This is a genomic window from Delftia sp. WSY_7 (genome assembly GCF_043104845.1).
GTDB classification, from domain to species: Bacteria; Pseudomonadota; Gammaproteobacteria; order Burkholderiales; family Burkholderiaceae_C; genus Comamonas; species Comamonas tsuruhatensis.
Genome location: NZ_JBICLB010000033.1, coordinates 334,066 through 391,736, shown reverse-complemented (window position 1 = coordinate 391,736; position 57,671 = coordinate 334,066). Strand labels below are relative to the sequence as shown.

Below are 57,671 nucleotides of genomic sequence, written 5' to 3'. Positions count from 1 at the left end.
CATGGATGCCCGGCCCGGTGCGGCCTGGCTGCAAGGCTTTGCCGAGGCCGGCGCCGTGCCGCCCCGTCACAGGCAGGCGCATCACCACATGCTGCAGTCCATTGCCTGGCCCGCCGCCTTTGCCACGCTGCGCGTCGGGGGCGAGGTGGCCGGGTTCGGTCTGGCCGTGCTGGAGCGCGGCTGCGTGGGCCTGTATGACATCGTCATCGCACCTGCAATGCGCGGGCGGGGGCTGGGCCGTGCGCTGGTGTGCGGCCTGCTGCACTGGGGACGGACGCAGGGGGCGCAATGGGCCGAGCTGCAGGTGCGGGCTCCCAACCGGGTGGCGCGCGGGCTGTATGAAAGCCTGGGCTTTCATCCGCTCTACGCCTATCACTACCGCCTGCCTGCCGCGGCGCCTTGATGTGCCGCAGCGACTAAGAAAGGATGATGACCCAGCGCGACACTCCGGGTGCTCCGAGGCGGGCGATATGTGAAAAAATGCTTCGATGCGCCGTCGTGGTGCAATGCATGGATTTCCCGTTCAAGGAGCCTTGGTTGGCTGTTCGCATAAATCGCTCACAGCGCTCGCAGCGCTCACTTCTCCCATCCCGCAGGTGGTGCATGGGTGGCAGGATCAAGGGCCTGCCGCCAGCCTGGGCCTGGGTGGCCGTGTGCCTGCTGGCGCTGCAAACGGGTTGGGTAGGGCTGGTGGGGCAGGCGCATGCCGAACCATCGGCCGACGAGCATGAGCTGGGCGTGACACGCACAGTCTTAGGCATCCTGGGCTACACGCGCTGGCCCACGGAAAGCGCGGTGCTGCGGCTGTGCGTGGTCGGCTCCACCGAATACGCCGATGATCTGCTCAATGGTGCCCCGCAGACCGTGGGCAGCCAGCGGCTGGAAGTCCGGCGCGTCGTGCTTTCCGATGCGCGCATCCTGGCCGAATGCGAAGGCATCTATGCCGGCCAGCTCGATGAAGCGGCCTGGCGCAAGCTCATGGAGCAACTGGCCGGACGGCCGCTGCTGACCATCAGCGAGCGGGGCGAGCTGTGCCGCATCGGCGCCATGTTCTGCCTGCGCCGCCGTGGCGAGGGCGCGGGCTTCGAGGTCAGCCTCGACTCCGTGGCACGCAGCGGCCTGCGCGTCAATCCCAAGGTGCTGCAGCTTGCGCGCCACAGGACGTTGCCATGAAGTTGTTCCTGTCCGGCAGCGCCTCCCTGCGCAACGTGATCCGCCGCGCGCACATGCGCATGGCGGCGGTGGCCATTGCGCTGGCGGGCGCGCTGCTGCTCATCGTCGGCGTGGCCACCCTGCGTCTTTACCTGTCCAACAACCTGCATCTGGTGGCACGTTCGCTGGCCTATACGGTCGAGGCATCGCTGGTCTTCGGTGACCGTGACGAGGCTGCCCGCGTGCTGGACCAATTGCTGCGCGGCGAAGGCGTGGCCCATGCCGAGGTTTTCGATGCCGAGCAGCGCCCGTTCGTGCAGTGGTCGGGCCATGGCGGCTCGGCGCTGTCCAGCGTGGGTGAACTGCTGGCCATAGGCATAGGCCTGCCGCGCGCCGAGGCCGATGTGCGCCAGGATGGCCGCCTGGTCGGGAGCGTGCAGCTGTCCAGCGATGGCGTGGGCCTGGTCCGCTTTCTGGGCGCAGGCTTCATCGTGCTGGTGCTGTGCGTCGGCGTGAGCGGCTATGTGGGGCTGCGCCAATCGCGCCGCATGCTGCGCGACATTGCCGAACCGCTGCAGCAGTTGGCGCGCGTGGCGCACGCCGTGCGCCATGACCGGTCCATGGACCAGCGCGTGCCGCTGGCGCGCATTGCCGAACTGCGCGAGTTGGGAGACAACTTCAATGCCCTGCTGGCCGAGCTGCAGACACGCCACGAGCGGCTGCAGCAGCAAAATTCGGCCCTGGAGCGCCAGGCTTCGCGAGACAGCCTCACGGGGCTGGCCAACCGCCTGCATTTCGAGCAGCGCCTGCAGCAGGCGCTGGACAATGCGGCCGAAACCGGGCAGAAGCTGGCCGTGCTGTTTCTGGACAACGACCGCTTCAAGCAGGTCAACGACGCGTACGGCCATGCTGTGGGCGATGTGCTGCTCAAGGCCGTAGGCGCAAGACTGCGCTCGCAGGTGCGCGAGAGCGATCTGGTCGCGCGGCTGGGTGGCGATGAGTTCGCCATCCTGCTCTATCCCGTGGGCGGAGGCGGCGATGCGCAGATGGTGCGGGACAAGATAGAGGCCGCCATGCATGAGCCTTTGGTGGTCAGCGAAGGCGTGGTGCTGCAGCCTTCGGTCAGTGCGGGCGTGGCCCTTTTTCCCAAGCATGGCCAGAGCATGGAGACGCTGATGCGCCATGCCGACCAGGCCATGTACCAGGCCAAGGCCATGCGCCAGGCCGAACGAGTCACAGGAGGATGACATGTTGAAACGACGGAGCTGGACCCGGATGTGCGGTGCAGGTGCGGCCGCTGTGCTGGCCCTTGCGCTGGCGGGCTGCAAGGCGGCGCCCGAGGCGCCGCCTACGCCGCAGGGCCTGACCGAGCAGCAGCAGCAAGTGCTGCGCAGCCAGGGCTTTGCACAGGCGGAGCAGGGCTGGGAGCTGCAGATGTCGGGCAAGCTGCTGTTCGGCTTTGACTCGGCCGAAGTCGGCGCCCAGGCGCGCACCAAGGTGCTGGAACTGGGGCGGGCGCTCAAGGGCGTGGGCATAGAGCGGCTGCGCGTGGAAGGCCATACGGACGATCGCGGCAGCGATGCCTACAACATGCGCCTGTCGCTGCGCCGCGCAGAGGCCGTGGCCGATGTGCTGGCCGAAGCCGGCCTGGCGCGCCAGGATATCGAGGTCAAGGGCCTGGGCCGCGCCATGCCCGTGGTGCCCAGCGATGCGGCGGAGAACCGCCGCGTGGCCATCGTCGTGCCCTTGCAATAGCCGTAACCTGGCTGGAATCAGAGTCGGGGGATTGGCGGAAAGCAGCAGGAGTCGAACCTACCCAGGAGCGGCTGACGCCCCTGACCGGGTTTGAAGCCCGGGCGCACCACCGGGTGCGTATGCTTTCCTTCTGGATTGAAGCTCCCCCTGAGCGGCTTACGCCGCTTCCCCCCGTTGCACGGCGCCTCTCTACCCGCTTCGCGGGGGAGGGGGACGACACCCTTGCTGCGGGGCGGCCCTTGCTCGGTGTCTCTCGCCCTGGGCCGCGCCGGTTGCTGGCGCCGTGGCGAAGCAAAGCTGGCCATTGTAGCGGCCCCTTGCCTCAAATTCTTGCTGTGGCGCCAGTGGTCCACTGCACATCGGGGCGCAGCAGGTGGGCGTCGCGCAGGCGGCGGGTGTAGCCGATGCGGTCGAAGAATTCGAGGATCTGGATGGCGCGCTTGCGGCCCAGGCCTGTGGCATCGCGAAAGGCGTGGGCCTGGATTTCGCCGTTGGGGGTGGCGGCGGCCAGTTCGCGCACCAGGGCGGCGAGTTCGTCCGTGCGGGCGGCGGAGTAGAACAGGTCCTTGGTCACCTGAAACAGCAGTCCCTGGCGCGCGAGTTTGCGCAGCAGCTGGCGCACGGTTTCCTCGCCGATGGCGTTGTCGCGTGCCAGGTCGCGCACCCAGGGCGGGTCGTAGCGGCCGGCTTCGATGGCCGGCAGCAGTTTCTGGGCGATCTGTGTTTCGCTGTCCGACAGCTGCACGCTGTGGCCGGGCAGGTGCAGCCAGGCGCCGCTGGAGGCCAGGCTGCCATCCTGCAGCAGCGTTTGCAGCAGGCCTTTCCACAGCGCGTCATGTCCTGCATGGACCAGGCCGGACAGTGCCATGCGGCGCAGGCGTGCCGCGTTCACGCCGGGCTCGTCGGGGTTTTTTTCGTGAAAGCGCGCCATGCTGTCCAGCACCTGGCCGCGCAGCTGCGTCCAGCGTGCGTCACCCAGCAACAGCGTGTCGCCCTCGGCCAGTGGAAGTCGGTGCAGCCGGTGCCCGACGTTGTCCGTGGCCATGGATGCGCGGCCCGTCAGGCGCATGAGCTGCGACGTGGCAATGCCGTGCGCCGCGCCTTGCACCAGCGCGCTGGCGTCCCCGGTGGCAATCAGCGATTCCAGCGCCTGCAGATAGGCCGTGCGCTCGGGGCTGCGGCGCTTGCGTGCGGGAGCAAAGGGGTCGATGACGCTGCCGCCCGCAATCGTGCGGCTGGCCTGGGCATTGCGCACGATGAGCCGGTCGCCGGGTTGGGCATGTACGTGCATGTCCAGCACCAGTTGGACGATGGCCTGTTCGCCCGGGCCCAGCGGCTGGTCCTGCAGCAGGGCCACGTGGGCCGTGCAGCGCGCGGTGCCGATGTGCACATGCACAGGCGTCCATTGGGCCAGTGATGGCGCATCGGCCAGCAGTTGCAGGCGCACGTCGATCCGGTCGCTGGCCTGCAGCAGCCGTGCGTCGGCGATCCAGTCGCCGCGCGTGATGGCTTCCTTGGCAATGCCCGACAGGTTGAGCGCGCAGCGCTGTCCGGCCAGGCCCTGTTCGCTGGCCTGGTTCTGGGCATGCAGGCTGCGCACGCGCACCTCGGTGCCCGAGGCCGAGTGCACCAGCGTGTCGCCGACTTTCACCTGCCCGCCGAACACGGTGCCTGTGACCACGGTGCCCTGGCCCGGCAGCGTGAAGCTGCGGTCCACGGCCAGGCGGAACAGTCCGTCGCTGGCCCGCGCGGGAATGGACTGGGCACGCGCCATGAGGTGCTCGCGCAGCTGCGCCACGCCCGCGTCACCGGGCTGGGCGGCGGCGGTGGGAAAGACCGGGGCGCCGGCCAGCGCCGTGGGCGCCAGCAGGGACTCGATCTCGGCACGCACCTGCTGCAGGCGCTCGGGCGTGGCGCGGTCGGCCTTGGTCAGGGCCACGGTGGCTTCGCGCACGCCCAGCAGCTGCAGGATGTCCAGGTGCTCGCGCGTCTGCGGCATGACGCCGTCGTCGGCCGCCACCACCAGCAGGGCGTGGTCTATGCCCACGGCGCCTGCGGCCATGGTGTGCACGAATTTTTCGTGGCCGGGCACGTCGATGATGCCCAGTACCTCGCCATTGGGCAGCGGCGTGTAGGCATAGCCCAGCTCGATGGAGATGCCGCGCGCCTTCTCTTCCTTGAGGCGGTCGGTGTCCACGCCCGTGAGCGCGCGCACCAGGGTGGTCTTGCCGTGGTCGATGTGGCCGGCGGTGCCAATGATCATGCGTTCGTCCTCAGGCGATGTGCAGCAGCGGCAGCTGTTCGGTGAAGGCCGGCTCGTCAGCTGCCTCCAGGCAGCGCAGGTCCAGCCACAGCGCGTCGTCATGCAGCCGGCCGATGACGGGGCGGGGCAGGCCGCGCAGGCCCGCTTCAAGCCGGGTGAGCTGGCGGCCGGCCTGGCGACCGTCGGCCGGATGCAGTCGCAGGCCCCAGCTGGGCAGGTTCTCCACGGGCAGGGCGCCGCTGCCGATCTGACTGTTCATCTCGGCGGTTTCCACCACATAGCGGCTGCCCAGCGCCTGCTGCACCAGCGGCTGCAGCGCCTGCGCGCGGGCCTGCATGTCGGCCTGGGGGCGCGTGAACAGGCGCAGCGTGGTCAGGCGCTCGGCCAGCTTTTCTGGGTGCAGGTACAGGCGCAGCGTGGGCTCCAGCGCGGCCAGGGTGAGCTTGCTCACGCGCAGCGCGCGCTTGAGCGGGTGTTTCTTGATGCGGGCGATCAGGTCCTTGCGGCCCACGATCAGGCCGGCCTGCGGACCGCCCAGCAGCTTGTCGCCACTGAAGGTGACGATGTCGGCGCCCGACTCGATAGTCTCGCGCACCGTGACCTCGTAGGGCAGGCCCCATTCGCGCAGATCGACCAGGGTGCCGCTGCCCAGGTCCACCACCATCTGCAGGCCGTGCGCGTGGGCAATGGATGCCACCTCGGCGTCGCTCACGGCCTTGGTGAAGCCGGTGATGGCGTAGTTGCTGCAATGCACCTTCATGAGCAGGCCGGTGTGTTCGCCGACAGCGCCTTCGTAGTCGCGCGCATGGGTACGGTTGGTGGTGCCCACCTCGACCAGGGTGGCGCCCGCGCGCGTCATCACGTCGGGGATGCGGAAGGCTCCGCCGATCTCCACCAGCTCGCCGCGCGAGACGATGACCTCGCGCCCGGCCGCCAGCGTGGCCAGGGTCAGCAGCACGGCGGCGGCGTTGTTGTTGACCACGGTGCAGGCCTCGGCGCCCGTGAGTTCGCAGACCAGGGATTCGATCAGGTCGTCGCGGTCGCCACGGCCGCCGTCCTCCAGGTCGTACTCCAGGTTGGCCGGCGCCGTCATGGCGGCCACCACGGCGTCCACGGCCTCCTGCGGCAGCAGGGCGCGGCCCAGGTTGGTGTGCAGCACCGTGCCCGTGAGGTTGAAGACCGTGCGCAGACGGGGTGCAAAGCGCCGCGCCAGGCGAAGGCCGGCCGCCTGGATTACCTCAGTGATGCCGGGCGCGCCTGCATCGGGCTCGCCGGACCGCAGCCGCTCCTGCGCATCGGCCCGCATCTGTGCCAGTGTCTCGCGCACGGCCTGGGTGCAGGCATCGAGGCCGTGGCGCTCGCGCAGCGCGAGCATGTCGGCGCTCAGCAGCACCTTGTCCACGGCAGGCAGGCGCAGCGCGGACGGGGTGGAGGAAGCGGCAGAGGTGGCGGCGGTATCGGTCATGGTGTGCGAAAGGGTCAGGCAGCAGGCATGGCGGGGTCGATCAGCGCGTCGCCGGCCTCGTCCTGCTCCTCGGCAAAGGCCACGTAGAGCAGGGGATTGGCGCTGGCGCGCTGAAAGCGCGTCTCCTCGCCCATCAGCAGGTCCAGCATCAGCGAGGCCAGGTCGTCGGCCAGGGGCTCGGCCATCGGGTCCTTTTCCTGGTTGACCACCTTGCGGTAGCTGCCGCATTCCTCGCAGGTCTCGGCCAGCACGGTATCGCCGGCGCCATCGATGCCCTGGTACTCGACGCCCTTGGTCGACTCGCAGTGGGAGCACTTGACGCGCACCATGTGCCACTCCGTGCAGCAGGTGCCGCAGTGCAGGTAGCGATGGCCTGCGGCCTTGCCGCCAATGCGCAACACGCTGGCCACGGGCTCGCTGGCGCAGACGGGACAGATCGAGGCGGGATCGGTATAAGGCACGTCGCGTGCGTTCAGGCCGCTGGCGCGCGTGGCAAACACCACCTGCAGCGCAGCCATCACAAAGGGCGCCATGCCCACGTGGCGGGCCGCCACTTCCTTTTGCAGCAGCCGCTGCGCGATCTCGTCACGCCCGGCTGTGTCCAGCGCGCGCAGCTCCTGCAGCAGCGGCTGCAGCGGCGCTGGCAGGCCGTCGGCGCCCGACAGGGCATCGAGCATGCGGTCCAGCACGCCATGCCAGGCGGCATCGATATGGTCGGCGGCAGGCAGCAGCGGCATGGAATGCTCCTGCGCCCGCGCGATCAGCGCCGCATCGGGCTCGGCCAGCATCAGCTGCCCGGCCGCCTTGCCCTGCGCGTCCACGATCTGCGCCACGAACCGCAGGTAGTCGGCAATCGGATTGCCCTCGGCCAGCTGCCGCAGCCGCGCCGCCCGCTCGACGAACAGCCCCGGCAACTGCGGCAGCAGCACGCGCGGAAAACTGGTGTGGTCCAGCGACTCGATATCGCCGGGTTGAAGAATGCGTTGCATTGGAATGAATCCCAAAAAAACAGCCGCCCGGATCGCTGGGCGGCTGGGTGCTCAGGCTGATGCCTAGTATGACGCCATGTCTGTGAAAACTGGCGCGGCCCAAGGCGAGGGGCACCGAGGAAGGGCCGTCCCGCACCGAGGGTGCCGTCCCCCTCCCTCGCGCAGCGAGTAGAGAGGGGGAGGCGGCGTAAGCCGCTCAGGGGGTGTCAGTCATTATCACCGGTCATCTTGCGATACCACCCCCGGTGGTGCTGCTTGGCCCAGGCCCGTGTCACCGTGCCGTACAGCATGGCGCGGATGGTGCCCCGGGTCCAGATGGCCGCGTACACGTGCATGATGATCAGGCCGATCATCCACACGCCCGCGATGGCGTGCACCACCGAGGCGGCGCGCACCACGTTGACGGGCAGCGTCCACCAGGCGCGCCACATGAGCGCGCCGGTCACGGTGATCGCCAGCATGCCGATGACCAGGCCCCAGAACAGCAGCTTCTGGCCGCCGTTGTACTTGCCCTGCTCGGGCATGTCGTGGTCGTCGCCGTCGATCATCTTGTTGACGTTCTTGAGCCACTCGATGTCGCGCGGCTCCACCACGTTCAGGCGCCAGAAGCGCAGCGCCATGATGATGAAGAACAGCGCCATCACCACCCCGATGTAGGGGTGCAGGATGCGTGTCCACGGCCCGCCGCCGAACAGCTGCGTGAGCGGGAAGAAGGCCGGGTGGAAGAACGCCAGGCCCGACAGCGCCAGCAGGATGAAGCAGATGCCGACCACCCAGTGGTTGGCACGCTCCGATGCGTTGTAGCGCACCAGGTCACGTGGGTTGCGTTTCATCGGCGGGCCTCCTTTTCAGCGGCTTCCTGGTCCTTGCGGTCCATTTCGTCTTCCAGTTCCTTGGACACGTCGTTCGGGCCCTTGGTGATGTAGTGGAACAGGCTGCCGACGGCAGCTGCGCCCAGCGCGGCCATGGCCAGCGGCTTGGCCACGCCCTTCCACAGGGACACCATGGGGCTGATCTTCGGGTCGTCGGGCAGGCCCTTGTACAGCGAAGGCTTGTCCGCGTGATGCAGCACGTACATCACATGGGTGCCGCCCACGCCCTGCGGGTCATACAGGCCCGCCTCGGCATAGCCGCGCCGCTTGAGGTCGCCGATGCGGTGCTCGGCCTGGTCCTTCATCGCCTCCTTGGTGCCGAACATGATGGCGCCGGTGGGGCAGGTCTTGACACAGGCAGGCTCCCGGCCGACGGCCACGCGGTCCGAGCACAGCGTGCACTTGTAGGCCTTGTGGTCCTTCTTGGAGATGCGCGGAATGTTGAACGGGCAGCCCGTGACGCAGTAGCCGCAGCCCACGCACTGGTCCTGCTGGAAGTCCACGATGCCGTTGCTGTACTGCACGATGGCGCCCGGCGAGGGGCAGGCCTTCAGGCAGCCCGGGTCCTCGCAGTGCATGCAGCCGTCCTTGCGGATCAGCCACTCCAGGTTGCCGGTCGCTTCGTTCTCGTACTCGGTAAAGCGCATGACGGTCCACGACTGATCGGTCAGATCGGTCGGGTTGTCATAGACGCCGGCCGCGCAGGTGCCGATTTCGTCGCGCAGGTCGTTCCACTCCATGCAGGCGGTCTGGCAGGCCTTGCACCCGATGCACTTGGAGACATCGATGAGCTTGGCCACCTCGCCGCTGTGCGTTTCGCGCGCACTGGGAGCAGGCGTCGTCGTGGCCGAGCGACGCTTGATATCGAGAGACATGGTTGATGACATCAGCTGCTCCTTAAACCTTTTCCACCTTCACGAGGAAGGTCTTGGATTCCGGGGTAAGGCTGTTGCCATCGCCCACCGATGCCGTCAGGTTGTTGGCCATGTAGCCCTTGCGGCCCGTCGACGAGAAGCCCCAGTGAATGGGCACGCCCACGTGGTGGATGGTCTTGCCATCGATCTTCATGGGCTTGATGCGCTTGGTCACCACTGCGGCGGCCTTGACGAAGCCGCGCTTGGAGCTGACCTTCACATGCTGGCCCGTCTCGATGCCCAGTTCCTTGGCCAGCGCCTCGCCGATTTCCACGAACTGCTCGGGCTGAACGATGTTGTTCAACTGAACGTGCTTGGTCCAATAGTGGAAGTGCTCGGTCAGGCGGTACGTCGTGCCCACATGCGGGAACTCGCTGGGCGAGCCTGCCGAATCCTTGGCGGAGTCGAAGATGCGGGCGGCCGGGTTGATGACAGCCAGCTTGTTGTCGGGATACATGGGGTTGTATCCCAGCGGGTTGTCGAAGGCCTCGTAGTGGGTGGGGAACGGTCCCTCGTTCATGCCCTTGCGGGCGAAGAAGCGCGCCACGCCCTCGGGGTTCATGATGAACGGATCGGTGGTCTCCGGCGGCATGGTCGGACCCATGTCGGGCACGTCGGCGCCGCCCCAGGCCTTGCCGTTCCAGCGGATCAGCGTGCGCTGGGGATTGAACGGCTGGCCGTTGCGGTCGCACGAGGCACGGTTGTAGAGCACGCGGCGGTTGGCCGGCCAGGCCCAGGCCCAGTTCAGCGTATTGCCTATGCCCGTAGGGTCGCTGTTGTCGCGTCGGGCCATCTGGTTGCCGGACGAGGTCCAGCAGCCAGCCCAGATCCAGCAGCCGCCCATCGTCGTGCCGTCGTCGCGCATCTCGCCGAAGCCGGCGAGCTGCTCGCCTGCCTTGCGGATGAGCTTGGTCGGGTCCTTGGGGTCGAACAGGTCCACCAGCGCGCGGCCGTTGTACTCCTTGGCGATCTCTTCCGAAGTCGGATGATCGGCATGGGCATACGGCCACCACAGCTTGGTGATCGGCTCGGGGAACTTGCCGCCGTCCTTCTCGTAGGCCTGCTTCAGGCGCAGGTGCAGGGCCGACATGATGGCGATGTCGGTCTTGGCTTCGCCCGGGGGCTCGGCCGCCTTCCAGTGCCACTGCAGCACGCGCGAGGAACTGACGACGGCGCCGTCTTCCTCGGCAAAGCAGGTCGTGGGCAGGCGGAACACCTCGGTCTGGATGGATGCCGAATCCACGTCGTTGAACTCGCCGTGGTTCTTCCAGAACTCCGACGTTTCGGTGACCAGCGGGTCCATGATCACCAGGAACTTCAGCTTCTTGAGGCCTTCGCGCACATTGTTGCTGTTCGCAAGAGCCGCCAGCGGGTTGAAGCCCTGGGCGATGTAGCCGTTGATCTTGCCCTGCGCCATCATGTCGAACACCTGCAGCATGTCGTACTGCTTGTCCAGCTTGGGCAGGTAGTTGAAGGCCCAGTTGTTCTCGGCCGTGGCCGCCGGTCCCCACCAGGCCTTCATCAGGCTCACGTGGAACTTGGGCGTGTTCGACCAGTAGTTCATCTGGCCCGGGCGCATGGCCTTGGGCGTGCGCGCGTCGATGTACTTCTGGTAGTCCTGCTCGCCTTCGTTGGGCAGCGTCAGATAGCCTGGCAGCGAAGCCGACAGAATCCCCAGGTCCGTCAGGCCCTGGATGTTGGAGTGTCCGCGCAGCGCATTCATGCCGCCGCCGGCCACGCCGATGTTGCCCAGCAGAAGCTGCACCATGGCGCCCGTGCGCAGGATCTGCGCACCCGTGGTGTGCTGTGTCCAGCCCAGTGCGTACAGGATGGTTGCGGCGCGGCCCGGCACTGCCGTCGAGGCCAGCTTCTCGCACACATGCAGGAATTTTTCCTTGGGCGTGCCGCAGGCGCTCTCCACCTTCTCGGGCGTATAGCTGGCGTAGTGGCGCTTGAGCCATTGGTACACGCAGCGCGGATGCTGCAGGCTGGCGTCCACCTTCACGTAGCCGTCGGCGTCGAGTTCATAGTCCCAGCTGGACTTGTCGTACTTGCGGGTCTGCGGGTCGTAGCCCGAGAAGATGCCCTCGTCGAACGCAAACTCCTCCTTCACGATGTACGAGAAGTCGGTGTAGTTCCTCACGTACTCGTGATGGATCTTGTCGTTCGTCAGCAGATAGTTGATCACGCCACCCAGGAACACGATGTCCGAGCCCGACCGGATGGGGGCGTAGAAATCGGCCACGGAGGCGGAGCGGTTGAAGCGCGGATCGACCACCATGAAGTGCGCACCGTTGTGCTCCTTCGCTTCGGTCACCCACTTGAAACCGCAGGGATGTGCTTCAGCGGCATTGCCGCCCATGATCAGGATAACGTCCGCGTTCTTGATGTCGACCCAATGGTTCGTCATCGCTCCACGGCCAAACGTCGGGGCAAGACCTGCCACCGTCGGGCCGTGTCAGACACGTGCTTGGTTATCGAGTGCGAGCAGGCCCCAGGAACGGGCCACCTTGTGTGTGACGTAGCCGGCTTCGTTGCTGGAGGCCGAGGCGGCCAGCATGCCGGTGGTCAGCCAGCGGTTCACCGTCTGGCCCTTGTCGTTTTGCTCGACGAAGTTCGCGTCGCGGTCGTCCTTGAGCAGCTTGGTGATGCGGGTCAGCGCCTCATCCCAGGACATGCGCTTCCACTCGGTGGAGCCGGGCGCGCGGTACTCGGGATACTTCAGGCGGTGCGGGCTGTGGACGAAGTCCAGCAGCGATGCGCCCTTGGGGCACAGCGTTCCGCGGTTGACGGGGTGGTCGGGATCTCCCTCGACGTGGATCACCGACAGCTTGGCGTTCTTGACGCCATCGCTCAGCGAATACATCAGGATGCCGCAGCCTACCGAACAGTAGGTGCAGGTCTGGCGGGTGACCGTGGTGGCGGCCAGCTTGAACTGGCGCACTTCAGCCAGGGCGGCCGTGGGCGAGAAGCCCATCAACGCCAGGCTGGATCCGGCCAGAGTCGAACCAGTCACTTTCATGAACTGGCGTCTGGAGAATTGGACCATGTGGGGTACCTTCTAATAGAAATTGACGCTTGTAAGCAAATTCTACGAGTGCACCCCGAAAACAATCCGGGAAATAACCCTTAATCCCGAGTCGGCCTGTGCGGCATTCATGCGCGGCCTCCCCGCTGCGCCTTGCTGCGCGGGGCTTGCCGGCCCGGTGTCCGGCTGATTCATCAGTTGAATTGATTATCTGGTTTGAGGGCTTCGGATATTTTGTTTTATATCAATCCGGTATTCATTGGCTGGCTGAATGGCGTCGATCAATCCAGTCTATTGGGTGAATGCGAACCATTTGCGTCGATTGAATTGCCGAATGGGGTTTTTGGCCTCCCCCGGGAGCGGAGGCCGGGGTGGATCAGCGTGCCGGCGGGCCCGGATCGCGCGGGGCATGCTTGAGGCCCAGATCATCCGACGTCTGATATTCAGCATGCGCCAAACCCGTCTTGTTCACCGATGGGTTCACCGTTTGGGCCATTTGGCGGCGCCTTTCCTCATCCTGCAGCTGCATGCGCGTGAACATGTCCCAGATTGCCATGAACAGCGCCGCGATCACGGGTCCTATCACAAAACCCGTCAGTCCGAAGAGAGCCATGCCGCCCAGTGTCGAGATCAGCACGATGTAGTCGGGCATCTTGGTGTCCTTGCCCACCAGCAGCGGGCGCAGCACGTTGTCCACCAGTCCGATCACCAGCACGCCGTAGGCGATCAGGATCAGGCCCTTGCCCATGTCACCGGTGGCCAGGAAGTAGATGGCCACCGGTGCCCAGATCAGGCCGGCGCCCACGGCGGGCAGCAGCGACAGGAAGGCCATCACCACGCCCCACAGCACGGGCCCCTGGATGCCCAGAATCCAGAAGATCAGCCCGCCCAGCGCGCCCTGGGCGGCCGCCACGGCCAGGTTGCCTTTGACGGTGGCGCGGATCACGGTGGTGAACTTGCTCGATAGCTCGGCCTTGTGGTCGGACTGCAGCGGGATGGCCATGCGGATGCGCTGTGTCAGGTCGCGGCCGTCACGCAGCAGGAAGAACAGCAGGTACAGCATCACGCAGAAGCCGACCAGAAACCCGAAGGTGTTCTGGCCTATGCCCAGCGCCTTGGTGGCGGCCAGCTTGGAGGCCTGCATGGCGATGCTGGACAGCTTGTCCTGCAGCTCGGCCAGCGAACCCAGGTGCAACCGCTCCAGCCAGGGTGTGACCCAGGAGGGTAGGGCGTCCATGATCTGTTGCACATAGGTGCCTGCATCCAGGTTGCCGCTGTTGACGCGCTCATAGATCAACGAGGCCTCGCGCACCAGCGAGGCGCCTATCAGCGCCAGCGGCAGGATGGCCACCACCAGGCACAGCAGCAGGGTGGACAGGGCGGCAAGGTTGGTGCGCCGTGGCATGCGCGCCAGCAGGCGCCGGTGCAGCGGCGAAAACAGGATGGCCAGGGCGACGCCCCAGAAGATGGCCCCCATGAACTCCCAGAGCACGGCACCGAAGCCTATGGTTGCCGCAATCAGCAGCAGCATGAAAGTGCGTTTGTGTAGGGGCAGCAGGTTCATCTGGCGGTCCGTTCGGAAGATGCGCCAATGTACGCGACTGCGGGAACTCCCGGAGAGTTCAGGTAATCACTTGGTAACTGCCCTGCTGCGATGTTTGAACGGTGGCACAATGGCGGTCGCAACCAGGCCCTTCCCCAGCCACAGTCGCATCCGCCAATCGGTACAGCCGTGTCGCGGAAGGTTCCACAAACCAGCTAATGCCTCCCTCAGGGAGGCTGAGGTCAGCGCAATATGAGCGATCAGACGTCGGTCTACCAAGCCTACCAAGGCAATACCTACCTCTTCGGCGGCAATGCCCCCTACGTCGAAGAAATGTACGAAAACTACCTGGCCAATCCCGGTAGCGTGCCGGATTCCTGGCGCGAGTACTTTGATGCACTGCAACATGTGCCCGCAGTCGATGGCACCGACGCCAAGGACGTTCCGCACCAGCCCGTCATCAACGCTTTCGCCGAGCGCGCCAAGCAAGGCGGCACCAAGGTGGTCGTGGCCTCCGGCGCCGACTCCGAGCTGGGCCGCAAGCGCACCGCCGTCCAGCAACTGATCGCCGCCTACCGCAATGTCGGCGCACGCTGGGCCGATCTGGACCCCCTCAAGCGCACCGAGCGCCCCGAAATTCCCGAGCTGGAGCCGTCGTTCTACGGCTTCACCGATGCCGACCAGGAAACGGTGTTCAACACGAGCAACACCTTCTTCGGCAAGGAAAGCATGTCCCTGCGCGAGCTGATGAACGCTCTGCGCGAAACCTACTGCGGCACCATCGGCTCCGAGTACATGTATGCCACGGACCAGACGCAAAAGCGCTGGTGGCAGCAAAAGCTGGAAACCAGCCGTACCAAGCCCAGCTTTGATGCCAGCCGGAAAAAGCGCATCCTCGACCGCCTGACGGCTGCCGAAGGCCTGGAACGCTACCTGCACACCAAGTACGTCGGCCAAAAGCGCTTCTCGCTGGAAGGTGGCGAGAGCTTCATCGTCGCCATGGACGAGCTGATCAACGCTGCCGGCCAGAAGGGCGTGCAGGAAGTCGTGATCGGCATGGCCCACCGCGGCCGCCTGAACGTGCTGGTCAACACCCTGGGCAAGATGCCCAAGGACCTGTTCGCCGAGTTCGACCACACTGCCCCCGAGGACCTGCCCGCCGGTGACGTGAAGTACCACCAGGGCTTCAGCTCCGACGTGTCCACCGCAGGCGGCCCCGTCCACCTGTCGCTGGCCTTCAACCCCTCGCACCTGGAAATCGTCAACCCCGTGGTCGAAGGTTCGGTGCGCTCGCGCATGGACCGCCGCGACGACCCGCACGGCAAGCAGGTGCTGCCCGTGCTGGTGCACGGCGATGCAGCCTTCGCCGGCCAGGGCGTGAACCAGGAAACCCTGGCGCTGGCCCAGACCCGTGGCTACACCACGGGCGGCACGGTGCACATCATCATCAACAACCAGATCGGCTTCACCACCTCCGATCCGCGCGACACCCGCTCCACGCTGTACTGCACCGACATCGTCAAGATGATTGAGTCGCCCGTGCTGCACGTCAACGGCGATGATCCGGAAGCCGTGGCGCTGGCCGTGCAGCTGGCCCTGGAGTTCCGCATGGAATTCTCCAAGGACGTGGTCGTGGACATCGTCTGCTTCCGTAAGCTGGGCCACAACGAGCAGGACACCCCCGCGCTGACCCAGCCGCTGATGTACAAGAAGATCGGCGCCCACCCCGGCACCCGCAAGCTGTACGCCGACAAGCTGGCCGCACAGGGCCTGGGCGAATCGCTGGGCGACGACATGGCCAAGGCCTACCGCGCCGCCATGGACGAAGGCCGCCACACCGTGGACCCGGTGCTGACCAACTTCAAGAGCAAGTACGCCGTGGACTGGAGCCCGTTCCTGGGCAAGACCTGGACGGACGCCGGCGACACCGCCATCCCGCTGACGGAATGGAAGCGCCTGGCCGAACGCATCACCACCATCCCCGAGACCGTGACGCCGCACGCGCTGGTCAAGAAGGTCTATGACGACCGCGCAGCCATGGGCCGCGGCGAAGTCAACGTGGACTGGGGCATGGGCGAGCACATGGCCTTCGCATCGCTGGTCGCATCGGGCTACCCCGTGCGCCTGTCGGGCGAGGACTGCGGCCGCGGCACCTTCACGCACCGCCACTCGGTCATCCATGACCAAAAGCGCGAGAAGTGGAGCGAAGGCACCTACATCCCGCTGCAGAACGTGGCCGACAGCCAGGCTCCGTTCACCGTCATCGACTCCATCCTGTCCGAAGAAGCCGTGCTGGGCTTCGAGTACGGCTATGCGTCGAACGACCCCAACACCCTGGTGATCTGGGAAGCCCAGTTCGGCGACTTCGCCAACGGCGCCCAGGTCGTGATCGACCAGTTCATCGCCTCCGGTGAAGTCAAGTGGGGCCGCATCAACGGCCTGACGCTGATGCTGCCGCACGGCTACGAAGGCCAGGGCCCCGAGCACAGCTCGGCCCGCCTGGAGCGCTTCATGCAGCTGGCCGCCGACGCCAACATGCAGATCGTGCAGCCGACCACGGCCAGCCAGATCTTCCACGTGCTGCGCCGCCAGATGGTGCGCCCGCTGCGCAAGCCGCTGGTCATCATGACCCCCAAGTCGCTGCTGCGCAACAAGGACGCCACCTCGCCGCTGTCCGAGTTCACCAGCGGCGGTTTCCAGACCGTGATCCCTGAGCAGGACGAAGCCGTCGTGAAGAACGCGGCCAAGGTCAAGCGCGTGATCGCATGCTCCGGCAAGGTCTACTACGACCTGGTCAAGAAGCGCACCGAGAAGGAAAGCAAGGACGTCGCCATCATCCGCGTCGAGCAGCTGTACCCCTTCCCGCACAAGGCTTTCGCCGCTGAACTGAAGAAGTTCGGCAACGCCACCGACATCGTCTGGTGCCAGGACGAGCCGCAGAACCAGGGCGCCTGGTTCTTCGTGCAGCACTACATCCACGAGAACATGCTCGATGGCCAGAAGCTGGGCTACTCCGGCCGCGCTGCCTCGGCATCGCCCGCCGTGGGATACGCCCACCTGCACCAGGAGCAGCAAAAGGCCCTGGTGGAAGGCGCGTTCTCCAAGCTCAAGGGTTTTGTCCTGAACAAGTAAGGCAGCCCCCACCCGCTACGTATCAGTACAGAACACTTTTGGAAAGAATCACAAATGGCTATCGTTGAAGTCAAAGTTCCCCAGCTGTCCGAGTCCATCGCTGAGGCCACCATGCTGACCTGGAAGAAGAAGGCCGGCGAAGCGGTTGCAGTCGATGAGATCCTCATCGAGATCGAAACCGACAAGGTCGTGCTCGAAGTGCCCGCGCCCGCCGCTGGCGTGCTGGCCGAGATCGTGCAAGGTGACGGCGCCACCGTGGTGGCCGAGCAGCTGATCGCCAAGATCGACACCGAAGGCGTGGCCGGTGTGGCCGCTGCCGCTCCTGCAGCCGCCCCCGCCGCTGCAGCCGCTCCCGCTGCAGCGCCCGCAGCCGCGGCCGCCACCGGTGGCAGCAAGGGTGATGTCGCCATGCCCGCCGCTGCCAAGCTGCTGGCCGAAAACAACCTGTCGGCCGCCGGCGTGGCTGGCTCCGGCAAGGATGGCCGCGTGACCAAGGGTGACGCGCTGGCCGCCATCAAGGGCGGCGTGCAGTCCACCGCTGCCGTCATTCCCACCGGCGTGCCCACCAAGGCGCTGCCCCAGGTGTCGGCTCCGTCCGCCAAGGAAGACCTCAGCGGCCGTCCCGAGCAGCGCGTGCCCATGAGCCGCCTGCGTGCCCGCGTGGCCGAGCGTCTGCTGCAGTCGCAGTCCACCAACGCCATCCTGACCACGTTCAATGAAGTGAACATGGCCCCGGTGATGGATCTGCGCAAGAAGTTCCAGGACGCCTTCACCAAGGAACACGGCACCAAGCTGGGCTTCATGTCCTTCTTCGTCAAGGCGGCCGTGCACGCCCTGAAGAAGTACCCGGTGCTCAACGCATCCGTGGACGGCAACGACATCGTCTACCACGGCTACTTCGACATCGGTATCGCCGTGGGTTCGCCCCGTGGCCTGGTGGTGCCCATCCTGCGCAATGCAGACCAGATGAGCTTCGCCGACATCGAAAAGAAGATTGCCGAATTCGGCAAGAAGGCTGCCGAAGGCAAGCTGGGCATTGAAGAAATGACCGGCGGCACCTTCTCCATCTCCAATGGCGGCACCTTCGGCTCGATGATGTCCACCCCCATCATCAACCCGCCCCAGTCGGCCATCCTGGGCGTGCACGCCACCAAGGACCGTGCCATGGTCGAGAACGGCCAGGTCGTGGTGCGCCCGATGAACTATCTGGCCATGTCCTATGACCACCGCATCATCGACGGCCGCGAAGCCGTGCTGGGCCTGGTGGCCATGAAGGACGCGCTGGAAGATCCTTCGCGCCTGCTGTTCGACCTGTAATTCCACAGGGTTCGACACGACGAAAACCCACCCTTGGCCGCGCGCCCTGCGGTGGGTTTTTTCATGCATCACAGACAAGAGATTCCTGAAATGAGCAAGCAATTCGACGTCATCGTCATCGGCGCGGGCCCTGGCGGCTACATCGCCGCCATCCGTGCCGCGCAACTGGGCTTCAACGTGGCCTGTATCGACGAGTGGAAGAACGCCGCCGGCGGCGCCGCTCCGGGCGGCACCTGCACCAACGTGGGCTGCATTCCCTCCAAGGCCCTGCTGCAGTCGTCCGAGCACTTCGAGCACGCCAACCTGCACTTTGCCGACCATGGCATCTCCACCGGCAAGGTCGAGATGGACGTGGCCAAGATGATCGCCCGCAAGGATGCGGTCGTGAAGCAGAACAACGACGGCATCCTGTACCTGTTCAAGAAGAACAAGGTCACGTTCTTCCACGGCCGTGGTTCCTTCGTCAAGGCCGTCGAAGGCGGCTACGAGATCAAGGTCGCCGGCAAGGAAGAGGAAGTGCTGACGGGCAAGCAGATCGTGGTGGCCACCGGCTCCAACGCCCGCGCTCTGCCCGGCGTGCCCTTCGATGAAGAGAACATCCTGTCCAACGACGGCGCCCTGCGCCTGGGCAAGGCCCCCAAGAAGCTGGCCCTGATCGGCGCCGGCGTGATCGGCCTGGAAATGGGCTCGGTCTGGCGCCGCCTGGGCACGGAAGTCATCGTGCTCGAAGGCATGGACAAGTTCCTGCCCGCCGTGGACGAGCAGATCGCCAAGGAAGCCAAGAAGGCCTTCGACAAGCAGGGCCTGAAGATCGAGCTGGGCGTGAAGATCGGCGAAGTCAAGTCCGGCAAGAAGGGCGTGTCCATCGCCTACACCAACGCCAAGGGTGAAGCCCAGGCGCTGGAGGTTGACAAGCTCATCATCTCCATTGGCCGCACGGCCAACACCGCCGGCCTCAATGCCGAGGCGGTGGGCCTGGCCCTGGACGAGCGCGGCTGCATCGTGGTCGATGACGACTGCAAGACCAGCCTGCCCGGCGTCTGGGCCGTGGGCGACGTGGTGCGCGGCCCGATGCTGGCGCACAAGGCCGAGGAAGAGGCCGTGGCCGTGGCCGAGCGCATCGCCGGCCAGCATGGCCATGTGAACTTCGGCACCATTCCCTGGGTGATCTACACCAGCCCCGAAATCGCCTGGGTGGGCCGCACCGAGCAGCAGCTGAAGGAGCAGGGCGTCAAGTACAAGGCCGGCACCTTCCCCTTCCTGGCCAACGGCCGTGCGCGCGCCCTGGGCGACACCACGGGCATGGTCAAGTTCCTGGCCGATGCCGAAACCGACGAGATCCTGGGCGTGCACATGGTCGGCCCCATGGTCTCGGAACTGATCTCCGAAGCCGTGGTTGCCATGGAGTTCAAGGCATCGAGCGAAGACATCGCCCGCATCTGCCATGCCCACCCCTCGCTGTCCGAAGCCACCAAGGAGGCTGCCCTGGCAGTCGACAAGCGTACTCTGAACTTCTGAGTGCCAGGCTAGCCATCTAGCCAATCCGAGACCTGAAAGCGCTTGCTCTGCAAGCGCTTTCAGCTTCTGAATACATAGCAAATGGTTGATGCTGCATGAGCGTTTCAGTGCGAGAGGCCTACGAGGCCGAACTGGTAGCCAAGGGCTTTCACAGTGATCCTGCGCAACTGCGCGCCGTCGAGGCGCTGCAGCGCTGTGCCGACGACTGGACGGTCTACCGCCAGCGCCGCTCCAACGCCTTCAAGAAGCTCATCAACCATCCCGAGATCCCCCGTGGCGTCTACATGTACGGCGGGGTGGGGCGCGGCAAGAGCTTTCTCATGGATTGCTTCTTCAACGCCGTGCCGCTCAGGCGCAAGGTGCGCCTGCATTTCCATGAATTCATGCGCGAGGTCCACCGTGAACTCGCCGTGCTGCAGGGCACCCAGAACCCGCTGGACGTGCTGGGTGCGCGCATCTCCAAGAAGTACAAGCTGATCTGCTTCGATGAATTCCACGTGGCCGACATCACGGACGCGATGATCCTGCACCGGCTGCTGGTGTCGCTGTTCGCCAACGGCGTGGGCTTTGTCACCACCTCCAACTTCAAGCCCGACGAGCTGTACCCGGGCGGCCTGCACCGCGACCGCATCCTGCCGGCCATCGACCTGCTCAACGAGCGCATGGAAGTCGTCAACGTGGACAACGGCACGGACTACCGCCGCCGCACGCTGGAAAACGCCAGGCTCTACCACACGCCGCTGGGTGCCGAGGCCGATGCGGCCATGACCGAGACCTTCGACAAGCTGGCCGAGGTCAAGGACGAGGACCCGGTGCTGCACATCGAGGCGCGCGAGATCCGTGCGCGCCGCCGCGCCGGTGGCGTGGTCTGGTTCGACTTCCGCGAGCTGTGCGGCGGCCCGCGCTCGCAGAACGACTACCTGGAGATCGCAAGCCAGTTCCACACCGTGCTGCTGTCCGACGTGCCCTATATGCCGGTCAACATGGCGTCGCCCGCGCGGCGCTTCACCTGGCTGGTGGACGTGCTGTACGACCGCAGGGTCAAGCTGGTCATCTCGGCCGCCGTGCCGCCCGAGCAGCTTTACACTGAGGGCCCGCTGGCCCATGAGTTCCCCCGCACCGTCTCGCGCCTGAACGAGATGCAGTCCAAGGAATTCCTGGCGCTGGAGCGCCGCGTGGTGGATACCAGCCTGACCTGAGGCAGGTGGCCGCGCCTGGCGTCGTTTGCCGGACCTGTACATGCTGAAACTGCCCACCTCTGCTTTTGCCCTTGTGAAGAAACTGCCCGTTCCTTTGGGCGCCGCGCTGGCCTGCCTGGCCTTGGCGGGCCCGGCCGTGGCGGCCGATGCCGCGCGGGAGCCTGGCCAGGCGGCCAGGCAGGCCCAGGCCGAACGCAAGGCCGCGCGTGCCGACATCGCAGCCCAGCGCGCCGTCATCGAGCGCCGGCGCACGGCCCTGGAGTCCGAGTGCTACCAGCGCTTTGCCGTGGAAGACTGCCTCAAGCAGGCGCGCGAAGAGGCCCGTGAGCAGGATCGTCCGCTGCGCGAACGCGAGCTTCAGATCAACGACGAGGAGCGCAAGGAGCGCGCCGTCCAGCGCCTGGAAGACATCGAGGCCAAGAAGGCGCAGAAGGCAGCCTCCACCATGGAGGCCAAGGAACGGCCGCCGGCCGTGCAGCGCGATACCCAGGCCCTGCGCGCGCAGCGCGCCCAGGAGGCGCAGCAGCGCGCCGCCCAGCAGGCCAGCCACCAGCGCGAACGGCAGGCCCAGATGGAGCAGCGCCAGTCCGCCCAGGAGCAGGAGCGGCGCGCGGCATCGCGTGCGCAGTTCGAAGCCAAGCAGAAGGAAGCGGCCGAGCGCAAGGCCCGTGCCGCCGAAGCGGCCCGCGAGCGCGGTCCCCAGGCTGCGCCGCTGCCGGCGCCGCCTGCTCCCTGATCCTTTTTTTCTCTGCCACGCGCCAACAGGCCAACCGGGTGGGGGCTGGCGTGAGGGCCTGGATGCTCCAACCCCGGTTCAAGCCGTCTGGGCCGACTCCAGCGCCTCGAGCTTGAGCACCACCAAGGACAGGTTGTCGCCCCCGCCCTGGGCGCGCACGCGGGCCTTGTCGATGAGGAACTCCGTGGCCTCGCGCGGGGTGAGCGCGTTGAGCACGGTGCCCAGTTCCTCGGCCGTGTAGTAGTGCCAGACGCCATCGCTGCAGGCCATGAGGGTGGTGCCCGGATACACGCGCTCGATCACGTGGTGGCTCATGGGCGGTTCGGCCTCGGTGCCCAGGCAGCCCAGCAGGATGTTGGACTTGGGGTGCACATGGGCCTCGAATTCGGTGAGCTCTCCCCGGTCCACCAGCGACTGCACATAGGAATGGTCCTTGGTGCGGTGGACCATGGTCGCGTCCTGGTAGTGGTAGATGCGCGAATCGCCCGAATGCACCCAGTGGCAGCGGCCCTGGGGCAGCAGGACGAAGGCAGCGATGGTGCTGTGCGGCTCCTGCTCGGCCGAAATGGCGGTCAGACGGATCACCGTGTGCGACTCGCGCACGATGCTCTCCAGCAGCGCTGTGCAGTCCTCCTTGCCCGGCTCGAAGCGCTCGAACAGCTGGCGCGCCGTGAGCATGACCTGGTCGGAGGCCTTGCGCCCGCCGCTGCGCCCGCCCATGCCGTCGGCCAGAACGCCCAGCAGGCAGCCGTGGACATACGGGTGGGCCATGAGCATCACCTGGTCTTGCTGGTATTGCCTGTCACCGCGATGGATGCCTGTGGCGGCTTGGAGTCGGTACGCTGGCTGCATGGTCTCTGGTTTGGTGGGCTCTTGGGGCGGCGGATGGGCACACCAGTGGCATGGCGCATATTATCGGAGCGCTGCCCCCGGTGCCGGCTCGCCCGGCTCCCGTGGCGCTGTCTTTTTCAACAACCGGACCTGTCCTGTGCATTCCCTGACCGCCGCCGTGCAGGCGGCCTTCGCCCCGCAAGGCCTGCTGTCGCGCGCCGAGGCGCAGTTCCTGCCGCGTGAAGGCCAGACCCGCATGGCCCTGGCCGTGGCCCAGGCCATCGAAGAGCGCCAGACCCTGGTCGTGGAGGCCGGCACGGGCGTGGGCAAGACCTATGCCTATCTGGTGCCGGCCCTGCTCAGCGGCCAGCGCGTGCTGGTGTCCACGGCCACGCGTGCGCTGCAGGATCAATTGTTCGCACGGGATCTGCCGCGTCTGGTGGCCGCCCTGGGCATGCCGCTGCGCATGGCGCGCCTCAAGGGGCGCAGCGCCTACCTGTGCCTGGAGCGGCTGGAGCGCGTGCGCCAGGGCCGCACGGCGCCGCAGGACCCGCAGGTGCTGCGCAGCGTGGCCCTGGTCGAGCGCTGGGCGCGCACCACGCGCACAGGTGACCTGGGCGAGCTGCCCGCGCTGGACGAGCGCTCGCCCGCGCTGCCCCTGGTCACTTCCACGCGCGACAACTGCCTGGGCTCGGACTGCCCGCATTGGCAGGACTGCCATGTCAACGTGGCCCGCCGCACCGCGCTGGACGCCGACGTGGTGGTCATCAACCACCATCTGATGTTTGCCGACCTCGACGTGCGCGATTCGGGTGTGGCCCAACTGCTGCCCAGCGCGGGCGTGGTGGTGGTGGACGAGGCCCACCAGCTCAACGACACCGGCGTGCAGTTCGCTGGCCTGAGCCTGTCGGGCCAGCAATTGACGGGCTATGCCCGCGATGTGCTGCGCGCCGGCCAGGAACTGGCACGCGGCATGGCCGACTGGATGATGCTCTCGGCGCGTGTGGAGCAGGCACTGCGCGAGCTGCGCCTGGCCGCAGGCAAGCCCCCTGTGGGCGGACGTCTGTCCTGGCAGGGCGTGACGCCGCAGGGACTGGACGCCCAGAGCTGGCGCACGGCCCTGGTCACGCTGGGGCGCAGCCTGCGGGCGCTGGTGGAGCCGCTGGTGCAATTGCAGGTCAGCGATCCCGAACTGCGCAGGCTGCTCGAGCGCGGCAGCGAACTGCTGCGGCGCCTGGCCACCTTCGCGGCGGCGGCCGTGCAAGACACGGTGCGCTGGCTGGAGCTGGGCAGCCAGCAGATGCGCATGCTGGAGTCTCCGCTGACCATTGCACACATCATGCGCACGCGGCTGCTGGGTCCGACGCAAGCGCAAGTGCAAGAGCAAGAGCATCAGGAAGGAAGCGGGCAAGACGCCGAGCCGCAGGAAAACGCACCCACCGCCCCGTACGAGCCGCCAGCGGGCACCGCCTGGATCTTCACCTCTGCCACGCTGGGCGACGACGAGCGGCTGAGCTGGTTCACCGAGCCCTGCGGACTGCGAGAGGCCCAGGTGCTGCGCGTGGACAGCCCCTTCGACTATGCGCGGCAGGCGGCGCTTTATGTGCCGCGGCCTTTTGCCGAGGCAGGAAGCCCGGCCCACAGCGCCGAGGTGGCACGCCTGGCGCTGGACGCGGCCCAGCGCCTGGGCGGCCGCACCCTGGTGCTGACCACCACGCTGCGTGCCCTGCACGCCATAGGCGACACGCTGCAGCAGTCGCTGGGGCTGTTCGGTGAACTCGATGTGCTGGTCCAGGGGCAGGCGCCCAAGCTGACCTTGATCGAGCGCTTTGTTGCAGCAGGCGAAGGCAAGGGCGCCAGCGCGGGGCGCGGCTGCATTCTCGTGGCATCGGCCACTTTCTGGGAAGGGGTGGATTTGCCTGGCGATGCGCTGCAGCTGGTGGTCATCGACAAGCTGCCGTTTCCGCCGCCCGACGATCCGCTGGTCGAGGCACGGTCGCGCAGTCTGGAATCCGTGGGCCGGCAGGCCTTTGCCGACTACATGCTGCCCGAGGCCGCGATGGCGCTCAAGCAGGGCGCCGGGCGCCTGATCCGGCGCGAGACGGATCGCGGCGTGCTTGTGGTCTGCGATCCCAGATTGACCGCCAAGGGTTATGGGCGGCGGCTGCGCGCTGCGCTGCCGCCCATGCGGACCCTGGAAGACGAGGCGGCCTTTGTTCAGGCCCTGCAGGCGCTGGCGCAGCCTGCGCCGCAGGTCACCACAGTTTCCACCACGACTTCTGCTTTGCCGTGACGTCCTTGTCGGAGTCCTGGCCGTACGAGGCGGTCAGCACGCGCTGCGCATCGTCACGCAGCTGGGTCATGCCCAGTGCATCGTATGAGTTCACCAGGATCTGCATGGCCTCGCGCACGGCGGGCACGCCCTGGTAGTCCTTGACGGCGGTCTGCGCACGTGCGATGGCGGCCACGTAGGCGCCGCGTCCGTAGTAGTAGCGGGCCACATGGACTTCGTACTGCGCCAGCGAGTTGACGATGTACTGCATGCGCAGCCGCGAGTCTTCGGCGTAGCGCGACTCGGGGAAGCGCGTCACCAGCTCGCGGAATGACTCGAAGGAGTCCTTGGCGGCCTTCTGGTCGCGCTCGGACAGATCCTGGCGCGACAGCCAGGAGAACATGCCCAGGTTGTCATTGAAGTTGACCAGGCCCTTGAGGTACAGGGCGTAGTCGGTGGCTGGGCTGGCCGGGTGCAGCTTCAGGAAGCGGTCCAGCGTGGCCGTGGCCTGGACCTTGTCGCCGCTCTTGTACTGGGCATAGGCCTTGTCGAGCTGGGCCTGCTGGGCCAGGGGCGTGCCGGCGGCACGGCCTTCGAGCTTCTCGAACAGCGGAACGGCCTTGTCGAACGCACCGGACGCGGCTTCGTCGCGCGCCTCGGTATAGATGCGGTCCGGGGTCCACTTGGCAGTAGGGTCTTGTTGCGTACTGGAGCAGGCTGTCAGGACGCCTGCGACCAGCACGGCGGGAACGATGGACAGGGGAATACGCTGCATGGTGGACGTTTCTCGGGCAATCGAAGGGCGGTGAGAGGGTTGGCGGGCAGGGACGCGGGCCGCGCTGAGGGGCCGCATGAAGCCTGATTTTCCCGCAACCGGGCCGAGGCATTGTAACGGCCTGCGATGCCCGCCCCGCAGGCGGGGGCGGCGGCAAAGGCATGGCCGCGAACGGGTCCCGGCATTGCGGAGCTTTCTACAATGGCGCCCATATGTTTGTTCATTTGCGCCTGCACACCGAATTTTCCGTCGTGGACGGAACCAACCGCATCAACGCCATCGTCAAGGCCGCCGCCGAGGATGGGCAGGTCGCACTGGCCGTCACAGACTTCAACAACCTGTTTGGCGGCGTCAAGTTCTATCGCGAAGGCCGGTCCAAGGGCGTCAAGCCCGTGCTGGGCGCGGAAATCCAGATCGAGGGCGAAAACGGCGCCGCGATCTCGCGCATCATCGTGCTGGTGCAAAGCCCGCTGGGCTACCACAACCTGTCCGAGCTGCTGGCCCGGGGCTGGACCCGCAATGTGGTCAAGGGCCAGGCCGTGCACACATGGGCCTGGCTGCAGGAGCTGGGCGAAGGTCTGATCGTGCTGGCCGGCGCCCAGGCCGGCCCGGTGGGCCAGGCACTGATGCGCGGTGACGAGGCCGGCGCAGCAGCCGTCGCCCAGCGGCTGGCGAGCATGTTCCCGCACCGCTTCTTCATCGAGCTGCAGCGCGCAGGCCGGCCTGACGACGAAGCCCATGTGCTGGCCGCCGTGCAACTGGCCGATCGCCTGAACCTGCCCGTGGTCGCCACGCACCCCATACAGTTCTTCGGCCCCGACGACTACGAAGCGCACGAGGCGCGCGTGTGCATCGCCGAGGGCGAGATCCTGGCCAACCCCAAGCGTGTGCGCCGCTTCACGCGCGACCAGCATTTCAAGACCGTCGCGCAGATGCAGGCGCTGTTTGCCGACATTCCCAGCGCCATCGCCAACACCGTGGAAATCGCGCGTCGCTGCAGCCTGACGCTGGTGCTGGGCAAGCCGCAGCTGCCCAACTTCCCCGTGCCCGAAGGCATGACCATGGACGAGTTCTTCCGCCAGGAGTCCTTTGCGGGACTGGAGGAACGCCTGGTCCATCTCTATCCCGACCCCGCCAAGCGCGAGGCCCAGCGCGAACGCTATGTCGAGCGACTGGAGTTCGAGATCGGCACCATCCTCAAGATGGGCTTTCCGGGCTACTTCCTCATCGTGGGTGACTTCATCAAGTGGGCCAAGCTCAACGGCTGTCCCGTGGGTCCGGGCCGCGGATCGGGCGCGGGCTCGCTGGTGGCCTACGTGCTCAAGATCACGGACCTGGACCCGCTGGAATACAACCTGCTGTTCGAGCGTTTCCTCAATCCCGAGCGTGTGTCCATGCCCGACTTCGACGTGGACTTCTGCCAGGCCAACCGCGACCGCGTCATCGACTATGTGAAGCAGCTGTACGGCCGCGACGCCGTCAGCCAGATCGCCACCTTCGGCACTATGGCCGCGCGCGCGGCCATCCGCGACGTGGGCCGCGTGCTGGACATGAGCTACACCTTCTGCGATGGCATCTCCAAGCTCATTCCCAACAAGCCTGGCCTGCACGTCACGCTCAAGTACCCGCCCAATCCCAAGAAGGAGGGCGACAAGTACACCTACGCTATCGAGGCCGAGCCCATGCTGGCCGAGCGCATCGACAAAGAAGAAGACGTCAAGACACTGATTGAAATGGCTCAGAAGCTCGAAGGCATGACACGCAACATCGGCATGCACGCGGGCGGCGTGGTGATTGCCCCGGGCAAGCTGGCCGATTTCTGCCCGCTGTACCAGCAGCCGGGCAGCGACTCGGCCGTGGCCATGTACGACAAGGACGATGTGGAGGCCGTGGGCCTGGTGAAGTTCGACTTTCTGGGCCTGGCCACGCTGACCATCCTAGAGATCGCGCGCGAGTTCATCATCAAGCGCCACAAGGGCCAGGAGAACTTCGCATTCGAGAACATCCCCCTGGACGATGCGCGCACCTACCAGCTGTTTTCCGAGGGCAAGACCGAGGCCGTGTTCCAGTTTGAATCGCGCGGCATGCAGGGCATGCTGCGCGACGCCAAGCCCAGCCGGCTGGAAGACCTGATCGCCCTGAACGCCCTGTACCGACCGGGACCCATGGACCTGATTCCCAGCTTCGTGGCGCGCAAGCACGGCAAGGAAGTGGTGGAGTATCCGCATCCGCTGGTCGAAAAGGTGCTGGCCGAAACCTACGGGATCATGGTCTACCAGGAGCAGGTGATGCAGACGGCCCAGGTGCTGGGCGGCTACTCGCTGGGCGGCGCCGACCTCTTGCGCCGTGCCATGGGCAAAAAGAAGGTCGAGGAAATGGTCATGCACCGCGGGATCTTCCGCGAGGGCGCGGCCAAGCAGGGCATCAGCGAGGAAAAGGCCGACGAGGTCTTCGACCTGATGGAGAAGTTCGCGGGCTACGGCTTCAACAAGTCGCACGCCGCCGCCTACTCGCTGCTGGCCTATCACACGGCCTGGCTGAAGGTGCACTACACGGCCGAGTTCTACTGCGGGAACATGACCGTGGAAATGGACAACACCGACAAGCTCAAGGTGCTGTACGAAGACGCGCTCAAGATGGGCATCAGCTTCGAGCCGCCGGATGTCAACCGCGGCATGTACCGCTTCGAGCCCGTCACCGACAAGGTCATACGCTATGGCCTGGGTGCCATCAAGGGCACGGGCCAGCAGGCCATCGAGGCCATCATCGCGGCCCGTGAAGGCCGTGGCGTGGGCCCGCGCGGCGCCGACAAGGGGCCGTTCAAGAGCCTGGCCGACTTCTGCGTGCGCGTGGACCGCACGCGCCTGAACAAGCGCACGCTGGAAGCCCTGATCAAGGGCGGTGCCTTCGATGCCATCGAACTGAACCGCGCGGCCCTGGTGGCCTCCATCGACCATGCCTTCGAGTTCGCCAACAAGACGCTGGCCAATGCCAACCAGGGCGGGCTGTTCGACATGATGGGCGAGGACGCCGTGGGCTCCAGCACCCAGGAGCCGCCCCTGGCCGATGCCTTGCCCTGGGGCGTGAAGGAGAGGCTGACCCAGGAAAAGACCGCCGTGGGCTTTTACCTGTCGGGCCATCTGTTCGACGAGGTCGAAAAGGAGGTGCGCCGCTTCGTGCGCACACCGCTGGCCGAGCTGCGCGACAGCCGCGAGCCCCAGACCCTGGCCGGCATCATCAGCGACTTCCGCGCCATCAATGGCCAGCGCGGGCGGCTGGGCCTGTTCAAGATCGATGACGGCTCGGGCGTGATCGAGGCCTCGGTGGACGAGAACACGCTCAATACCTATCGCGATCTGCTCAAGGACGACGAATTCGTCGTCATCACCGGGCGCCTGCAGCTGGACCACTTCAGCGGTGGCCTGCGCATGAAGGCACAGCAGCTGTTCAACCTGGCCGATGCGCGCTGCCGCTTCGCGCGCTACCTGCAGGTCAGCGTGGGCGAGAAGATGCCCGACGTGGTCGGCCTGCTGCGCCAGTTCCCCGCCGTGGTGGAGCAGGGCGAGCATGGCGAGCTGCAGCGCGGCATGAAAGTGCGCCTGGGACTGGTCTGCGAGGACGAGCGCGGCTCGGCCAGCTGCGAGCTGGCCCTGGGCGACGGCAGCCGCTTCTATCCCAGCGACGCGGCCCTGGCCGCCTGGTATGCCCAGGCGGGCAGCGCCCAGGTCAAGGTGGTCTACGAATGACGCGCAAGGTGGCGCAGCGTCCGGTGGCGGCACGCAGGCACTGCTTTGGTGCGTGCTGGCCAGCCCGGGCAGGCGCCGCGCTTGAATTCTTCAGGCACGCCTCGCATATCCCTTCCGGAAAACAGTGGCTCCGATGGCTAGAATGATTTTCATGGCAACCCAACCCCCTTCGACCCCTCCTGCCATTCCCACAGTGCGGCCCGTGTCCGATGACGACGGCGCCGTGGTGCTGGAGCGGCGGCGCCAGCGCGTGCAGCCGCCGCAGATGTACCAGGTCGTGATGCTCAACGATGACTTCACGCCCATGGAATTCGTCATCATCGTCCTGCAGGAACTCTTCGGCAAGGACCGCGAAACGGCCACCCAGATCATGCTCAAGATCCATCTCGACGGCCGCGGCGTCTGCGGCGTGTACTCGCGCGATGTGGCGGCCACCAAGGTCGAGCAGGTGCTGCAGGCCGCCCAGAAAGCGGGCCATCCGTTGCAGGCCATGTTCGAGCCTGTTGAATAAACCCGGGCCGCCCTGATTTATGGTTGCAGTCAATAATCCCCAGCAAGCGAAAAGGAGTCATCAATGATCGCCCAGGAACTGGAAGTCAGCTTGCACATGGCCTTTGTCGAAGCACGCCAGCAGCGCCACGAGTTCATCACCGTGGAACACCTGCTGCTGGCCCTGCTGGACAACCCCAGTGCAGCGGAAGTGCTGCGCGCCTGCTCAGCCAACATCGATGACCTGCGCTCGGCCCTGTCCAACTTCATCAAGGACAACACGCCCCAGGTCGCGGGCACCGACGAAGTGGACACGCAGCCCACGCTGGGTTTCCAGCGTGTGATTCAGCGCGCCATCATGCATGTGCAATCGACCGGCAACGGCAAGAAGGAAGTCACGGGCGCCAACGTGCTCGTGGCCATCTTCGGTGAAAAGGACTCGCATGCCGTCTACTACCTGCACCAGCAGGGCGTGACGCGCCTGGACGTGGTCAATTTCATCGCCCACGGCATCAAGAAGGGCGAGCCGCCCGAGCCTGCGAAGGCGGAGAACCCTGCGGAATCCGAAGAGGGTGCCGGTGGCGAACGCAACGAAAAGGCCTCGCCCCTGGAGCAGTTCACGCTGAACCTCAACCAGGCGGCCAAGGACGGCAAGATCGATCCGCTGATCGGGCGCGACTACGAGGTCGAGCGCACCATCCAGATCCTGTGCCGCCGCCGCAAGAACAACCCGCTGCTGGTCGGCGAGGCCGGCGTGGGCAAGACCGCGATCGCCGAGGGCCTGGCCTGGCGCATCACCGAAGGCAAGGTGCCCGAGGTGCTGACCGAGGCCGTGGTCTATTCGCTGGACATGGGCGCGCTGCTGGCAGGCACCAAGTACCGTGGCGATTTCGAGCAGCGCCTCAAGGGCGTGCTCAAGTCGCTGAAGGACAAGCCCAACGCCATCCTGTTCATCGACGAGATCCACACGCTGATCGGCGCGGGCGCCGCTTCGGGCGGCACGCTGGACGCGTCCAACCTGCTCAAGCCGGCGCTGTCCAGCGGCCAGCTCAAGTGCATCGGCGCCACCACGTTCACCGAGTACCGCGGCATCTTCGAAAAGGATGCGGCCCTGTCGCGGCGCTTCCAGAAGGTGGATGTGGTCGAGCCCACGGTGGCCGAGACCGTTGACATCCTCAAGGGCCTGAAGTCGCGCTTCGAGGAGCACCACAGCGTGCAGTACGCCGCCGCCGCCCTGCAGGCTGCGGCCGAGCTGTCGGCCAAGTACATCAATGACCGCCACCTGCCCGACAAGGCCATCGACGTGATCGACGAGGCCGGCGCCGCGCAGCGCATCATTCCGGTGGAGCAGCGCAAGCAGACCATCGACAAGGCCGAGATCGAGGCCATCGTGGCCAAGATCGCGCGCATTCCGCCTGCCAACGTGTCCAACGACGACCGCAGCAAGCTGCAGACGCTGGAGCGCGACCTCAAGAGCGTGGTCTTCGGCCAGGACAAGGCGCTTGAAGCGCTGGCCTCCTCGGTCAAGATGGCGCGCTCGGGCCTGGGCAAGCCGGACAAGCCGATCGGCTCCTTCCTGTTCTCGGGCCCCACCGGCGTGGGCAAGACGGAAGCGGCCAAGCAGCTGGCCTACATTTTGGGCGTGGACCTGATCCGCTTCGACATGTCGGAGTACATGGAGCGCCATGCCGTCAGCCGCCTGATCGGCGCGCCTCCGGGCTATGTGGGCTTTGACCAGGGCGGCCTGCTGACCGAGGCCGTGACCAAGAAGCCGCATTCGGTGCTGCTGCTCGACGAAATCGAGAAGGCGCATCCGGACATCTTCAACGTGCTGCTGCAGGTCATGGACCACGGCACGCTGACGGACAACAACGGGCGCAAGGCCGACTTCCGCAACGTGATCCTCATCATGACCACGAACGCGGGTGCAGAGACCATCAACAAGGCCTCGATCGGCTTCACCAACCCGCGCCAGGCCGGCGACGAAATGGGCGACATCAAGCGCCTGTTCACGCCGGAGTTCCGCAACCGTCTGGACGCCATCGTCAGCTTCAAGCCGCTGGACGAGCAGGTCATCCTGCGCGTGGTCGACAAGTTCCTGCTGCAGCTGGAGCAGCAGCTTGCCGAAAAGCGCGTGGAGGTCACCTTCACCGACGCGCTGCGCAAGCACCTGGCCAGGAAGGGCTTCGATCCGCTCATGGGCGCCCGTCCCATGCAGCGCCTGATCCAGGACACCATCCGGCGCTCGCTGGCCGACGAGCTGCTGTTCGGGCAGCTGGTCGACGGTGGCCGCCTGGAAGTGGACTGGGTGGCCGACGCCGACGATGCCGACAAGGGCGAAGTCAAGCTCGACATCACGCCCCAGCCCAAGCAGGACCCGGCTTCCGAGCCGGCCGAGCCCAAAGAGGCCACCGCCGACTGATGTGCATCGCCTGATGCCCATCGCGCAAGCCGACAGCCCCCCGGGCTGCCGGCTTTTTCTTTGATCCGCCCGAAGGAGTCTTTGTGGAGTGGCTTCGTCAGTACCTGACCCATGAGAATGCGCTGCTGCTGCTGTCGGTGACCTGGTCGGTCTATGTGGTGATCGTCGCGGTGTGGATCCTTTTGCAGCGCAGCGCACCCGTGGCCACACTGAGCTGGCTGCTGTCCATGGCGGCGATTCCCGTGGGCGGGCTGGCCATCTACTATTTCTTCGGCCCGCAACGGCTCAAGCGCCAGCGCATCAAGCGGCTGCGCGCGCGCAAGACATCGCGCGTGCGCTCGGGCGTGCAGCGGCTGCGCGAGCGCATGCCCGGCAGTCCCGAGCGCCTGCACCAGGTCGCGCGACTGGTGGCCGCCACCAGCGACTTTCCGGTGAGCACGGCCACCGACCTGCGGCTGCTGGTCGGTGGCGCGGCCACCTTCGACGCCATCATCGATGCGGTGAATGCCGCACGCCACCACATCCACCTCGAGTACTACATCTTCGAGCCCGACCAGACCGGCACGGCCCTGCGCGACCTGCTGATACAGCGGGCCCGCGCAGGCATACAGGTGCGCCTGCTGGTGGATGCCCTGGGCTCCAAGAAGCTGGGGCGGCGTTTTCTGCAGCCGCTGGAGGATGCGGGCGCCGAGGTCGCGCTGTTCCATGGCACCAAGATCGGCCGGAGGCTGCGCCCGGTCATCAACTTCCGCACCCACCGCAAGATCCTGGTGTGCGACGGCAAGGTGGGCTTCACGGGCGGCGTCAACGTGACCGACGAAGAGAACGCGCGTGTCATGCCCGATGCCTACCACGACGTGCACCTGCGCCTGGAGGGCGCCATCGTCAACTGGCTGCAGACCGTGTTCCTCGAGGACTGGGCCTACGCCCTCGAAAAGGACCCCAAGAGCGAGCCCGCCGACATCGACCTGCTGCTGCCGGACGCGCCCGAGGGCCCGCTGCCCGTGCAGATCATCACCTCCGGCCCCGACAACGGCCTGCAGGCCATCTACCGCGCCCATCTTGCGGCCATCAACGCGGCCGAGGAGCGTGTCTGGCTGACCACGCCGTACTTCGTTCCCACGGAGGCCGCGCTGGCCGCGCTCACCAATGCCTCGCTGCGCGGCGTGGATGTGCAGCTGCTGGTGCCGCGCCGCTCCGATTCGGCCCTGGTCACGGCGGCCGCGCGCTCCTACTACGACGAACTGATCCGCTGCGGCGTGCGCGTCTACGAATACAAGGCGCGCATGCTGCACTCCAAGACGCTGGTGGTGGACGGCAGCATCTCCATCATCGGCACGGCCAACTTCGACTACCGCAGCTTCTTCCTGAACTACGAAGTCTGCGCCATCGCCTACGGGCCCCAGCTCAATGGCGACCTGGCGCGCCAGTTCGAGCTGGACCTGGAGCAGGCGCAGCGCGTGCATTTCAAGCGCGACCTGGGCTTCGCGCTGCGCCTGTTCGACTCCGGCGCGCGCCTTTGCTCACCCTTGCTGTGATGTCCGGACGCACTTTTTTCGCAGGCATACTCGCCCGATGGCCCATACCTTCTTCTGGCACGACTACGAGACCTTCGGCGCCCAGCCGCGCTATGACCGGCCCGCGCAATTCGCGGGCATCCGCACCGATGCGGAACTCAATGAAATCGGCGAGCCCGTCATGTGGTACTGCCAGCCGGCAGGCGACTACCTGCCCGATCCGCAGTCCTGCCTGATCACCGGCATCACGCCCCAGCAATGCCTGGAGCAGGGCATGCCCGAGGCCCAGTTCGCCGCCCGCATCGAGGCGGAACTGGCCCAGGCCGGCACCGTGGGCGTGGGCTACAACACCATCCGTTTTGACGACGAGATCACGCGCTTCATGTTCTGGCGCAACCTCATCGACCCCTATGCGCGCGAATGGCAAAACGGCTGCGGGCGCTGGGACCTGCTGGACGTGGTGCGCATGGTCTATGCGCTGCGCCCCGAAGGCATTGTCTGGCCGAAAAAGGAGGATGGATCTCCAAGCTTCAAGCTCGAGGACCTGGCCCGCGCCAACGGCCTGCTGCACGAGAAGGCGCACGATGCCCTGTCCGACGTGCGTGCCACCATCGGGCTGGCCCGGCTGATCCGCAAGGTCCAGCCCAGATTGTTCGACTTCGCCTTCTCGCTGCACAAGAAGGACCGTGTGCTGCAGGAAATGGGCCTGCCGGCCGAGCCGGCGCATGCCAGGCCCTTCCTGCACGTCAGCGGCATGATCCGGCCCGAGCGCGGCTGCATCGCCGTCATGTGGCCGCTGGCCACGCACCCCACCAACAAGAACGAGATCATCTGCTGGGATCTGGCGCAGGACCCGTCCGAGCTGGCCTCCATCGACGTGGACACGCTGCGCCTGCGCCTGTTCTCGCGCGCGGCCGACCTGCCCGAAGGCATGCAGCGCCTGCCCATCAAGAGCATCCACGTCAACAAGTCGCCCATGGTGGTCGGCAGCCTCAAGACGCTGAGCCCGGCCATGGCCGCGCAATGGGGCATCGATGTGGAGCAGTGCATGGGCCATGCGGCCATTGCACGGGACCTGCCCGACATGAGCGCGCTGTGGCGTGCCGTTCACCAGCGCCCTGCGCAGGAAGGGCTGGATGCCGACCAGGACCTGTACGGCGGTTTCGTGGGCAATGAGGACCGGCGCCGCCTGAACCACCTGCGCAGCCTGTCCGCGCAGGAGCTGGCGCTGGACCGCACGGGCTTCGACGATGCCCGCCTGACCGAGCTGTTGTTCCGCTACCGCGCCCGCAACTTCCCCGCCAGCCTGAACCCGGCCGAGCGCCAGCGCTGGCTGCAGCACTGCGCGGCCTGCCTGATCGAAGGCAAGGGCGGCGCACGCACGGCCGAACAGATGTTTGCCATGGTCGATCAGCTATCGGAAACTGCCGACGAGCGCGGCGAGGAGATCCTGGGGGCGCTGTATGACTATGCCGAGGCGATCATGCCGGAACTTTAGTTCCCCCTGAGCCGCTGCGCGGCTTCTCCCGAGAGGTGCGACACTCTCGCGGCGGGGCGGCCGGCGTAGGCACTTGCTCGGTCTTCCTCGCCTTGGACCGCGTCGGCTTCAGGCGCAGCGCCCATTTGTGCCTTCAGCCAAAGAACTTGTAGCAGACCACGATGGCCGCCACCACGCCGGCCAGTTCGGCGATGAGGGCGCAGGGCACGGCGTGACGGGCGCGCTGTATGCCTACGGCGCCGAAGTAGACGGCCAGGACGTAGAAAGTGGTTTCGGTGCTGCCCTGGATGGTGGCGGCCACCAGGGCGGCGAAGCTGTCCACGCCCTGGGTCTGCATGGTCTCGATCAGCATGGCGCGCGCCGCGCTGCCCGAGAAGGGTTTGACCAGGGCCGTGGGCAGGGCGTCCACGAAGCGGGCGTCCATGCCCATGGCATCGACCACCCAGCGTATGCCCGACAGCGCATACTCCAGCGCGCCCGATGCGCGGAACACGCCCACGGCGCAGAGCATGGCCACCAGGTAGGGCAGCAGGCCCTTGGCCACGTCAAAGCCTTCCTTGGCGCCCTCGATGAAGCTGTCGTAGACCGCGACCTTGCGCCAGGCGCCCAGGGTGACGAACAGCACGATCAGGGCAAACAGCGTCAGGTTGCCCAGCAGCGATGACAGCTGCGCCAGCGCGGCCGCCGACAGCGTGGCCAGAAAGGCCATGAAGCCCGCCAGCGCCAGGCCCAGCGGCAGCAGATAGCCCAGAACCACGGGGCTCCACAGCGGCAGCCTCTGCACGGCGGCCACGGCCAGCAGGCCGACCAGCGTCGAGGCCGAGGTGGCCAGCAAGATCGGCAGAAAGACCAGGGTGGGATCGGGCGCACCCTGCTGCATGCGGTACATGAAGATGGTCACGGGCAGCAAGGTCAGCGACGACGCATTGAGCACCAGGAACAGGATCTGCGCATTGGTGGCGGTGTCGGGCCGGGGATTGAGCTCCTGCAGCGAGCGCATGGCCTTCAGGCCCATGGGCGTGGCCGCGTTGTCCAGTCCCAGCCCGTTGGCCGCGAAGTTCAGCGTGATCAGGCCCAGGGCCGGATGGCCGCGCGGCACCTCGGGCATGAGCCTGGCGAACAACGGGCCCAGCACGCGCGCCAGCCACTCCACCACGCCGGCCTTCTCTGCGATGCGCAGAAAGCCCAGCCACAGCGTCAGCGTGCCGAACAGCAGCACCATGACCTCGACCGACAGCCTGGCCATGGCAAACAGCGCCTGCACCATGGCCGAGAAAATCCCGGCCTGGCCGCCGACCAGCCATTGCGCCAGCGCAGCCATGGCCGCCACCAGAAAAAAGCCCAGCCACAAGGCATTCAGCATGGATTCCCGTCCCTCACGAGGCAATTGCAAGCCGCCATTGTGGGGCCAGCTGCAGGGCTTACGGCCCAGGGCGGCAGGGCATTGACAGGGCTCCGTTATCCTCGCGGGCCCGCGGTCCGAGGACCGCACCATTGCTGCAAAGGATTCCATGCCCCAGGTGATAGGACAGGTGAGCGTCGCCGTGCGCGACTACGACGAGGCGCTGCGCTTTTATCTGGGCGCGCTGGGCTTCGTGCTGATCGAGGACACCGCCCTGTCCGAGGGCAAGCGCTGGGTCACCGTGGCCCCCGGTGGCGGCGGTGTGCGCCTGCTGCTGGCCCGCGCCACGAATGAGGAACAGGCCGCGCGCGTGGGCAACCAGACGGGCGGGCGCGTGTTCCTGTTCCTGCAGACCGACGACTGCCTGCGCGACTTCGAGGCCTACCGCTCGCGCGGCGTGCGCTTTGTGCAGGAACCCCAGCGCAAGCCCCACGGCACCGTGGCCGTGTTCGAAGACCTCTACGGCAATCTGTGGGATCTCATCGAGTTGCATCCGGCGCGCTGAGGGCCTAAGGCGCGCTGCTTCAGCGGCTGGCCACGATGAACAGCCTGGGGAAGGGCAGCAGCACCGTGCCATCGTCCAGCGCGGGGTAGGCCTGGGAGATGGCCTGCAGATACGCTGCGTAGAAGCCGGCCTTTTGCTCCTCATCCAGCGGCGCGACGAAGGGACGCAGCGCCGAACCCTTGAACCACTCAACCACCGCGGCATGGCCGCCCGCCAGCGGGTGGAAGTAGGTGGTGCGCCAGACATCGACGTTGCTGCAGTGCGGGCGAAGCAGGGCGTAGTAGAAGTCCGTGCTGTGACGTGCGGGGTGGCGCACATCGCCAATCGTGGCGGCCCATGGGCCGCTGGCGGCCACTTCGCGCGCCAGCCGGTGGGCCGGTTCTTCCAGGTTGTCCGGCGTCTGCACGGCCAGGCTGCCACCGGGTGCCAGGTGGCTGACGAGGCGCGGGTAAAGCTGCTGGTGGTCGGGCAGCCACTGCAGCGAGGCATTGGCCAGGATCACGTCCTGCGGCTGGTCGGGCTGCCAGGTGGCGATGTCGGCCAGGCAGAAGGCCGTGCCCGGCAGCCGCTTGCGTGCGGCATCCAGCATGTCCTCGGAGTTGTCCAGTCCCGTCACGGTGGCCTCGGGGAAGCGCTGGGCCAGGACCTCGGTGGAGTTGCCCGGGCCGCAGCCCAGGTCCACGGCCAGCCGCACGGCGCGGCCAGGCAGATCGGGAATGGCGGCCACCAGGTCGCGCACGGGGCGGGTGCGTTCCTGCTCGAACGTTGTGTACTGCTTTGCGGACCAGGTCATCGTGTTGCCTTTCAGGTAGGTGTGTTTGTGGGGCGCGAGCGTAAATCCGTCCATCCATGATTGCAAATGCCACAATTGATGTCTTCCCATACCTTGAAAGTATTGATGTGCCCGAGCTTCGCCAACTGCGCGCCTTTGTCGCCATCGCCGAGGAAGGCCACATCACGCGTGCGGCCGAGCGCCTGGGCATGCAACAGCCGCCGCTGACGCGATTGCTGCAGGGCCTGGAGCACGAATTGGGCGTGGAGCTGGTGCAGCGCCTGCCGCGCGGCGTGCGGCCCACGGCGGCGGGGCTGGCGCTGCTGGAAGAGGCCAGGGCGCTGCTGGAGCGCTGTGAGGTGCTGGCCGAGGTGGTGCGCCGCGCCGCCCGGGGCGAGACGGGCCGGCTGGCCGTGGGTTTCACCAGCTCTGCCGCACTGCATCCCTTTGTGCCCGGCGTGCTGCGCATGTTCCGCCAGCAGGTGCCCGGCGTCGCGGTGGCGCTGGAGGAGGCGGGCACGGGCGAGCTCATGGATGCATTGCTGCAAGAGCGGCTGGACGCGGCCTTTGTGCGCTCGCCCCTGCACGGCAGCCAGGGGCTGCAGGCCGTGCCGATTCTGGAGGAGCCCATGCTGCTGGCCCTGCCGGCAGGGCATGCGCTGGCACGCCCATTGCGCCGGCCCGTGCCTTTGCCGCAGCTCGCCTCGGAGGATTTCGTGCTGTACCGGCGCAGGGTGGGGCAGGGCCTGTACGACGCCATTCTCAAGGCCTGCCTGGAGGCCGGTTTCAGCCCGCGCGTGGTGCAGGAGGCGCCGCGCATGACGGCGACGCTGAGCCTGGTCTCGGCAGGGCTGGGGCTGTCCATCGTGCCTGCCTCCATGCAGCGCCTGCGCAGCGACGGCATTGCCTACCGCACGCTGTCGCAATGCCCGGGGCTGGCCGCTCCGCTGCATCTGGCCACGCGCGTGGGCGATGCGTCTGCGGTGCTGCGCAGGTTCCAGGACCTGGTTGCCACGGCGGCTGTGGCGGAGTCCTGAAGGTGCGGACTATGGTGACCGGGTTGCTGCGCGTGCGGCAGCGCGAGGACCGCCGCGCTGCCTGACCACGGTGCGCGCGCATTCCACCAGCTTGTGGATCAGCGGCAGGCGTGCCGAAGAGCGCAGCCACATCACACCGAAGCGCCGCGACTGCGATTCCTCGGGCAGGGCCAGCCGCACCACGCCCTGGCCATCGGGCAGGTTCAGGGCCGTGTCGGGCACCAGGGAGACGCCCAGGCCCCTGTCCACCATCATGGCAATCGCCACCAGCGAGCTCAGTTCAAAGCGCTCCTGTGGAGCGATCTGCGCGGCGCGCAGGTAGCGCTCCACCATCTGGCCGCCGCCCAGGCTGCGGTCATAGCGGATCAGCGGCTGGGTGCGCAGCAGCGTGTGCGGGTCCAGGTGCGCCAGCTGGCGCGGCACCAGCAGCACCAGCGGCTCCTCGCGCAGCAGTGTCCAGTCGAAGGTCTTGGCCAGGGCGAACGAGGGGTGCAGGCAGACCGCCGCATCCAGCTCGCCCTGCCGCACGGCCTCGTACAGCTCGCGCGTGGTGGCCGACCGCAGGAACACCTTGGCGTCGGGGCACTTCTTCACGAAGCCGGCCAGGATGTCGGGTAGCAGGCTGTGCAGCGCCGTGTTGATGGTGCCTATGACCAGTTCCCCGGCCGTGCCTTCCTGGCTGACATGGGTCTTGGCATTGGCCAGTTCGCGCAGCAACTGCGGCGCGGATTGGGCCAGGCGGTGGCCGGCCGGGGTGGGCAGCACGGTGCGGCCTGCGCGGGCCAGCAGGGGGGCGTCGAACTCGCGCTCGAGGATGCGGATCTGCTGGGCCACGGCGGCGGCCGTGATATCCAGGCGCCGCGCGGCCTCGGCCATGGAGCCGGTCTCCACCACAAGCAGGAAGCTGTGCAGGTAGCTGGTTTCCATAAACAAAGAATTTGTGTGGTTTGAACAAATATTACCTGTGTTTCTCTTGGCTTTCTGCCGCCCACAATGCGGGCCATGAGAAGCAAACTGTTTGTTCCCGCATCGCGTCCCGAGCTGTTCGCCAAGGCACTGGCCGGCGAGGCCGACGCGCTGTCCTTCGACCTGGAGGACGCGGTGGCCGAAGCCCGCAAGGACGAGGCGCGCGGCCTGCTGCGCAGCTTCCTGCTCAGCCCTGAAAGCCGGGGCCACGGCAAGACGCTGATCGTGCGTGTCAACGCCATGGATACGCCGCATTTCGGCGCCGACATCGCCGAGATGGTGCGCGACGGCGTGCACCTCATCAACCTGCCCAAGCCCGAGACCGTGCAGCAGGTGCGCGAGGCCGCACAGCGCATTGCCGATGCGGCAGATGCCAACGGCGTGCCCCAGGCGCCTGGCCTGCTGCTCAACATCGAAACACCCCGCGCCCTGCGCTGCGCTGCCGAACTGGCCGGCGCCCACGCCAGCGTGGCCGGCCTGCAGATGGGGCTGGGCGACCTGTTCGAGCCCTTTGGCGTGAACCGGCGCGAGCCCGCCGCCATTGCCCAGGTGCTGCTTGCCGTGCGCATGGCCGCTGCCGAGGCAGGCATCTATGCCTATGACGGCGCCTTTGCCGACATCCGCGACAGCGACGGCTTCAGCGCCGAGGCGCGGCTGTCGCGCGGCCTGGGCTTTCTGGGCAAGACGTGCATACACCCCAGCCAGGTTGCGCTGGCCAATGCGGTCTACCAGCCGACCGAGCAGGAGATTTCCCACTCGCTGAAGGTGGTCCAGGCGGCCCGCGAGGCTGACGCCAATGCGCTGGGCGCCTATGTGGTGGACGGAAAGATGGTGGACAAGCCCTTTGTGCTGCGTGCCCAGGCCATCGTGGCTGCGGCGCATGCACAGGGGCTGCTGGTGGCCTGAATAGGGTTCTGGCATTCCGGTGTACCGGCGTCCTGCATGCCGGGCAACACAACGACAAGAAACAGGAGACAAAGACATGAGCATTTCGCATTGCCGCACGCGGCGCAGGCTGGTGGCGCTGGCGGCCACGGCAACGGTGGCCACGCTGACCGGGCTGGCTTCGCCGGGATTGATGGCGCAGGGCGCCTTCCCGTCCAAGGCCATCACCATGGTGGTTCCCTATCCGCCGGGAGGCTCCAACGATGTGTTCGCACGCCAGGTGGCCAAGGAAATGGGCGATCTGCTCAAGCAGACCGTGATCGTGGACAACCGGCCCGGCGCCAGCGGCAACACCGGCACGGCCTCGGTGGCCAAGGCGACGGCGGACGGCTACACGCTGGTGGCGGTGTCGTCGAGCATGACCACGAATGCCGCGGTGCAGGCCAAGATGCCCTTCGACCCCGTCAAGGACCTGGCGCCCGTGGCCATGTTTGCCAAGGGCCCGCTGGTGGTGGCCGTGAACAACGAATTCCCGGCCAGGACGCCGCAGGATCTGGTGCGCGCCATCAAGGCCAGCCCGGGCCAGTTCAACTACGCCACCTCGGGCACCGGCAGCATCAACCACTTCGCGACCGAGATGATGCGCTCCATGGTGCCGGGCATGGACATCATGCATGTGCCCTACAAGGGCCAGGGTCCGGCCGTGACCGACGTGATCGGCAACCAGGTGCAGATGCTGGTCTCCAGCGGCCCGTCCATCCTGCCCATGGTGCGCAACGGCAAGCTGCGCGCCATCGGCATCACCAGCCTCAAGCCCAGCCCCATTGCGCCGGACCTGACGCCCATGGCAACGGCCATCCCGGGCTACGAATTCGATCTGTGGTGGGGGCTGCTGGCGCCTGCGGGCACGCCCGCCGACATCGTGGACCGCCTCAACCAGGCCGTGAACCAGGTGCTGGCCAAGCCGACCATCCAGGCCAGCTTCCTGCGCGAAGGCGCCATTGCCAACCCCGTGACGCCGCAGCAGTTCGCACAGGTGATCCGCGACGACGTGGCGCGCTGGAAGCAGCTCGCCAAGGACCGCAATATCCAGGCCGATTGAACCCGGCCTTTGGCGGGAGGTGCCCCAGGCCTTCCCGCTTCCCTATCAGGAGAAACGAATGAGTTTTGTGCCCGGTGAACGCCAGGGGCCGAAAGGCCCGCTCAGCGGCGTGCGCGTGCTGGACCTGAGCGCCTATATCGCAGGGCCTTATGGCTGCTCGCTGCTGGCGGACCAGGGCGCCGAGGTGATCAAGGTCGAGCCGCCCGTGGGCGACAACCTGCGCAAGTACCCGTCCACGCTGGAAGCTGAAAGCCGCGCCTTCCTGGGCGTGAACCGCAGCAAGTGGGGCATGGTGCTGGACCTGAAGGACGAGGCCGACCACGCCGTGCTGCTGCGCCTGGTGCGCGAGGCCGATGTGCTGGTCCACAACTTCCGGCCCGGCGTGCCCGAGCGGCTGGGCATCGGTTTTGCGCAACTGGCCGCCATCAACCCACGCCTCGTCTATTGCAGCGTCACCGGCTACGGCAGCCGGGGTCCGCTCAAGGCCAAGGCGGGTTACGACCAGGTGCTGCAGACCATGACCGGCATGTGCGCCATGCAGGGCAAGGCTGGCGGGCCGCCCGAGATTCTCTACGGCTCCGTGGTGGACTACTACGCCTCGGCCCTGGTGGCGGGCGGCGTGTCTTCGGCGCTGTACGAGCGCGAGAAAAGCGGGCTGGGCCAGCATGTGGGCGTGTCGCTGCTGCGCGCGGCACTGACCATGCAGTCCGCACGCATGGTCTGGGCCGAGGGCGAGCCGCGCGAGGTGGGGCGCGACATGCGCTCCGGCGGCATCACGGGCATCCACCCGACGCGTGAAGGACATCTCTACATCTCGGCCAATACCGCGCATTTCTGGGAGGCGCTGTGCCGCAAGCTGGGGCTGCCCGAGCTGGCCGGCGACGAGCGCTACGACTCCGTGCGCAAGCGCGCCCAGCACCGCGACGTGCTGGTGCCGCTGCTGCGCCAGGCATTGGCAGGGCGCAGCGCGCTGGAATGGGAGGCCTTGTTCGGTGAGGAAGTGCCCTGCGCGGCGGCCCGCACGGTGGAAGACATGTTCGACGACCTGCAGGTGCAGGCCGAGGGCATGGTCACCCGTTTCGAGCACCCGACCCTGGGCAGCTACCGGGGCTTTGCCGGCGCCGTGGAGTTCGACCGCACGCCCGGCCCGCCGGCCTTTGCCGCGCCCACGCTGGGCCAGCATACCGAGGCCCTGAAGGCCGCCGCGCAAGAGAGCCGCTGATGCAGGCACTGCCCGCAGGCGCCTGCGACGCCCATCTGCACGTCTTCGATCCGCGCTTTGGTACGCGTTTTGGGGCCGAGGCTCCGCAGGCCATGCGCGCCCATGCCACGGCGGCCGACTATGCGCAGCTGCGCGGCGCCATGGGGCTGGAGCGCGCCGTCATCGTCCAGCCGCGTGCGCATGGCACGGACAACCGGGCCACGCTGCACGCCATCCAGTCGCTGGGCGCAGCAAGCACGCGCGGCATTGCCGTAGTGCACCCCGAGATCACCGACGCCCAGTTGCAGGCGCTGCATGACGGCGGCATTCGCGGCATCCGCTTTTCGCTGCACACCGAGCACGATGCAGCCGTGCGGCTGGACATGCTGGAGCCGTTGGCCGAGCGCATTGCCGCGCTGGGCTGGCATGTGCAGCTGCACTGGCTGGCCAGCCAGATCGAGGCCCATGCGGCGCTGCTGCAGCGGCTGCCATGCACCCTGGTGTTCGACCACATGGCGCGGCTGGCTGACAGCACTGACGGCGCAGGCGTGCACCAGCCCGCCTTCGGTGTGGTCCGTGGGCTGGTGCAGCAGGGCAGGGCCTGGGTCAAGCTCTCGGGCCCGTATCTGAACAGCCGGGCGGGCCTGGCCGCAGGCTATGCCGATTGCGACGCGCTGGCGCAGGCCTGGGTGGCCGAGGCCCCGCAGCGCCTGGTCTGGGGCAGCGACTGGCCCCATGTCACCGAAGCTGCCCATCCGCCGCAGACCCCCATGCTGCTGGCGCTGCTGTCACGCTGGATTCCCGATGCGGCGCTGCGCGCCCGCGTGCTGGTGGACAACGCCGCCGAGCTGTACGGATTCGATTGAGGGCGCGGGGCACGCAAGCCTCGCAGCCCAGGTTTTCACCATGGAGCAACAGGAGACAGAAACGTGAAGAAGATCAAGACATTGCGGCCCGCCATGACGGTGCTGGCCTTGGGGTTGGGCCTGGGACTGGGACTTTTCCAGGGCACGCTGCATGCGGCCGACTATCCGGCCGCGCAGGCCATCACGGTCGTCGTGCCGTTCTCGGCCGGCGGCGGTGCGGACAATGCGGCGCGCATCATCGCCAAGGCGCTGGGCGAGGTCTCGGGCCAGACCGTGGTGGTGGACAACAAGGCCGGCGCCAGCGGCGCCATCGGCGCCGCCCTCGTGGCGCGTGCCAAGGCCGATGGCTATACGGTGCTGTATGACGCATCGTCCTTCGCCATCAACCCCGCGTTGCGCAAGCTGCCCTATGACCCGGCCAAGGACTTCATTGCCGTGTCCCAGGCCATCAGCGTGCCCAACATCCTCGTGGCGGCGCCGTCCTCGCCCTACAACAGCCTGGCCGACTTCATGAATGCCGCGCGGCAAAAGCCCGGCAGGCTCACCTATGCCTCCTACGGCCCGGGCAGCCTGGCCCAGATGGCGACGGAACTGCTCAAGGCAGACGCCAAGTTCGATGCCGTCCACGTTCCCTACAAGGGCGGGGCGCCCGCCATCGTCGATGTCATGGGCGGCCAGGTCGATGTGTACTTTGCCAACGCGGCCTCCAGCATCAACTATGTCAAGGGCGGCAAGCTCAAGGCGCTGGCCGTGTCCTCGGCCAAGCGCATGCCGGACCTGCCCGACGTGCCCACGGTGGCGGAAAGCGGCATCAAAGGCTTCGAGGTCACGGAGTGGAACGGCTTCTTCCTGCCCGCAGGCACCGCGCCCGAGACCGTGCAGAAGCTGCAGGACCTGGTGCAAAAGGCCCTGGCCCTGCCAGCCACGCGCGCCAGCCTGGAGAAACTGGGCCTGACGCCCGTGGGCAGCTCCTCCGCCGCCTTCACGGGCTTCGTGGCCGCCGAGCGCAAGCGCTGGGATGCCGTGGTCAAGGCCAACGGCATCACCGTGCAGTGAGCCGCCGCGCGTGACGGGACTCAGGGCGTGGCGGTGACGCGCAGCAACTGCCCGCCCTGGGCGTCCGTCAGCAGGTAAAGCCATCCGTCCGGTCCCTGGCGCACATCGCGCACGCGCTGGCCCAGGCGCGGCAGCACCTGCTCGCTGGCCGTCACCTTTCCGGACCTGATCGTCAGGCGCTCCAGCCGCTGGAACTTGAGCGAGCCCACGACCAGCGATCCCTTCCATTGCGCCCCATACCGGTCACTGGTCACAAAGGCCATGCCTGAGGGGGCGATCGACGGCACCCAGTAGTGCAGCGGCTGCTCCATGCCCTCCTTGCGCGTGATGCCGGCGCCGATCTTGCCGCCGCCATAGTTCTCGCCGTAGGTGATCACGGGCCAGCCGTAGTTCTTGCCGGGCTCGGGCCGGTTGACCTCGTCGCCGCCCTGCGGGCCGTGCTCATGCATCCACAGGCTGCCATCGGGCGCCAGCGCCGCGCCCTGGGCGTTGCGGTGGCCGTAGCTCCAGATCTCGGGCCAGGCATCCGCGCGGCCGACAAAGGGGTTGTCCCTGGGTACGCTGCCGTCCTTGGCAATGCGCACGATCTTGCCCAGGTGGCTTTGCAGGTTCTGGGCCTCTTCCTTGTAGCGCGAGCGCTCGCCCAGCGCCAGGAACAGCGTGCCATCGCTCTTGCCGTCCACCCTGCGCTCCACGATGCGGCAGCCGAAATGCAATGCGCTCGCGTACCTGGGGCGCTGCGAGAACAGCACTTTCACCTGCTCCAGCCGGCTGGCATCGTCGGACAGCCGGGCGCTGGCCAGCGCCGTGCTGTTCTTGCCGCTGTCGGCGCCGCTGCCGGGCTCGGAGTAGCAGAAGTACAGCTGGCGGTTGCGCGCGAAGTCGCTGTCCAGCACCACGTCCAGCAGGCCGCCCTGGCCTGCGGCCTCCACGGCCGGAAGGCCCGCCAGGGGAGCGCCCAGCCTTCCGTCGCCCTGCACGATGCGCATGCGGCCCGGCCGCTCGGTCACCAGGTAGCGCCCATCCGGCAGGAAAGCCATGGCCCAGGGGTGCTCCAGGCCTTCGGCGACGATTTCTGTGGAGAGGTTGGGGCTGGCGGCCCACAGTGCGCCGGACAGGCCCAGGGTGCTGATGGCGAGGGCGGCGGATAGGGATGGCGGCATGCCGATGCTCCTGTGATGAGGGGACAAGACGGGAAGCCGGATGCACAGCCGTTGACGTCGGCGGCGGTGCAGCGCAGGCAGGGGGCTTCGCACAAGCCAGCATCATGCACGACGCCACCAGAGCCTGCGGCGACCTGTCAACCACTGCGCAAAAAGCCCGCGCAGCCACTTGCGCGGGTGTATAAACAGCGCTCTTTCGGCGCCGGGCCGGGTCCCTGCGGGGGCGGGCGGCGGCGCCTCCTACCCACCAGAGAATCCGCAAGGGAAAAGCAGCCATGGGCGCGCAATGGAAAGCAAAGGGCAAGGCGCTGGTCGCCGACGCCAAGGGAAAGCTGTTTGGCAAGCTTGTCAAGGAAATCATCGTCGCGGCGCGCGCCGGCGCCGATCCGGCAGGCAACTCGCGCCTGCGCATGGCGGTGGAAGCCGCACGCAAGGCCTCCATGCCCAAGGACACGCTCGAGCGTGCCATCAAGAAGGGCTCGGGCGTGGGTGCCGATGCCGTCAACTACGAGCGCGTGGTCTATGAAGGCTACGGCCCCAACCGCGTGCCGGTGATGATCGAGTGCCTGACCGACAACGTGAACCGCACGGCGCCCAACATGCGCGTGTGCTTTCGCAAGGGCCAGATGACGGCCGTGGCCTGGGACTTCGACCATGTGGGCATGATCGAAGGCGAGCCCGAAGGCGGCGCCGATGCCGAACTGGCCGCCATCGAGGCCGGTGCACAGGATTTCGAGCCCGGCGAGGAAGAGGGCACGACGCTGTTCATCACCGACCCCACCGACCTCGATACCGTGAGCAAGGCGCTGCCGGCCCAGGGCTTCAAGGTGCTGTCGGCCAAGCTGGGCTACAAGGCCAAGACGCCGGTCAGCATGGCCAGCCTGTCGGCTGAGCAGCAGGAGGAAGTGCAGGACTTCCTGGCCGGCATCGAGAACGACGATGACGTGCAGAACGTCTACGCGGGCCTGGTGGATTGATGACGCTGTCCCCGCTGCCAAGCAAAAAAGCCGCACATCGTGCGGCTTTTTTGTGGGTGCAGGCGCCCAGCGCCCGGCGACTCACTTGGTGCCGAAGATTCGGTCGCCCGCGTCGCCCAGGCCCGGCAGGATGTAGCCGTGGGCGTCCAGCTGGCGGTCCACGGCGGCCGTGTAGATGTCCACGTCGGGATGGGCCTTCTGCATGGTGGCCACGCCTTCGGGCGCAGCCAGCAGGCACATGAACTTGATGGACTTCGGGTTCAGCTGCTTCAGGCGCGCCACGGCGGCGGCGGCCGAATTGCCCGTGGCCAGCATGGGATCGACGACCAGCACGTCGCGCTCTTCCATCTCGGAGGGCATCTTGAAGTAGTACTCGACGGGCTGCAGCGTCTCGGGGTCGCGGTACAGGCCGATGTGGCCGATGCGCGCGCCGGGCACGACGTTGAGCATGCCGTCGAGGAAACCGTTGCCGGCGCGCAGGATGGACACCAGCACCAGCTTCTTGCCGTCGATGACCTTGCCGGTCATGGTCTCCAGCGGGGTCTCGATCTCGATGTCCTGCAGCGGCATGTCACGCGTGATCTCGTAGGCCATCAGCGTGGACAGCTCGCCCAGCATGCGGCGGAAGCTGTTGGTGCTGGCTTCCTTGCGGCGCATCAGCGTGAGCTTGTGTTGGACCAGCGGGTGGTCGATCAGGTGCAGAGTACTCATGGTTTTCTTCTGGAAAAAAGGGCGCCGGTATTTTGGGGCCGGCGCCAGGGGTCGGTTCAGTCGTGCAGAAAGCGCGCGTAGCGCGCCAGGTCCACATTGCCGCCGCTGATGAGAATGCCCACGCGTGCGCCCGACAGCGCAACCCCGCCATGCAGGGCGCCCGCCAGCGAGAGCGCACCCGTGGGTTCGACCACGATTTTCTTGCGTTCCGCGTAAAAGCGCATGGCCTGCACCAGATGCTCGTCCGCCACGGCCAGGATATCTTCGACATGCTCGCGGATGATGGCGAATGTGATATCGCCGATGGACTGGGTCTGCGCGCCGTCGGCAATGGTGTGGGGCGTGGGGATCTGCACGATCCGGCCTGCGCGCAGCGACTGGCGGGCATCGTCGCCGGCCTGGGGCTCGACGCCGTAGACCTTGCAGCGCGGGGAGAGCTGTCCGGCTGCCAGCAGGCTGCCCGACAGCAGGCCGCCGCCGCCCAGGCAGACGAACAGGTAGTCCAGATCGGGCACCTCCTCGAACAATTCCTTGGCCGCCGTGCCCTGGCCGGCAATCACGTCGCGGTGGTTGAACGGCGGGATCAGCGTCATGCCGCGCTCGTCGGCCAGGCGGCGGGAGATGGCTTCGCGGTCCTCGGTGAAGCGGTCATAGGTCACGACCTGGGCGCCGTAGGAACGCGTGGCCGCCATCTTGGAGGCGGGCGCATCCTCGGGCATGACGATGAGCGCGGGCATGTCCAGCATCTGCGCGGCCAGGGCCACGGCCTGCGCATGGTTGCCCGAAGAGAAGGCCAGGGCGCCGCGCTTGCGCTGCTCGGGCGTGAACTGCGACAGCGCGTTGTAGGCGCCGCGTATCTTGAAGGCGCCCGTTCGCTGCAGGTTCTCGCACTTGAAGAACAGCTGGGCGCCCAGCAGCTCGTCGGCGGTGCGGCTGCGCAGTATGGGGGTGCGGTGGGCCACGCCCTCCAGCCGGCCGGCTGCGGCGGCAACGTCGTCATAGGTGGGCAGCGAGGGAGGGCTGTTCGTCGTCATGGCGTGCGGTTCCGCAAAGTGGATGGAGGCGGTTTCGATCATAGCCGCATGCGCAGGCTTTCAGCGCCCTGAAATGCGCCAGCCGTTGCATGGCAACGGCTGGGTGCTATGGTGTTTGATGCGGCGCAGTGCCGGTGCGCCAGCGCTTCAGCGCTTCTTGTTGCCCAGGATGCCGCCGAGCACGCCGCGCAGGATTTCCTTGCCCAGCGAATTGCCCATGGTGCGCATGGTGGACTTGGCCATGGTCTGAACCAGGCCGTCGTGCTTGCCTCCGCGCGGGCCTGTGGTGCCGAACAGCAGGTCCTTGAGCCCGTCCATCATGGCGCCGCCGCCTTCGCTGGCGGCGGGTGCGCCTCCGGCAGGGCCTGCCGGCGAGGCCCCGTCGCCGGATGCTGCCGTGCGTCCGCGCAGCACTTCGTAGGCCGATTCGCGGTCCACCGCCTTTTCATAGACACCTGCCACCAGCGATTGCGCCAGCAAGACCTTGCGCTGCTCCTCGCTGATCGGACCGATCTGGCTGCCCGGTGGAATGACATAGGCGCGTTCGGTGATGCCGGGGCGGCCCTTTTCATCGAGGAAGCTCACCAGGGCCTCGCCCACGGCCAGCTCCGTGATGGCGGCCTCGATGTCCAGCCCCGGCTTGGGCCGCATCGTGGTGGCCGTGGCCTTGACGGCTTTCTGGTCGCGCGGCGTGAAGGCGCGCAGTGCATGCTGCACGCGATTGCCCAGCTGGGCCAGCACGGTGTCGGGCACGTCCATCGGGTTTTGCGTGACGAAATACACGCCCACGCCCTTGGAGCGCACCAGGCGCACCACCAGCTCGATGCGTTCGAGCAGCACCTTGGGCGCATCGTTGAACAGCAGGTGGGCCTCGTCGAAGAAGAAGACCAGCTTGGGCTTGTCGGGGTCGCCGATCTCGGGCAGGCGCTCGAACAGCTCGGACAGCATCCACAGCAGGAAGGTGGAGTACAGGCGCGGCGAATTCATCAGCTTCTCGGCCGCCAGGATGTTGACCACGCCCTTGCCGCCCGCATCGGTCTGCATCAGGTCGTTGATGTCGAGCATGGGCTCGCCAAAGAATTTGTCGCCGCCCTGCGACTCGATGGCCACCAGCCCGCGCTGTATGGCCCCCACGCTGGCGGCACTGATGTTGCCGTACTCGGTGGTGAACTGCTTGGCGTTGTCGCCCACGTGCTGGAGCATGGACCGCAGGTCCTTGAGGTCCAGCAGCAGCAGTCCGTTGTCGTCGGCAATCTTGAAGACCAGGTTGAGCACGCCCATCTGCGTGTCGTTCAGGGCCAGCATGCGCCCGATCAGCAGCGGCCCCATGTCCGAGACCGTGGCGCGCACCGGATGGCCCAGCTCGCCGAACACGTCCCACAGCGTGGTGGGGCAGGCCAGGGGCTGGGGAATCTCGATGCCGCGCTCCTGCAGCGAAGCCGCCATCTTGGCGCCGGTGCTGCCGCTTTGGCTGATGCCCGACAGGTCGCCCTTGATGTCGGCCATGAACACGGGCACGCCGATTTCGGAGAAGCCTTCCGCCATTTTCTGCAGCGTCACGGTCTTTCCGGTGCCCGTGGCGCCGGTGATCAGGCCATGTCGATTGGCCAGTGCGGGCAGCAGCAGGCATTCTGTGGCAGAGTGGCGGGCGATCAGAAGTGGAGCGGCCATTTCGGGTTTCCTCGGGGGAGCACGCGGTCAAAAGTAAAATCCCAGCCGCAAGGTTAAATCAATATCAAAGGACAGCCTGTGGCAGGACACAGTAAATGGGCCAATATCCAGCACCGCAAAGGCCGCCAGGACGAAAAGCGCGGCAAGGTCTGGACTCGCATCATCCGTGAAATCATGGTGGCGGCACGCACGGGAGGGGGCGATCTCAGCGCCAACCCGCGCCTGCGCCTGGCGGTGGAAAAGGCCAAGGCGGCCAACATGCCGGCCGACAACATCAAGCGCAACATCGACAAGGCCACGGGCAATCTCGAAGGCGTGACCTACGAGGAAATCCGCTACGAAGGCTACGGCATTGGCGGCGCGGCCATCATCGTGGACACCATGACCGACAATCGCGTGCGCACTGTGGCGGATGTGCGTCATGCCTTCAGCAAGTACGGTGGCAACATGGGCACGGAGGGTTCCGTGTCCTTCCAGTTCAAGCATGTCGGACAACTGATCTTTGCTCCCGGAAGCGACGAGGACCAGATCATGGAAGTGGCGCTGGAGGCCGGTGCCGAGGACGTGATCACCGATGATGAGGGGGCCATCGAGGTGCTGACCGCACCCGCCGAGTTCGAAACCGTGCGCGACGCGCTGCAGGCCAAGGGCCTGACGCCGGAGGTGGCTGAAGTCACCATGCGCCCGGAAAACACCATCGCCCTGCAAGGCGATGACGCAGCCCGCATGCAAAAGCTGCTGGACATGATCGAAGACCTGGATGACGTACAGGACGTCTACCACAACGCTGAACTATGAAAATTCTTGTGATTGGTGGCGGAGGCCGCGAGCACGCCCTGGCGTGGAAACTGGCTGAATCGCCGAAATCGACCAAGGTCTATGTGGCCCCCGGCAACGGTGGCACGGGCCTGGCCGGCGGCAAGGTGGAGAACCTCAACATCACCGACCCGCAGGCGCTGCGCGAGTGGGCGCAGGCCGAGAAGGTCGCGCTGACCGTGGTGGGCCCCGAGGCGCCTTTGGCGGCCGGCGTGGTCGATGAGTTCCGTGCCCATGGCCTGCGCATCTTCGGCCCCTCCAAGGCGGCTGCACAGCTGGAAAGCTCCAAGGCGTTTTCCAAGGACTTCATGGCGCGCCACGGCATCCCCACGGCGCTCTACGAGACTTTCACCGACCCGGTTGCTGCCCACGCCTATGTGGATCGCCTGGGTGCGCCCATCGTGGTCAAGGCCGACGGCCTGGCCGCAGGCAAGGGCGTGGTCGTTGCGACCACGCTGCAGGAAGCCCACGACGCCGTGGACTTCATGCTCGTGGACAACAAGTACGGCGTGGCCCACAACGACGGCGGTGCCCGCGTGGTGATCGAGGAATTCCTCGCCGGCGAGGAAGCCAGCTTCATCGTGCTGTGCGACGGCAAGAACGTCCTGGCCCTGGCGACCAGCCAGGACCACAAGCGCCTGAAGGACGGCGACCAGGGTCCGAACACGGGCGGCATGGGCGCCTACTCGCCCGCGCCCGTGGTCACGGCCGACGTGCATGCCCGCGCCATGCGCGAGATCATCCTGCCGACCATCCGTGGCATGGAAAAGGACGGCATTCCCTACACCGGCTTCCTGTATGCGGGCCTGATGATCGATGCATCCGGCCATCCCAAGACGCTGGAGTTCAACTGCCGCATGGGCGACCCCGAGACCCAGCCCATCATGATGCGTCTCAAGAGCGATCTGGTGGACGTCATGCTGGCGGCCACCGATGCCAAGCTCGACCAGGTCGAGCTGCAATGGGACCGCCGCACGGCGCTGGGCGTGGTCATGGCCGCAGCAGGCTACCCCGAGGACCCGCGCAAGGGCGATGCCATCAGCGGGCTGCCGCAGGACGCCGCCGATGCCATGGTCTTCCATGCCGGCACCCAGCTCAAGGACGGTGTGCCCGTCACCAGCGGTGGCCGCGTACTGTGCGTCACCGTGCTGGCCGACAGCGTCAAGCAGGCCCAGCAAAAGGTCTATGACGTGGCGCGTGGCATCCATTTCGATGGTGCCCAGTACCGCCGCGACATCGGCTTCCGTGCCGTGAAGAACTGAGTCCATGGCAGAGCAATCGACCGGGCAGGCGCTGCCCGTGGCCCAGGTGCGCGAGTACCTGACGGGCCTGCAGGCCCGCATCACGCAGGCGCTGGAAGAGGTGGAAGGCGAGGGCGGTGCACGCTTTCTGTCCGACGCCTGGAGCAAGGGCCCCGGCGAGCGCCTGCAGGGCGATGGCATCACCCGCATCATGGAAGGCGGCCGCGTGTTCGAGCGCGCGGGCTGCGGCTTCTCGCATGTGCGCGGGCCGCAGCTGCCGCCCTCGGCCACGCAGCACCGGCCTGAGCTGGCCGGTGCGCCGTTCGAGGCCATGGGCGTGTCCCTGGTCTTCCATCCGCGCAATCCTTTTGTGCCTACGGTGCACATGAATGTGCGAATGATTGCAGCCGGCTCAGGTGCGGCCGGCTCAGGTGCGGCCGGCTCAGGTGCGGCAGGGCAGCCGGGCAACCAACCCACCTGCTGGTTCGGCGGCGGCATGGACCTGACGCCGGTCTACGGCTTCGAGGAAGATGCACAGCACTTTCACCGCGTCTGCCGCGATGCGCTGGCGCCTTTTGGCGACACGCTTTACCCGCGCTTCAAGACGTGGTGCGACGAGTACTTCCGCCTAAAGCACCGCAACGAGCAGCGCGGCATCGGCGGCATCTTCTTCGACGACTTCTCGGAACTGGGCCAGGCGCGCAGTTTCGACATGCTGCGTTCGGTGGGCGATGCCTTTCTGGAGTCCTACCTTCCCATCGTCGAGCGCCGCCAGGCCATGGACTACGGGCAGCAGCAGGTCGATTTCCAGCGCTACCGCCGCGGCCGCTATGTGGAGTTCAACCTGGTCTGGGACCGGGGCACGCACTTCGGCCTGCAGTCCGGCGGGCGTACGGAGTCCATCTTGCTGTCCATGCCACCGCATGCGAGCTGGAGCTACCAGCGCGAGGACGCGCCCGGCACCCCCGAGCGCGCTTTGCTGGAGCAATTCCTGGTGCCCCGCGACTGGCTTTGAGCCCGAGAGCCGCCATCCCGAGCGGCGTGGCGAAATCCGCGCGTGCAAGGGAATAGGCGGCAAAACTATAATTTCAATAGCTTGAGGCGCAGCGTTGGCTGCGTTCTCCACTTTCTTCGGCGCGAAATCTTCCGGCGATCTGTGGGCGAACTCCATGCATTTTGGAGCGCCGCTACAGCCCAGCCCTCTACGGGCCGCACGGCGCTCGCGCTATATTGATCCCATTCCTATTCCATTGATCACCGCCTGATGACCACTTCCACCAAATCGGATTCCGCAGCCAAGCGCGACGTGACCAAGCTGCAACGCGCCATTGTTGACGGCCTCGAAAACGTCAAGGCCCAAGACATCCAGGTCTTCAATACCGAAAAGCTCTCGCCGCTGTTCGAGCGCGTGATCGTGGCTGCGGGCACCTCCAACCGCCAGACCAAGGCGCTGGCCTCCAGCGTGCGCGACGCCGTCAAGCAGGCCGGGTTCCCCGTGCCGCGCCAGGAAGGCGAAGAAAACGGCGAGTGGATCATCGTGGACTGCGGCCAGGCCGTGGTCCATGTCATGCAGCCGGCCATCCGCCAGTACTACCGCCTGGAAGAGATCTGGGGCGAGACGCCTGTGCGCCTGAAGCTGGGCGCTCCCAAGCCCACGCGCTCGGCTGCCACCGACAAGGCGGAAGAAAAGGCCAAGAAGGCTGCAACCAAGAAGGCGGCGGCAACCGCTGCCAAGCCTGCAGCCAAGAAGGCCGCTTCTGGCGCAGCCTCCGCCGCCGCCAAGAAGCCCGCTGCCAAGAAGGCGGCCCCTGCCAAGGCCGCTGCACCCCGTTCCGCAGCGGCAAAGCCGGCCGCCGCAAAGTCGGCTGCTGTGAAGTCGGCCGCAGCCAAGTCGCCGGCCGGCAAGACGGCGGCGCCCAAGGCCATCAAGACCGTGGTGGTCAACCGCGCCCCCGCCAAGGCCAAGGCTGGCGCCGCTGCCAAGCCTGTCGCCAAGCCGGCAGCCAAGCGCGCTCCCCGCGCCAAGGCCTGAGCGGTTCAGGGCTGACGCTGCATGAAGCTGTTGATCGTGGCCGTGGGCCAGCATGTGCCCGACTGGGCGCAGACAGCCTACGACGACTACGCCAAGCGTTTTCCTCCGGAACTCAAGGTGGAGCTCAAGGCCGTCAAGACGGAGCCACGCGGCTCCAAGACGGTCGAGACCCTGTACGCGGCCGAGCGCAAGCGCATCGAGGCCGCCATTCCGCGCGGCACGCGCATCGTGGTGCTCGATGAGCGCGGCACCAATCTGACGACCAAGGCCCTGGCCCAGCGCCTGCAGGGCTGGCAGCTGGAGGGCGATGACGTGGCCCTCATCATCGGAGGCCCGGACGGTCTGGACCCCGCTTTCAGGCAGGCCGCACACGAGCGCATACGCCTGTCGGACCTGACCCTGCCGCATGCCATGGTGCGGGTGCTCCTTATCGAGCAGCTGTACCGTGCCTGGTCGGTCAACGCCGGCCATCCCTACCACCGGGAATAGCGGCAGCGGCGGTGTCATGCGGATCGGAAGATCTCGTGATACTATGATTTTGATAGCCTTCGGCGCTTTGATACAAAGGGCTGAAGGCATTTCTCATTTTCATCATGCCGCCCTTCATCTACCTAGCCTCCCAAAGCCCCCGCCGCCGCCAACTGCTGGAGCAGCTGGGCGTGGCCCATGAGCTTTTGCTGCCCAATGCGGATGGCGACATCGCCGAAGATGCCGAGGCCATGGAAGCCGAGCTGGCCGGCGAGGCAGCGCGCGACTACGTGCAGCGCGTGACCGCACTCAAGCTCGACGCTGCCGTGGCCCGCCACGCGCGCCGTGCGCTGGCTGCCGCTCCCGTGCTCTGCTCGGACACCACGGTGGCGCTCGACGGCCGCATTCTGGGCAAGCCCGCCGATGCCGAAGATGCACGCCGCATGCTGACGGGGCTTGCCGGCCGAGAGCATGAGGTGCTGACGGCCGTGGCCATACAGCATGGCGCGCGGCGCCTGGCTGCGCTGTCGGTCTCCCAGGTTCGCTTTGCGGCCATGAGCGCTCAGCAGATCGATGCCTACGTGGCCTCGGGCGAGCCCATGGGCAAGGCCGGTGCCTATGGCATACAGGGCCGTGCGGCGGCCCATGTGCAGTGGCTGCAAGGCAGCTACTCGGGCATCATGGGCCTGCCGCTGTTCGAGACGGCGGCGCTGTTGCGCGAGCTGGGCTGGGCGCTGTAGGCCAGCTCCCCGACCTGGGCCCCGAGGGGCGTGCAGGCAGGCGCGCACGGCCGATGGCAGCGCGCGGCACGGCAAGATGTCTGCCGGGCCGCTCCGGCCGAGAAATACAAACGACAAAGCACACCACAGGCACAGCATGCAGCAAGACATTCTGATCAATTGGTCGCCACAGGAAACGCGCGTGGCCATCATCGAGAACGGCGCCGTCCAGGAACTGCACATGGAGCGCCCGCTGGAGCGCGGCCTGGTCGGCAACGTGTACCTGGGCAAGGTCTCGCGTGTGCTGCCGGGCATGCAGTCGGCCTTCATCGACATCGGCCTGGAGCGCGCGGCCTTCCTGCACGTGGCCGATGTCTGGCAGCGGCAGGAAGGGGGCGAGGCCCCCATGTTCGCGCGCAAGGACATGCCTGTCGTGCCCATCGAAAAGCAGGTTTTCGAGGGCCAGACCATCATGGTGCAGGTCATCAAGGATCCGATCGGCACCAAGGGCGCGCGCCTGTCCACGCAGATCAGCATTGCGGGACGCCTGCTGGTGCTGCTGCCGCAGGACGACCACATCGGCATCTCGCAGAAAATCCCGCAGGGCGAGCGCGATGCCCTGCGCGCCCGGCTGCAGGGCCTGGTCGGCACCAAGGAGACCGGCGGCGGCGGCGGCTTCATCCTGCGCACCAATGGCGAGGACTCCAGCGACGCCGAGCTGGCCGACGACATCCGCTACCTGCGCAAGACCTGGAGCCGCATCAAGGAGGCCTCGGTGCGCCTGCCGCCCATGTCGCTGCTGCACCAGGACCTGAACCTGCTGCAGCGCGTGCTGCGCGATCTGGTGGGCGAAGGCACGCAGAGCATCCGCATCGACTCCAAGGAGCAGTTCGCCCTGCTCATGACCTTCGGGCAGGAGTACATGCCGGCGGCCGTGCCCAAGCTGCAGCATTACCGCGGCGAGCGGCCCATCTTCGATCTGTTCGCCATCGACGAGGAAATCGCCCGCGCGCTGGGCCGGCGGGTGGACCTCAAGTCGGGCGGCTACCTGATCGTGGACCAGACAGAGGCGCTGACCACGGTGGACGTCAATACCGGCGGCTACGTGGGCGCGCGCAACTTCGACGACACCATCTTCAAGACCAACCTGGAAGCCGCTCACCAGATCGCGCGCCAGCTGCGCCTGCGCAACCTGGGCGGCATCATCATCGTGGATTTCATCGACATGGTGCGCGACGACCACCAGGCCGAGGTGCTGTCCGAATTCAAGCGCCAGCTCGGGCGCGACCGGGTCAAGACCATGGCGGGTGGCTTCTCGCAGCTGGGCCTGGTGGAGATGACGCGCAAGCGCACGCGCGAATCGCTGGCCCACATGCTGTGCGAATCCTGCCCTGTCTGCCAGGGCAAGGGCCATGTGAAGACCGTGCGCAGCGTCTGCTACGAGGTGCTGCGCGAAATCCTGCGCGAGGCGCGCCAGTTCAACCCGCGCGAGTTCCGCATCGTGGCCTCGCCCAAGGTGGTCGAGATGTTCCTGGACGAGGAAAGCCAGCACCTGGCCGGCCTGTCCGACTTCATCAAGAAACCCATCTCGCTGCAGGCCGAGACCGCCATGGC

General features: G+C 66.7%; 46 protein-coding genes and 1 tRNA gene (2 of these 47 only partly in view). 30 read left to right on the top strand and 17 right to left on the bottom strand.

Translation table 11 applies throughout. From position 1 onward, the window contains the following. The 4 genes from ACF8ME_RS13900 to ACF8ME_RS13885 form a co-directional block, all read left to right on the top strand. Positions 1–403, top strand: the 3' end of a protein-coding gene (locus tag ACF8ME_RS13900; protein WP_047218171.1) for an N-acetyltransferase. The gene continues 410 nt to the left of window position 1, outside the view; the window shows 403 of its 813 coding nt (coding positions 411–813); the start codon falls outside the window, past its left edge; its stop codon occupies positions 401–403. Between the two features lie 200 nt (positions 404–603). Further along, positions 604–1,173 (top strand): YfiR family protein, encoded by a 570-nt coding sequence (locus ACF8ME_RS13895; protein ID WP_016446847.1) that lies wholly within the window; start codon positions 604–606, stop codon positions 1,171–1,173. Further along, on the top strand, positions 1,170–2,399 hold the full coding sequence (locus tag ACF8ME_RS13890) for a diguanylate cyclase domain-containing protein (RefSeq protein WP_016446848.1): 1,230 nt from the start codon (positions 1,170–1,172) through the stop codon (positions 2,397–2,399). The genes ACF8ME_RS13895 and ACF8ME_RS13890 overlap by 4 nt, the downstream gene beginning before the upstream one ends. 1 nt (position 2,400) lies before the next feature. Beyond that, a complete protein-coding gene (locus ACF8ME_RS13885) occupies positions 2,401–2,907 on the top strand; it encodes an OmpA family protein (protein ID WP_016446849.1) in 507 nt (168 codons plus the stop codon). A gap of 32 nt (positions 2,908–2,939) precedes the next feature. Here the strand turns inward: ACF8ME_RS13885 and ACF8ME_RS13880 are convergent. The 8 genes from ACF8ME_RS13880 to ACF8ME_RS13845 form a co-directional block, all read right to left on the bottom strand. Next, positions 2,940–3,035 (bottom strand) — tRNA-Sec (locus ACF8ME_RS13880). 194 nt (positions 3,036–3,229) lie between these two features. After that, a complete protein-coding gene (selB, locus tag ACF8ME_RS13875; RefSeq protein WP_392416962.1) occupies positions 3,230–5,170 on the bottom strand; it encodes a selenocysteine-specific translation elongation factor in 1,941 nt (646 codons plus the stop codon). A 10-nt stretch (positions 5,171–5,180) separates the two neighbouring features. Then, entirely contained in the window at positions 5,181–6,635 is a 1,455-nt protein-coding gene (gene selA, locus ACF8ME_RS13870) for an L-seryl-tRNA(Sec) selenium transferase (RefSeq protein WP_047218169.1), read from the bottom strand. 14 nt (positions 6,636–6,649) lie between these two features. Then, the gene (gene fdhE / locus ACF8ME_RS13865; RefSeq protein ID WP_392416960.1) at positions 6,650–7,624 is read right to left on the bottom strand and encodes a formate dehydrogenase accessory protein FdhE; all 975 of its coding nucleotides are present in this window, start codon (positions 7,622–7,624) and stop codon (positions 6,650–6,652) included. A 206-nt stretch (positions 7,625–7,830) separates the two neighbouring features. Then, positions 7,831–8,457, bottom strand: a complete 627-nt coding sequence (locus ACF8ME_RS13860; protein WP_012205324.1) for a formate dehydrogenase subunit gamma — start codon at positions 8,455–8,457, stop codon at positions 7,831–7,833. Further along, the gene (gene fdxH / locus ACF8ME_RS13855) at positions 8,454–9,383 is read right to left on the bottom strand and encodes a formate dehydrogenase subunit beta (RefSeq protein WP_012205325.1); all 930 of its coding nucleotides are present in this window, start codon (positions 9,381–9,383) and stop codon (positions 8,454–8,456) included. The genes ACF8ME_RS13860 and fdxH overlap by 4 nt, the downstream gene beginning before the upstream one ends. A gap of 10 nt (positions 9,384–9,393) precedes the next feature. Next, entirely contained in the window at positions 9,394–12,459 is a 3,066-nt protein-coding gene (gene fdnG, locus ACF8ME_RS13850; protein ID WP_080650104.1) for a formate dehydrogenase-N subunit alpha, read from the bottom strand. 355 nt (positions 12,460–12,814) lie between these two features. Next, complete coding sequence (locus tag ACF8ME_RS13845; protein ID WP_016446855.1) at positions 12,815–14,002, bottom strand: AI-2E family transporter; 1,188 nt, start codon at positions 14,000–14,002, stop codon at positions 12,815–12,817. A 231-nt stretch (positions 14,003–14,233) separates the two neighbouring features. Between ACF8ME_RS13845 and ACF8ME_RS13840 the strand changes: the two genes are divergently transcribed. The 5 genes from ACF8ME_RS13840 (at position 14,234) to ACF8ME_RS13820 (ending at position 21,883) form a co-directional block, all read left to right on the top strand. After that, positions 14,234–17,113 carry a 2-oxoglutarate dehydrogenase E1 component gene (locus ACF8ME_RS13840; protein ID WP_016446856.1) on the top strand — a complete coding sequence of 960 codons (2,880 nt, stop codon included), beginning with the start codon at positions 14,234–14,236 and terminating at the stop codon, positions 17,111–17,113. Between the two features lie 54 nt (positions 17,114–17,167). Next, positions 17,168–18,430 (top strand): 2-oxoglutarate dehydrogenase complex dihydrolipoyllysine-residue succinyltransferase, encoded by a 1,263-nt coding sequence (gene odhB, locus ACF8ME_RS13835; RefSeq protein ID WP_016454845.1) that lies wholly within the window; start codon positions 17,168–17,170, stop codon positions 18,428–18,430. 90 nt (positions 18,431–18,520) lie between these two features. Next, positions 18,521–19,948, top strand: coding sequence for a dihydrolipoyl dehydrogenase (gene lpdA, locus ACF8ME_RS13830; RefSeq protein ID WP_392416958.1), 1,428 nt, complete (start codon positions 18,521–18,523; stop codon positions 19,946–19,948). Between the two features lie 95 nt (positions 19,949–20,043). After that, positions 20,044–21,147, top strand: a complete 1,104-nt coding sequence (zapE, locus tag ACF8ME_RS13825) for a cell division protein ZapE (RefSeq protein ID WP_016446859.1) — start codon at positions 20,044–20,046, stop codon at positions 21,145–21,147. Positions 21,148–21,187: 40 nt separating this feature from the next. Next, on the top strand, positions 21,188–21,883 hold the full coding sequence (locus ACF8ME_RS13820) for a hypothetical protein (RefSeq protein ID WP_016454844.1): 696 nt from the start codon (positions 21,188–21,190) through the stop codon (positions 21,881–21,883). 78 nt (positions 21,884–21,961) lie between these two features. On the opposite strand, the gene ACF8ME_RS13815 is transcribed toward ACF8ME_RS13820, so the two are convergent. Further along, positions 21,962–22,735, bottom strand: a complete 774-nt coding sequence (locus ACF8ME_RS13815) for a PP2C family serine/threonine-protein phosphatase (RefSeq protein WP_026062214.1) — start codon at positions 22,733–22,735, stop codon at positions 21,962–21,964. Between the two features lie 136 nt (positions 22,736–22,871). Between ACF8ME_RS13815 and ACF8ME_RS13810 the strand changes: the two genes are divergently transcribed. Continuing rightward, the gene (locus tag ACF8ME_RS13810; RefSeq protein WP_392416956.1) at positions 22,872–25,007 is read left to right on the top strand and encodes an ATP-dependent DNA helicase; all 2,136 of its coding nucleotides are present in this window, start codon (positions 22,872–22,874) and stop codon (positions 25,005–25,007) included. Here ACF8ME_RS13810 and ACF8ME_RS13805 read toward each other — a convergent pair. Further along, entirely contained in the window at positions 24,970–25,761 is a 792-nt protein-coding gene (locus ACF8ME_RS13805) for an outer membrane protein assembly factor BamD (protein ID WP_016454842.1), read from the bottom strand. The genes ACF8ME_RS13810 and ACF8ME_RS13805 overlap by 38 nt on opposite strands. Positions 25,762–25,973: 212 nt before the next feature. Here ACF8ME_RS13805 and dnaE point away from each other — a divergent pair, with 212 nt between their 5' ends. The 5 genes from dnaE (at position 25,974) to sbcB (ending at position 35,433) form a co-directional block, all read left to right on the top strand. After that, on the top strand, positions 25,974–29,507 hold the full coding sequence (gene dnaE, locus ACF8ME_RS13800) for a DNA polymerase III subunit alpha (protein WP_209671281.1): 3,534 nt from the start codon (positions 25,974–25,976) through the stop codon (positions 29,505–29,507). Positions 29,508–29,640: 133 nt separating this feature from the next. Further along, the gene (clpS, locus tag ACF8ME_RS13795; RefSeq protein WP_016454840.1) at positions 29,641–30,018 is read left to right on the top strand and encodes an ATP-dependent Clp protease adapter ClpS; all 378 of its coding nucleotides are present in this window, start codon (positions 29,641–29,643) and stop codon (positions 30,016–30,018) included. A 63-nt stretch (positions 30,019–30,081) separates the two neighbouring features. Further along, on the top strand, positions 30,082–32,418 hold the full coding sequence (clpA, locus tag ACF8ME_RS13790; RefSeq protein ID WP_017404789.1) for an ATP-dependent Clp protease ATP-binding subunit ClpA: 2,337 nt from the start codon (positions 30,082–30,084) through the stop codon (positions 32,416–32,418). Positions 32,419–32,501: 83 nt separating this feature from the next. Continuing rightward, a complete protein-coding gene (cls, locus tag ACF8ME_RS13785) occupies positions 32,502–33,956 on the top strand; it encodes a cardiolipin synthase (RefSeq protein WP_126312737.1) in 1,455 nt (484 codons plus the stop codon). 37 nt (positions 33,957–33,993) lie between these two features. Further along, positions 33,994–35,433, top strand: coding sequence for an exodeoxyribonuclease I (sbcB, locus tag ACF8ME_RS13780; RefSeq protein ID WP_017404791.1), 1,440 nt, complete (start codon positions 33,994–33,996; stop codon positions 35,431–35,433). A 133-nt stretch (positions 35,434–35,566) separates the two neighbouring features. Here the strand turns inward: sbcB and ACF8ME_RS13775 are convergent, their stop codons facing one another. Further along, positions 35,567–36,796 carry a nucleoside recognition domain-containing protein gene (locus ACF8ME_RS13775; protein ID WP_392416953.1) on the bottom strand — a complete coding sequence of 410 codons (1,230 nt, stop codon included), beginning with the start codon at positions 36,794–36,796 and terminating at the stop codon, positions 35,567–35,569. A 148-nt stretch (positions 36,797–36,944) separates the two neighbouring features. Here ACF8ME_RS13775 and ACF8ME_RS13770 point away from each other — a divergent pair, with 148 nt between their 5' ends. Then, positions 36,945–37,340: a VOC family protein gene (locus ACF8ME_RS13770; RefSeq protein ID WP_392416952.1), complete on the top strand. Its 396-nt coding sequence runs from the start codon at positions 36,945–36,947 to the stop codon at positions 37,338–37,340. 19 nt (positions 37,341–37,359) lie between these two features. Here ACF8ME_RS13770 and tam read toward each other — a convergent pair whose 3' ends face one another. Beyond that, positions 37,360–38,133 (bottom strand): trans-aconitate 2-methyltransferase, encoded by a 774-nt coding sequence (tam, locus tag ACF8ME_RS13765; RefSeq protein WP_392416950.1) that lies wholly within the window; start codon positions 38,131–38,133, stop codon positions 37,360–37,362. 107 nt (positions 38,134–38,240) lie between these two features. On the opposite strand from tam, the gene ACF8ME_RS13760 reads away from it, so the two are divergent. Beyond that, entirely contained in the window at positions 38,241–39,149 is a 909-nt protein-coding gene (locus ACF8ME_RS13760) for a LysR family transcriptional regulator (RefSeq protein WP_392416948.1), read from the top strand. 9 nt (positions 39,150–39,158) lie between these two features. Here ACF8ME_RS13760 and ACF8ME_RS13755 read toward each other — a convergent pair whose 3' ends face one another. After that, a complete protein-coding gene (locus ACF8ME_RS13755) occupies positions 39,159–40,076 on the bottom strand; it encodes a LysR family transcriptional regulator (RefSeq protein ID WP_016446874.1) in 918 nt (305 codons plus the stop codon). A 75-nt stretch (positions 40,077–40,151) separates the two neighbouring features. On the opposite strand from ACF8ME_RS13755, the gene ACF8ME_RS13750 reads away from it, so the two are divergent. The 5 genes from ACF8ME_RS13750 (at position 40,152) to ACF8ME_RS13730 (ending at position 45,225) form a co-directional block, all read left to right on the top strand. After that, positions 40,152–41,021, top strand: coding sequence for a CoA ester lyase (locus ACF8ME_RS13750; RefSeq protein WP_047327733.1), 870 nt, complete (start codon positions 40,152–40,154; stop codon positions 41,019–41,021). A gap of 76 nt (positions 41,022–41,097) precedes the next feature. Continuing rightward, positions 41,098–42,102, top strand: coding sequence for a tripartite tricarboxylate transporter substrate binding protein (locus ACF8ME_RS13745; RefSeq protein ID WP_392416946.1), 1,005 nt, complete (start codon positions 41,098–41,100; stop codon positions 42,100–42,102). A 58-nt stretch (positions 42,103–42,160) separates the two neighbouring features. Beyond that, positions 42,161–43,324, top strand: a complete 1,164-nt coding sequence (locus ACF8ME_RS13740; RefSeq protein ID WP_310039537.1) for a CoA transferase — start codon at positions 42,161–42,163, stop codon at positions 43,322–43,324. Beyond that, positions 43,324–44,169: an amidohydrolase family protein gene (locus tag ACF8ME_RS13735; protein WP_392416944.1), complete on the top strand. Its 846-nt coding sequence runs from the start codon at positions 43,324–43,326 to the stop codon at positions 44,167–44,169. Before ACF8ME_RS13740 ends, ACF8ME_RS13735 begins: the two co-directional genes overlap by 1 nt. Before the next feature lie 63 nt (positions 44,170–44,232). After that, positions 44,233–45,225 (top strand): tripartite tricarboxylate transporter substrate binding protein, encoded by a 993-nt coding sequence (locus ACF8ME_RS13730; protein WP_016446879.1) that lies wholly within the window; start codon positions 44,233–44,235, stop codon positions 45,223–45,225. A 20-nt stretch (positions 45,226–45,245) separates the two neighbouring features. On the opposite strand, the gene ACF8ME_RS13725 is transcribed toward ACF8ME_RS13730, so the two are convergent. Further along, positions 45,246–46,388: a PQQ-dependent sugar dehydrogenase gene (locus ACF8ME_RS13725; RefSeq protein WP_046239341.1), complete on the bottom strand. Its 1,143-nt coding sequence runs from the start codon at positions 46,386–46,388 to the stop codon at positions 45,246–45,248. A 275-nt stretch (positions 46,389–46,663) separates the two neighbouring features. On the opposite strand from ACF8ME_RS13725, the gene ACF8ME_RS13720 reads away from it, so the two are divergent. Continuing rightward, positions 46,664–47,365 carry a YebC/PmpR family DNA-binding transcriptional regulator gene (locus tag ACF8ME_RS13720; RefSeq protein WP_016446881.1) on the top strand — a complete coding sequence of 234 codons (702 nt, stop codon included), beginning with the start codon at positions 46,664–46,666 and terminating at the stop codon, positions 47,363–47,365. 81 nt (positions 47,366–47,446) lie between these two features. Here ACF8ME_RS13720 and upp read toward each other — a convergent pair whose 3' ends face one another. The 3 genes from upp to ACF8ME_RS13705 form a co-directional block, all read right to left on the bottom strand. Next, positions 47,447–48,076: a uracil phosphoribosyltransferase gene (gene upp / locus ACF8ME_RS13715; protein WP_012205354.1), complete on the bottom strand. Its 630-nt coding sequence runs from the start codon at positions 48,074–48,076 to the stop codon at positions 47,447–47,449. Between the two features lie 56 nt (positions 48,077–48,132). Then, positions 48,133–49,110 (bottom strand): threo-3-hydroxy-L-aspartate ammonia-lyase, encoded by a 978-nt coding sequence (locus tag ACF8ME_RS13710; RefSeq protein WP_026062217.1) that lies wholly within the window; start codon positions 49,108–49,110, stop codon positions 48,133–48,135. A 147-nt stretch (positions 49,111–49,257) separates the two neighbouring features. Continuing rightward, entirely contained in the window at positions 49,258–50,781 is a 1,524-nt protein-coding gene (locus ACF8ME_RS13705) for a helicase HerA-like domain-containing protein (RefSeq protein WP_392416941.1), read from the bottom strand. A gap of 78 nt (positions 50,782–50,859) precedes the next feature. Here ACF8ME_RS13705 and ACF8ME_RS13700 point away from each other — a divergent pair, with 78 nt between their 5' ends. The 7 genes from ACF8ME_RS13700 to rng form a co-directional block, all read left to right on the top strand. Continuing rightward, positions 50,860–51,579 (top strand): YebC/PmpR family DNA-binding transcriptional regulator, encoded by a 720-nt coding sequence (locus ACF8ME_RS13700; protein WP_012205357.1) that lies wholly within the window; start codon positions 50,860–50,862, stop codon positions 51,577–51,579. Further along, positions 51,576–52,859: a phosphoribosylamine--glycine ligase gene (gene purD, locus ACF8ME_RS13695; RefSeq protein WP_012205358.1), complete on the top strand. Its 1,284-nt coding sequence runs from the start codon at positions 51,576–51,578 to the stop codon at positions 52,857–52,859. Before ACF8ME_RS13700 ends, purD begins: the two co-directional genes overlap by 4 nt. Before the next feature lie 4 nt (positions 52,860–52,863). Beyond that, on the top strand, positions 52,864–53,853 hold the full coding sequence (gene hemF, locus ACF8ME_RS13690) for an oxygen-dependent coproporphyrinogen oxidase (RefSeq protein ID WP_392416939.1): 990 nt from the start codon (positions 52,864–52,866) through the stop codon (positions 53,851–53,853). Between the two features lie 249 nt (positions 53,854–54,102). Beyond that, a complete protein-coding gene (rsfS, locus tag ACF8ME_RS13685; protein ID WP_016446885.1) occupies positions 54,103–54,870 on the top strand; it encodes a ribosome silencing factor in 768 nt (255 codons plus the stop codon). 21 nt (positions 54,871–54,891) lie between these two features. After that, positions 54,892–55,359, top strand: coding sequence for a 23S rRNA (pseudouridine(1915)-N(3))-methyltransferase RlmH (gene rlmH, locus ACF8ME_RS13680; protein WP_012205361.1), 468 nt, complete (start codon positions 54,892–54,894; stop codon positions 55,357–55,359). Positions 55,360–55,463: 104 nt separating this feature from the next. After that, complete coding sequence (locus tag ACF8ME_RS13675; RefSeq protein ID WP_392416938.1) at positions 55,464–56,078, top strand: Maf family protein; 615 nt, start codon at positions 55,464–55,466, stop codon at positions 56,076–56,078. 136 nt (positions 56,079–56,214) lie between these two features. Then, on the top strand, positions 56,215–57,671 hold the 5' portion of the coding sequence (gene rng / locus ACF8ME_RS13670) for a ribonuclease G (RefSeq protein ID WP_016453532.1). It continues 31 nt past the right edge of the window; only the first 1,457 of its 1,488 coding nucleotides appear in the window; its start codon is at positions 56,215–56,217; its stop codon lies beyond the right edge, outside the window.

Excerpts from the sequence above, each read along its gene's own strand:
- ACF8ME_RS13895 (WP_016446847.1), top strand. The coding sequence starts at position 604 with ATGGGTGGCAGGATCAAGGGCCTGCCGCCAGCCTGGGCCTGGGTGGCC.
- ACF8ME_RS13890 (WP_016446848.1), top strand. The coding sequence starts at position 1,170 with ATGAAGTTGTTCCTGTCCGGCAGCGCCTCCCTGCGCAACGTGATCCGC.
- ACF8ME_RS13885 (WP_016446849.1), top strand. The coding sequence starts at position 2,401 with ATGTTGAAACGACGGAGCTGGACCCGGATGTGCGGTGCAGGTGCGGCC.
- selB (WP_392416962.1), bottom strand. The coding sequence starts at position 5,170 with ATGATCATTGGCACCGCCGGCCACATCGACCACGGCAAGACCACCCTG.
- selA (WP_047218169.1), bottom strand. The coding sequence starts at position 6,635 with ATGACCGATACCGCCGCCACCTCTGCCGCTTCCTCCACCCCGTCCGCG.
- fdhE (WP_392416960.1), bottom strand. The coding sequence starts at position 7,624 with ATGCAACGCATTCTTCAACCCGGCGATATCGAGTCGCTGGACCACACC.
- ACF8ME_RS13860 (WP_012205324.1), bottom strand. The coding sequence starts at position 8,457 with ATGAAACGCAACCCACGTGACCTGGTGCGCTACAACGCATCGGAGCGT.
- fdxH (WP_012205325.1), bottom strand. The coding sequence starts at position 9,383 with ATGTCATCAACCATGTCTCTCGATATCAAGCGTCGCTCGGCCACGACG.
- ACF8ME_RS13845 (WP_016446855.1), bottom strand. The coding sequence starts at position 14,002 with ATGAACCTGCTGCCCCTACACAAACGCACTTTCATGCTGCTGCTGATT.
- ACF8ME_RS13840 (WP_016446856.1), top strand. The coding sequence starts at position 14,234 with ATGAGCGATCAGACGTCGGTCTACCAAGCCTACCAAGGCAATACCTAC.
- odhB (WP_016454845.1), top strand. The coding sequence starts at position 17,168 with ATGGCTATCGTTGAAGTCAAAGTTCCCCAGCTGTCCGAGTCCATCGCT.
- lpdA (WP_392416958.1), top strand. The coding sequence starts at position 18,521 with ATGAGCAAGCAATTCGACGTCATCGTCATCGGCGCGGGCCCTGGCGGC.
- zapE (WP_016446859.1), top strand. The coding sequence starts at position 20,044 with ATGAGCGTTTCAGTGCGAGAGGCCTACGAGGCCGAACTGGTAGCCAAG.
- ACF8ME_RS13820 (WP_016454844.1), top strand. The coding sequence starts at position 21,188 with ATGCTGAAACTGCCCACCTCTGCTTTTGCCCTTGTGAAGAAACTGCCC.
- ACF8ME_RS13815 (WP_026062214.1), bottom strand. The coding sequence starts at position 22,735 with ATGCAGCCAGCGTACCGACTCCAAGCCGCCACAGGCATCCATCGCGGT.
- ACF8ME_RS13805 (WP_016454842.1), bottom strand. The coding sequence starts at position 25,761 with ATGCAGCGTATTCCCCTGTCCATCGTTCCCGCCGTGCTGGTCGCAGGC.
- dnaE (WP_209671281.1), top strand. The coding sequence starts at position 25,974 with ATGTTTGTTCATTTGCGCCTGCACACCGAATTTTCCGTCGTGGACGGA.
- clpS (WP_016454840.1), top strand. The coding sequence starts at position 29,641 with ATGGCTAGAATGATTTTCATGGCAACCCAACCCCCTTCGACCCCTCCT.
- clpA (WP_017404789.1), top strand. The coding sequence starts at position 30,082 with ATGATCGCCCAGGAACTGGAAGTCAGCTTGCACATGGCCTTTGTCGAA.
- sbcB (WP_017404791.1), top strand. The coding sequence starts at position 33,994 with ATGGCCCATACCTTCTTCTGGCACGACTACGAGACCTTCGGCGCCCAG.
- ACF8ME_RS13775 (WP_392416953.1), bottom strand. The coding sequence starts at position 36,796 with ATGCTGAATGCCTTGTGGCTGGGCTTTTTTCTGGTGGCGGCCATGGCT.
- ACF8ME_RS13770 (WP_392416952.1), top strand. The coding sequence starts at position 36,945 with ATGCCCCAGGTGATAGGACAGGTGAGCGTCGCCGTGCGCGACTACGAC.
- tam (WP_392416950.1), bottom strand. The coding sequence starts at position 38,133 with ATGACCTGGTCCGCAAAGCAGTACACAACGTTCGAGCAGGAACGCACC.
- ACF8ME_RS13755 (WP_016446874.1), bottom strand. The coding sequence starts at position 40,076 with ATGGAAACCAGCTACCTGCACAGCTTCCTGCTTGTGGTGGAGACCGGC.
- ACF8ME_RS13750 (WP_047327733.1), top strand. The coding sequence starts at position 40,152 with ATGAGAAGCAAACTGTTTGTTCCCGCATCGCGTCCCGAGCTGTTCGCC.
- ACF8ME_RS13745 (WP_392416946.1), top strand. The coding sequence starts at position 41,098 with ATGAGCATTTCGCATTGCCGCACGCGGCGCAGGCTGGTGGCGCTGGCG.
- ACF8ME_RS13740 (WP_310039537.1), top strand. The coding sequence starts at position 42,161 with ATGAGTTTTGTGCCCGGTGAACGCCAGGGGCCGAAAGGCCCGCTCAGC.
- ACF8ME_RS13735 (WP_392416944.1), top strand. The coding sequence starts at position 43,324 with ATGCAGGCACTGCCCGCAGGCGCCTGCGACGCCCATCTGCACGTCTTC.
- ACF8ME_RS13725 (WP_046239341.1), bottom strand. The coding sequence starts at position 46,388 with ATGCCGCCATCCCTATCCGCCGCCCTCGCCATCAGCACCCTGGGCCTG.
- ACF8ME_RS13720 (WP_016446881.1), top strand. The coding sequence starts at position 46,664 with ATGGGCGCGCAATGGAAAGCAAAGGGCAAGGCGCTGGTCGCCGACGCC.
- upp (WP_012205354.1), bottom strand. The coding sequence starts at position 48,076 with ATGAGTACTCTGCACCTGATCGACCACCCGCTGGTCCAACACAAGCTC.
- ACF8ME_RS13710 (WP_026062217.1), bottom strand. The coding sequence starts at position 49,110 with ATGACGACGAACAGCCCTCCCTCGCTGCCCACCTATGACGACGTTGCC.
- ACF8ME_RS13705 (WP_392416941.1), bottom strand. The coding sequence starts at position 50,781 with ATGGCCGCTCCACTTCTGATCGCCCGCCACTCTGCCACAGAATGCCTG.
- purD (WP_012205358.1), top strand. The coding sequence starts at position 51,576 with ATGAAAATTCTTGTGATTGGTGGCGGAGGCCGCGAGCACGCCCTGGCG.
- hemF (WP_392416939.1), top strand. The coding sequence starts at position 52,864 with ATGGCAGAGCAATCGACCGGGCAGGCGCTGCCCGTGGCCCAGGTGCGC.
- rsfS (WP_016446885.1), top strand. The coding sequence starts at position 54,103 with ATGACCACTTCCACCAAATCGGATTCCGCAGCCAAGCGCGACGTGACC.
- rlmH (WP_012205361.1), top strand. The coding sequence starts at position 54,892 with ATGAAGCTGTTGATCGTGGCCGTGGGCCAGCATGTGCCCGACTGGGCG.
- ACF8ME_RS13675 (WP_392416938.1), top strand. The coding sequence starts at position 55,464 with ATGCCGCCCTTCATCTACCTAGCCTCCCAAAGCCCCCGCCGCCGCCAA.